General features: G+C 68.7%; 39 protein-coding genes and 1 riboswitch. Of the genes, 19 read left to right on the forward strand and 20 right to left on the reverse strand.

Annotated elements, in window-relative coordinates:
• Window position 1 precedes the first annotated feature (1 nt).
• Window positions 2-1,252, forward strand: a complete 1,251-nt coding sequence (locus D7V77_RS08450; RefSeq protein WP_233596761.1) for an OprO/OprP family phosphate-selective porin — start codon at window positions 2-4, stop codon at window positions 1,250-1,252.
• Here D7V77_RS08450 and D7V77_RS44630 read toward each other — a convergent pair.
• Window positions 1,249-2,547 carry a hypothetical protein gene (locus tag D7V77_RS44630; protein ID WP_233596762.1) on the reverse strand — a complete coding sequence of 433 codons (1,299 nt, stop codon included), beginning with the start codon at window positions 2,545-2,547 and terminating at the stop codon, window positions 1,249-1,251. The two genes, D7V77_RS08450 and D7V77_RS44630, sit on opposite strands and share 4 nt — an antisense overlap.
• A 197-nt stretch (window positions 2,548-2,744) precedes the next feature.
• Between D7V77_RS44630 and D7V77_RS08465 the strand changes: the two genes are divergently transcribed.
• Window positions 2,745-3,350 (forward strand): hypothetical protein, encoded by a 606-nt coding sequence (locus D7V77_RS08465; RefSeq protein WP_120575759.1) that lies wholly within the window; start codon window positions 2,745-2,747, stop codon window positions 3,348-3,350.
• A gap of 48 nt (window positions 3,351-3,398) precedes the next feature.
• Here D7V77_RS08465 and D7V77_RS08470 read toward each other — a convergent pair whose 3' ends face one another.
• The 8 genes from D7V77_RS08470 to D7V77_RS08510 all read right to left on the reverse strand — a co-directional run bounded on the left by D7V77_RS08470 (window position 3,399) and on the right by D7V77_RS08510 (window position 14,628).
• Entirely contained in the window at window positions 3,399-5,840 is a 2,442-nt protein-coding gene (locus D7V77_RS08470) for an Ig-like domain-containing protein (protein WP_120575760.1), read from the reverse strand.
• A 206-nt stretch (window positions 5,841-6,046) separates the two neighbouring features.
• Window positions 6,047-6,295 carry a hypothetical protein gene (locus D7V77_RS08475; protein ID WP_120575761.1) on the reverse strand — a complete coding sequence of 83 codons (249 nt, stop codon included), beginning with the start codon at window positions 6,293-6,295 and terminating at the stop codon, window positions 6,047-6,049.
• Window positions 6,296-6,328: 33 nt separating this feature from the next.
• Window positions 6,329-7,474 carry a glycosyltransferase family 4 protein gene (locus D7V77_RS08480; RefSeq protein ID WP_120575762.1) on the reverse strand — a complete coding sequence of 382 codons (1,146 nt, stop codon included), beginning with the start codon at window positions 7,472-7,474 and terminating at the stop codon, window positions 6,329-6,331.
• 454 nt (window positions 7,475-7,928) lie between these two features.
• Window positions 7,929-8,399, reverse strand: coding sequence for an NUDIX hydrolase (locus tag D7V77_RS08485; RefSeq protein ID WP_120575763.1), 471 nt, complete (start codon window positions 8,397-8,399; stop codon window positions 7,929-7,931).
• Window positions 8,396-9,916 (reverse strand): DUF2380 domain-containing protein, encoded by a 1,521-nt coding sequence (locus D7V77_RS08490; protein ID WP_120575764.1) that lies wholly within the window; start codon window positions 9,914-9,916, stop codon window positions 8,396-8,398. Before D7V77_RS08490 ends, D7V77_RS08485 begins: the two co-directional genes overlap by 4 nt.
• 211 nt (window positions 9,917-10,127) lie before the next feature.
• Window positions 10,128-11,471, reverse strand: coding sequence for a sigma-54 dependent transcriptional regulator (locus D7V77_RS08495; RefSeq protein ID WP_120575765.1), 1,344 nt, complete (start codon window positions 11,469-11,471; stop codon window positions 10,128-10,130).
• Window positions 11,468-13,600, reverse strand: a complete 2,133-nt coding sequence (locus D7V77_RS08500; RefSeq protein ID WP_120575766.1) for an ATP-binding protein — start codon at window positions 13,598-13,600, stop codon at window positions 11,468-11,470. The genes D7V77_RS08495 and D7V77_RS08500 overlap by 4 nt, the downstream gene beginning before the upstream one ends.
• Window positions 13,601-13,995: 395 nt before the next feature.
• Window positions 13,996-14,628, reverse strand: coding sequence for an OsmC family protein (locus tag D7V77_RS08510; protein WP_120575768.1), 633 nt, complete (start codon window positions 14,626-14,628; stop codon window positions 13,996-13,998).
• 442 nt (window positions 14,629-15,070) lie between these two features.
• Here D7V77_RS08510 and D7V77_RS08515 point away from each other — a divergent pair, with 442 nt between their 5' ends.
• Entirely contained in the window at window positions 15,071-15,577 is a 507-nt protein-coding gene (locus D7V77_RS08515; protein WP_158624358.1) for an SRPBCC family protein, read from the forward strand.
• Between the two features lie 10 nt (window positions 15,578-15,587).
• Here the strand turns inward: D7V77_RS08515 and D7V77_RS08520 are convergent, their stop codons facing one another.
• The 3 genes from D7V77_RS08520 to D7V77_RS08530 form a co-directional block, all read right to left on the reverse strand.
• Entirely contained in the window at window positions 15,588-17,027 is a 1,440-nt protein-coding gene (locus tag D7V77_RS08520) for a cytochrome-c peroxidase (protein ID WP_120575770.1), read from the reverse strand.
• Between the two features lie 181 nt (window positions 17,028-17,208).
• Window positions 17,209-18,975, reverse strand: coding sequence for an Ig-like domain-containing protein (locus tag D7V77_RS08525; protein ID WP_158624359.1), 1,767 nt, complete (start codon window positions 18,973-18,975; stop codon window positions 17,209-17,211).
• A gap of 58 nt (window positions 18,976-19,033) precedes the next feature.
• The gene (locus tag D7V77_RS08530; RefSeq protein ID WP_120575772.1) at window positions 19,034-20,686 is read right to left on the reverse strand and encodes an OmpA family protein; all 1,653 of its coding nucleotides are present in this window, start codon (window positions 20,684-20,686) and stop codon (window positions 19,034-19,036) included.
• 436 nt (window positions 20,687-21,122) lie between these two features.
• On the opposite strand from D7V77_RS08530, the gene D7V77_RS08535 reads away from it, so the two are divergent.
• Together D7V77_RS08535 and D7V77_RS08540 are read left to right on the forward strand one after the other, a co-directional pair.
• Entirely contained in the window at window positions 21,123-21,950 is an 828-nt protein-coding gene (locus tag D7V77_RS08535; RefSeq protein WP_120575773.1) for a PPK2 family polyphosphate kinase, read from the forward strand.
• A gap of 86 nt (window positions 21,951-22,036) precedes the next feature.
• Complete coding sequence (locus D7V77_RS08540) at window positions 22,037-23,044, forward strand: fatty acid desaturase (protein WP_120575774.1); 1,008 nt, start codon at window positions 22,037-22,039, stop codon at window positions 23,042-23,044.
• A gap of 60 nt (window positions 23,045-23,104) precedes the next feature.
• Here D7V77_RS08540 and D7V77_RS08545 read toward each other — a convergent pair whose 3' ends face one another.
• Window positions 23,105-23,581 (reverse strand): bacterioferritin, encoded by a 477-nt coding sequence (locus tag D7V77_RS08545; protein WP_158624360.1) that lies wholly within the window; start codon window positions 23,579-23,581, stop codon window positions 23,105-23,107.
• A gap of 241 nt (window positions 23,582-23,822) precedes the next feature.
• On the opposite strand from D7V77_RS08545, the gene D7V77_RS08550 reads away from it, so the two are divergent.
• Window positions 23,823-26,240, forward strand: coding sequence for a helicase-related protein (locus D7V77_RS08550; protein ID WP_120575776.1), 2,418 nt, complete (start codon window positions 23,823-23,825; stop codon window positions 26,238-26,240).
• Between the two features lie 165 nt (window positions 26,241-26,405).
• Entirely contained in the window at window positions 26,406-28,124 is a 1,719-nt protein-coding gene (locus D7V77_RS08555) for a radical SAM protein (protein WP_120575777.1), read from the forward strand.
• On the opposite strand, the gene D7V77_RS08560 is transcribed toward D7V77_RS08555, so the two are convergent.
• Window positions 28,081-28,788 carry a DUF6600 domain-containing protein gene (locus tag D7V77_RS08560; protein WP_199733756.1) on the reverse strand — a complete coding sequence of 236 codons (708 nt, stop codon included), beginning with the start codon at window positions 28,786-28,788 and terminating at the stop codon, window positions 28,081-28,083. The genes D7V77_RS08555 and D7V77_RS08560 overlap by 44 nt on opposite strands.
• Before the next feature lie 194 nt (window positions 28,789-28,982).
• On the opposite strand from D7V77_RS08560, the gene D7V77_RS08565 reads away from it, so the two are divergent.
• Window positions 28,983-29,693, forward strand: a complete 711-nt coding sequence (locus D7V77_RS08565) for a siderophore-interacting protein (RefSeq protein WP_120575778.1) — start codon at window positions 28,983-28,985, stop codon at window positions 29,691-29,693.
• Window position 29,694: 1 nt separating this feature from the next.
• Here D7V77_RS08565 and D7V77_RS08570 read toward each other — a convergent pair whose 3' ends face one another.
• A complete protein-coding gene (locus D7V77_RS08570) occupies window positions 29,695-30,060 on the reverse strand; it encodes a hypothetical protein (RefSeq protein ID WP_120575779.1) in 366 nt (121 codons plus the stop codon).
• 352 nt (window positions 30,061-30,412) lie between these two features.
• Here D7V77_RS08570 and D7V77_RS08575 point away from each other — a divergent pair, with 352 nt between their 5' ends.
• Genes D7V77_RS08575 through D7V77_RS08585 form a run of 3 tightly spaced genes read left to right on the forward strand, consistent with a single transcriptional unit; the run spans window position 30,413 to window position 33,821 of the window.
• Window positions 30,413-31,084 carry an Isoquinoline 1-oxidoreductase subunit gene (locus D7V77_RS08575; RefSeq protein WP_120575780.1) on the forward strand — a complete coding sequence of 224 codons (672 nt, stop codon included), beginning with the start codon at window positions 30,413-30,415 and terminating at the stop codon, window positions 31,082-31,084.
• A complete protein-coding gene (locus D7V77_RS08580; RefSeq protein ID WP_120553579.1) occupies window positions 31,081-31,542 on the forward strand; it encodes a (2Fe-2S)-binding protein in 462 nt (153 codons plus the stop codon). Before D7V77_RS08575 ends, D7V77_RS08580 begins: the two co-directional genes overlap by 4 nt.
• Window positions 31,543-31,553: 11 nt before the next feature.
• Window positions 31,554-33,821, forward strand: coding sequence for a molybdopterin cofactor-binding domain-containing protein (locus D7V77_RS08585; RefSeq protein WP_120575781.1), 2,268 nt, complete (start codon window positions 31,554-31,556; stop codon window positions 33,819-33,821).
• 366 nt (window positions 33,822-34,187) lie between these two features.
• Here the strand turns inward: D7V77_RS08585 and D7V77_RS08590 are convergent, their stop codons facing one another.
• Window positions 34,188-35,042 carry an IS701 family transposase gene (locus D7V77_RS08590; RefSeq protein WP_120575782.1) on the reverse strand — a complete coding sequence of 285 codons (855 nt, stop codon included), beginning with the start codon at window positions 35,040-35,042 and terminating at the stop codon, window positions 34,188-34,190.
• Window positions 35,043-35,377: 335 nt separating this feature from the next.
• Between D7V77_RS08590 and D7V77_RS43215 the strand changes: the two genes are divergently transcribed.
• The 3 genes from D7V77_RS43215 (at window position 35,378) to D7V77_RS08600 (ending at window position 37,410) form a co-directional block, all read left to right on the forward strand.
• Window positions 35,378-35,776 carry a hypothetical protein gene (locus D7V77_RS43215; protein ID WP_147452016.1) on the forward strand — a complete coding sequence of 133 codons (399 nt, stop codon included), beginning with the start codon at window positions 35,378-35,380 and terminating at the stop codon, window positions 35,774-35,776.
• A 51-nt stretch (window positions 35,777-35,827) separates the two neighbouring features.
• A complete protein-coding gene (locus D7V77_RS45930; protein ID WP_120575783.1) occupies window positions 35,828-36,178 on the forward strand; it encodes a helix-turn-helix domain-containing protein in 351 nt (116 codons plus the stop codon).
• Window positions 36,179-36,291: 113 nt separating this feature from the next.
• Entirely contained in the window at window positions 36,292-37,410 is a 1,119-nt protein-coding gene (locus D7V77_RS08600) for a hypothetical protein (RefSeq protein WP_120575784.1), read from the forward strand.
• A gap of 426 nt (window positions 37,411-37,836) precedes the next feature.
• On the opposite strand, the gene D7V77_RS08605 is transcribed toward D7V77_RS08600, so the two are convergent.
• Window positions 37,837-39,783 carry an amidohydrolase gene (locus tag D7V77_RS08605; protein WP_233596763.1) on the reverse strand — a complete coding sequence of 649 codons (1,947 nt, stop codon included), beginning with the start codon at window positions 39,781-39,783 and terminating at the stop codon, window positions 37,837-37,839.
• 251 nt (window positions 39,784-40,034) lie between these two features.
• A riboswitch (TPP riboswitch) is annotated at window positions 40,035-40,147 on the forward strand.
• 45 nt (window positions 40,148-40,192) lie between these two features.
• On the opposite strand from D7V77_RS08605, the gene thiC reads away from it, so the two are divergent.
• Window positions 40,193-42,064 (forward strand): phosphomethylpyrimidine synthase ThiC, encoded by a 1,872-nt coding sequence (gene thiC, locus D7V77_RS08610; protein ID WP_120575786.1) that lies wholly within the window; start codon window positions 40,193-40,195, stop codon window positions 42,062-42,064.
• Window positions 42,065-42,193: 129 nt separating this feature from the next.
• Window positions 42,194-42,601, forward strand: a complete 408-nt coding sequence (locus D7V77_RS08615; protein ID WP_120575787.1) for a DUF4870 domain-containing protein — start codon at window positions 42,194-42,196, stop codon at window positions 42,599-42,601.
• A 3-nt stretch (window positions 42,602-42,604) separates the two neighbouring features.
• Here D7V77_RS08615 and moaA read toward each other — a convergent pair whose 3' ends face one another.
• The 3 genes from moaA to thiO form a co-directional block, all read right to left on the reverse strand.
• The gene (moaA, locus tag D7V77_RS08620; protein WP_120575794.1) at window positions 42,605-43,609 is read right to left on the reverse strand and encodes a GTP 3',8-cyclase MoaA; all 1,005 of its coding nucleotides are present in this window, start codon (window positions 43,607-43,609) and stop codon (window positions 42,605-42,607) included.
• Between the two features lie 67 nt (window positions 43,610-43,676).
• Complete coding sequence (locus D7V77_RS08625; RefSeq protein ID WP_120575788.1) at window positions 43,677-44,909, reverse strand: HD-GYP domain-containing protein; 1,233 nt, start codon at window positions 44,907-44,909, stop codon at window positions 43,677-43,679.
• Between the two features lie 172 nt (window positions 44,910-45,081).
• Window positions 45,082-46,197: a glycine oxidase ThiO gene (thiO, locus tag D7V77_RS08630; RefSeq protein ID WP_120575789.1), complete on the reverse strand. Its 1,116-nt coding sequence runs from the start codon at window positions 46,195-46,197 to the stop codon at window positions 45,082-45,084.
• A gap of 293 nt (window positions 46,198-46,490) precedes the next feature.
• Here thiO and hisG point away from each other — a divergent pair, with 293 nt between their 5' ends.
• From hisG to D7V77_RS08645, 3 genes are all read left to right on the forward strand, one after another.
• A complete protein-coding gene (gene hisG / locus D7V77_RS08635) occupies window positions 46,491-47,348 on the forward strand; it encodes an ATP phosphoribosyltransferase (RefSeq protein ID WP_120575790.1) in 858 nt (285 codons plus the stop codon).
• Window positions 47,345-48,646, forward strand: coding sequence for a histidinol dehydrogenase (gene hisD / locus D7V77_RS08640; RefSeq protein ID WP_120575791.1), 1,302 nt, complete (start codon window positions 47,345-47,347; stop codon window positions 48,644-48,646). Before hisG ends, hisD begins: the two co-directional genes overlap by 4 nt.
• The coding region (locus D7V77_RS08645) for a histidinol-phosphate transaminase (protein ID WP_120575792.1) at window positions 48,643-49,294 on the forward strand (652 nt) is incomplete at its 3' end. The genes hisD and D7V77_RS08645, both read left to right, overlap by 4 nt.

A 49,294-nucleotide genomic window follows, 5' to 3' on the forward strand; every position in this document is an offset into this window, starting at 1 on the left:
GCTGTTGCTCGCCGCGCCCCCGGCCCGCGCCCAGGCGACCGAGCCCGAAAAGGCCCCGGAGCCCCCCAGCGTCCAGCTCTCCGAGGAGGGCTACATCTTCTCCACCGCCGACAAGGCCTTCGTGCTGAAGATCCGCGGACAGCTCCAGGGGGACGGCCGCTTCTATGTGGCGGACTCGGACCGGAGCGCCAACAACACGTTCCTCATCCGGCGCCTGCGCCCCTTCCTGGACGGGACGCTGTTCGGCTTCGTGGACTTCCGGCTCATGCCGGACTTCGGCGTCAATCAGCCGCTCATCCAGGACGCGTATATCGACCTGCGCCCCGTCGAGTGGCTGCGCCTGCGCGCCGGCCGCTTCAAGACGCCCTTCGGGCTGGAGTTGCTCCAGGCCAACACGGACGTCCCCTTCATCGAACGCTCGCTCACCTTCGACCTGGTCCCCATCCGCGACGCGGGCCTGCAACTATACGGCGACATCGCAGGAGGGCGCCTCTCGTATGCGTTCGCGGTGGTCAACGGCGATCCCGACGGTGCCAGCATCGACGTCAACACCGACGACAGCTTCGACCTGGTGGCCCGCGTCTTCGCCCAGCCCTTCAAGGGCGATACGGACTCCGCGCTCCAGGGCCTGGGCCTGGGCGTCGCCGTCTCCCGGGGCCTCCAGTTCGGCACGCCCTCCACCAACACCTCCACGACCGTCCTGGTGCCGCAGCGCAGCACCGGCCAGGAGATCATCTTCAGCTTCCTGAACAACGGAACCACTGGACCGACCGTCGTCGCGGACGGAGAGCACGTGCGTCTGTCGCCCCAGGGCTACTTCTACTGGGGCCCGGTGGGGCTCCTGGCGGAGTACGTCCTGTCGTCACAAGAGGTGAGCGTCGGTGACCAGCGCGCGCGCCTGCGCCACCACGCGTGGCAGGCGTATGCGTCGTATGTGCTGGGCGGGGACGCGTCGTTCACGGGCCCCAAGCCCCACCAGCCCTTCAACCCCAAGACAGGCAAGGGCGGCGCGCTGGAGATCTCCGTGCGCTATCAGGGCCTGGACATGGACGACGACGCGTTCCCCATCTTCGCGGACCCCACCCGCTCCGTGAGCCAGGCCCGGGGCTTCGGCGTCGCCACCCGCTTCGCCTTCAACCGGCGAGTGAGCTTCGCGTTGAACTACCACCACACGACCTACGTGGGCGGGGCGCTGGAAGGTGACAGGGAAGCCGAGAACGTCGTGATGTCCCGGTTCCAGGTCGCGTTCTAGGCCTCGTGCAGGTTCCGCTCCGCGATGCGAACGAGCTGGGTGACGCGCTTGTGGAGCCACAGGCCGAAGGGCTGCACGCGCTCGCGCTTCATGGGCCTGGGCAGCTTCTCCATGCCTTCGTCGAACGGGATGATGGCCAGCTCGCCCGTGGCGGACCCCACGCGGGGGTCGAACGCGAAGGACCTGGAGGTGTGCCACCCGCCGTGGAACACAACGAGGTCCTCCAGGTCCGTGTTGCCAGTGGCTTCGACGAGGTCATCCATCGCGTAGAGGTCCTCCGCCACCTCCAGGCAGCTCCAGCCACCGCCGGTGACATTGCCGCATAGGAACAGGGGCAGATCCTGGTCGGCGCTGCTGCCGACAATCCAGGTGATGGAGCCATACACGCGCAGGAAGTAATCCCAACTGGACTCACGCTTCTTCGGCTTGCCTGGCTTCGCCGTCCTCCAACGACCGATGCGCGCCTTGTGCATGCGCTTGAAGAAGGACACATGCTCCTCGGCCGTGGCGATGCGCTTCTTCTCCTTCTCCGCGTCGAGTTGCTCCGCGACGAAGTGACCCGTGGGAAAACGCTCGTGCAGGTCCTTCAGCAGCGCGATGGCCACGTCGACAGCCTCGAAGGCGTCCTGGGGCTTCGGGAAGGAGGGCCCCTTGGGCAGGGGCGCACGCTTGGGCGCGCCGGGGGCGGGCTTGGGCTCCTGATTGGAGAACCTGGCTTCGGTGAGCTCGATGTTGTGGAGCACGAAGCCCGCCTTCTCCTTGGCACGAACGCGCTGCTCGGCCCGGGCAAGGGCGGCTTCACGGCTCGCGAGGGTCGTCTGCTCCGAGGAGTCCTCGAAGACATGCTCGCCGTCCACGCAGACCTCCCAGTACTTGTCCGGAGCCCGGTGATACTGGCGGCGCGTCACGAACTTCTTCGTCGCGTTCCACGGCGCGCCGTCCTTGAAGCCCAGCTTGCGGTAGCGCGCCAGCAGGGCTTCGACGCGGAAGGTCTCGATGCGGGAGACGAGGTGCGCGCCGTTCAGCGTCCCGCGGCAGACGAGCGACTGCGCGCCACGCACCTCGACATCGACGTGAAGCAGGGTGCTGAGCCGGTACAGGGTGTGCCGTCGCTCGACGGGCGCGAGCCCCTTGAAGACGTTCGGGTCCCCCTTGTCGAGCGTACGCTCGCTCCAGACGCGCAGGGCGCCGCCCTTGTTGTAGAGCCAGACCTCGTCCTTCGTGTCGAGCTGGGGATCCGAGTACCAGATGGGCTCCCCATCGTTGAGCTGCTGCAGCCGCTTCCAATCAGGCATGGGGCCTTGTCTCACGCGCGCTCGAGACGCGTAAACCCGAAGGTGGAGCAGGTGGTAGCGGCTCAGTGTCTGGAGATCGGAGAGGAAGTGAGCCCCGAGGCCACCTTCGCAGTCATCCGGAACGCCGTGAATCCATTCTCTCAAAGACATGCTAGACTGGCTTGAGCAGTATCCGCGCAACCCGGACCCAGGAGGCGATGATGCAGCGCTTGAACCCGTGGACGGTCGTCTGTGCAGTCGGTCTGTTGATGGGATGTGGAGGAGAGCCCGAAGACGCGCTGACGCAGGCTCCCGAGGGGCAGGAGGACGGGCTCGTTTCGCAGACCATCCTCCGGCAGCTCCCGGATGGGACGCTGTCCCAGGAGACGAAGTTCATCACCCGGGAGGAGCAGCGGGCCCAGGTCGCGGCCCGCGAGGCGCTTTTCCAGCGCCGTGGCGATGGCGTCACCCAGCAGGACCTGGATGATCTGGTCGTGGATGGTGGGTGTGCTGGCTCCAGCCTCTGGCTCTTCGACCAGACGTCGCGTCAGGGCAATCAGCTCTGTCTTTACAAGCAGGTGGGGGCCTATCAAGGCTGGCTGAACCTGGGAACGATCATCCGGCGCTTTGACGGCACCCGCATACTGACGTGGGCGGGGGCTGTCCGCAGCCTCTATTCGGGCAGCCACCCGGGCAGTCTGCTGTATTGCACCGCCAACCTCTGCTACGGCAACCCTCACGAGAACTTCAATGCTTATCAGCCGCTGAACACCATTATCGGCTCCGGAGCGCAGCTGAACTGGGCCTATTTGTACGACCCTTGAGCAGGGATGCCGCGTTCGAGAGGGGGCTCCCGCGGGAGCCCCCAAGCCTCAGGGTTCGCTCTGCGGCTGCAGCGTCCAGGTGAAGACGGCGTCCGCGTAGGGGAACGTCCCGGACAGCTCGCCATTGGGCTTCGCGAGCTGCGGTGAACCCGTGTCCGTCAAGAGGATGTTCCCGGGGGCATCCTTCTCCGGACCCCGGCAGTCCGGGCCACCGCTGACGGCGAGATCCACGATGCGTCCATCACCAATCGCTGACGTGTACGAGCGCGAGGCGTGCGACAGCCAGTCCTGGGTGTCGGGATCCGGCGACTTCAACTCGTTGAAGGGGTTCATCAACATCACCCCTCCATTCGCGACCATCGCGTACTTCGTGGGCCCGTGCGTGTACCGGCAGCCTCCGGAGTTGTAGTCGACGTCGAGCGTGAAGTCGCCGCTGACCGGCATGATCATGAAGGCCCCCAGCCGCTTCGTGTGCGGAAGGTTCGGATGGTCGTAGTCCGAGGTCGCGAAGGCTCCCAGCACCTGGAACTCCACGTTCGCGTCCAGGATATGTCCCCGGCCCGACCAGCCTGCTCCCTGCAGGACCGCCTTCGTGGTGCCCTTGTACTTCCAGCAGCCCACGTTGCTGCGCTTGAGGTAGGGCGTCTTCGCCGCCTTCAGGCTCCCGCCGCCTCCGGGCTCGAACTTCGCGTTGCTGGTGATGATGATCAGGTCCTGTGCCCGCTGCGACTTCATGTCACGGCAGAGGCCCACGTACTCGTAATCGCTCCAGTCCTCCTCGTGCCACGTCCCGCTCGCGTCGTTCCAGAGCGCGAGCACCTTCACCGGATCCTTCGACTCGGTGATGTTCTTGAACCACCCGTTGTGGAAGAGCAGGGAGCGCGTGTTCGGGTCGCTGAACGTGAAGTGCTCGTAGTGGTTGGACAGGTTCTTCAGCTCGTCGTGGAGCTCTTCCTTGTGCTCGGGCGCGCCGGCCAGGTCACCCTTGATCGCGTGGGATTTCACCTTCTCCGTGAGCTGGTCCCACTTCGCGAAGGACTCCGCCTTGGCGTCGATGGGCGCCTGGTTCCAGAGCACCTTCGCGAAATCCGGCCAGGTCTTCTCCAGCTTGCCGGGGACGGAGGAGTCCACCGCGGTGAGGCTGGAGGTCTCCGTGGTCAGCTTCTCCAGCGCCGCCACCACGACGTTCGGGCCGTGCTTCTTCGCCAGGAATTGGAAGAACAGGTAGGCGCCGTAGTCGCGTGCCGCCAGCGGGCCCGCCGCCGGCGACTTGCAGTGGCCCGGGGAGCGGTCCTCCAGGGACAGGTCAGGGCTGCTCATGAAGCAATCGGCGTAGTCGTGCTCGAGCTGCGGCGCTTGTCCATACACCTGGTCGATGGCCCAGTTCGCGGTCGCGTCGCGGATCCATCCGTAGCTGTTCTGCGGGCCCTTCGTCTTGTAGGACCATTGGATGGCGTGCATCAGCTCGTGTGCCGCCGCACCCTTGAGCTCGTCATCGCCAAGCCCATCCCACAGCAGGATGTAGGTGGCGGCCTGCGTGTTGTCCAAGCCTTCCGGGAGGGTCAATCCCCGGCCGTTCATGTTGCGGGACAGGTAAAGATCGAGCTGGGCGCTTCCTCCGTTGCAGCTGTAGGCCCCGTCGGTGAGGGGCTCCTTGAGGCCCAGCGCCATCAGCTTCGGCCAGATCTCATTCTCGATCGCGTTATCGAGCAGGGCGGCCTGCTCGCGCTGACCCGCGATGGCGAACTCGAACCAGACCTTCACCTTCGCGTAGGACGGCGAAATGGAGTACCACCCGTCGGAGCTGGGCTTGCAGGAGGGCCGCTTCATGCTGCTCAGCCGGGCGTCGGGCAGGGGCGTGTTGAGCCAGCTCCCCGGGTCATCCGGGCGCAGCATGTACATCCCGAGCGCGTCCTGCATCGGCGCGGAGAGGTCATCGAAGCGCGCGTGAAGCTCCTCGAGCGGGGTGACGTCGAAGGCCGGCTCGACGCGGGCCTTGTACTGGAGGGGCAGCCGGGGATCGCTGAACGCGGCGTACACCCGGTAGGCCAGCAGCTCTTCGTCGTTGATGAGGCCTGCCTCATGCGCGGACGCCAGGACCTCGTCGCTGGACGGACGGGACGCGTCGTCCGGCATCACGATCACCGTCAGGGTCGTGCTCACCGACCCCACCTTGGCCGTGATGACCGAGCCGCCCGGCGCCACGCCTGTCACCCGGCCGCCGGCCACCGTGGCGTACGCGGGCAGCTGGGAGGACCAGGTCACCTGGAAGTTCTGGAGCGCGTGGCCGCTGTCGTCGAGCGCCTGGGCGGCCAGGGTCAGCGATTCGCCCACCAGGAGCGTCGCCCCGTTCGGCGAGAGGGTGAGCGCCGCGACCTTGTCGCTGTCGTCGTCCTCCCCAGGCTTCGGATCGGGTTCGGTGGAACCGCAGGCGAGGACGAACGTGAGCAGGCACAACGCGAGCCGACGGGCTCCATGAAACACAGGCATTTCCAGGCCTCGAAGTGTCGAGCCGCGGAGTGCGGACTACAACAAGTCTTTATCGCCATGACCCCAGGCGAAGTTTCTTCAGGGCATGGATTGACGTCTGTCGTTGCCTGGGAGGCCACAGTTGCCTGACAGGCAACAACGGGCGTTGCGGGGTTGGCGGTTGCGGCACGCTCGTCGTCCACATCCGCAGCGGCTCCGCGGAGGGCCTAACAGGAGGTGCGGATGTCGTAGATGCTCGAAATCTGCCCCCAGTGGATCCAGTCCCCGCAGTCGCACCCGCGCTCGCCAATGACCCAGTTGTTGGCGTCGTAGTAGGTCCTGACGTTGGTCGGGCTGGTGGCGCAGTCCGGGAGCGGCGCCTCCTGCGAGGTCAGGTTCGGCTCCTCCTCCTGCTCCATGGGACCGCCACAGCCCACAGCCATCGCCAGCAGACCGCCAATCAGGAACGTGCGCATGCGTCCTCCGTGAAGGTTGCCGCGCAATCATACTCAGATGCGTCTGTCGTTGGAATGCTCGGCGTCTGATTCTGGTGTCGCTGTCGAGGAGCGTGCCTGGTTGTAATGAATTGCAGGGGGCGTGGACAGTTCCTCGGCGAGCGCCGCCAGCACGCGGGCGCCGGTCCGGTCCGTGAAGCGCTCCCGGGCAAAGCGCAGGGCCTCGGTGGCCAGCCGTTGTCGCTCCTCGGGGTCGTCCAGGATGGAGCGCAGGGTGCGTCGCCACTCCTCCACGTCCCCCATCTCGACGAACCAGCCATTCGCTCCGTGGCGGATGTAGTCCTCGGTCCCGATGCACCGCGTGGCCACCACGGGAACGCCCAGCGCCATGGCCTGGATCAAGGTCATCTGTCCGCTCGCCGTCTCTCGGTTGTTGACGGGGATGGCCACCAGCTCCGCCTCCGCGATGATCCGCAGGTAGTCCTGCTGGGGGATGCTGGTGAGGACCTTGACGTTCGGAGGCACGGGCCCGGGTGGGAGCGCATGCGGGTGCGCGACGATGACGAGCTGCATGGACAGGCCTTCGACGGCCCGCAGGAGGGTGCCGTAGTCGCGGCCCGACGAGCCCAGCGCGGCGATGTAGCGCGGTGCCAGCCCGAAGTCCTCACGCGCTCCGCGGAAGTCCTCCGCCTTCAGCTCCGCGCCGGTCAGGTGCGTGAACTGGAAGCGGGACTTCGGCAGGGCGAAGACGCGCGCATAGACCGAGCGCTCGTGCCGCGTGTAGACGAGGCACCGGTCCACGCCCCGGTACGCGAGCCGCGACAGCCACTTGCGGAGCCCCCGGTACTCATGGCCGCAGTTGAAGTACCAGATGACGTGCGGGGTGCGCACGAAGGTCAGCAGGTTCACCAGCCCCACGGTGAAACCCACCTGTGGGAAGGCCGTGACGATGAGATCCTGGGGATGCCGGGCCAGCTCCCGCCGGGCCTTCAGCGCCAGGCGGAAGAACTGCCACCACTTCTTCCAGGGCGTGCGCTTCCGGGTCGAGTCGACAGCCTCCTCCAGGCCCACGTAGGAGCACTCGAAGCGCTCTGGCGGGAGGAACGCGCCCAGCCACCGCCGGTCCTCGCGGAGAAACCAGGCAACGAAGAGGACCCGCACCTTCGCCGGGTCCTTCGTGCCGTCCTGGAAGTGATTCATTCGGTGCGCCCCGGGCTGGATTTCACCGGAGGCAAGAGCACGAACCGCGCCGCCGCCACGAGCACGAAGCCGGGGCGCGAGCGTGTCTCGGCTGTCTCAAGTTGAGATGAAAAGCGTCTCGAAAACGGAAGCGCGGACGCCGGGCGGCCTCTTCCTCATGCCTCTGGACGGCATTGTGCCGCAAGGCGATGGGGCGGGACCGCGGTGCCGTCGAGGGTTTATCCTCAGGGCCGTTCAAGACATGGTTCGAGTCCGGTCAAGGAGCACATTGCGTATGCCGAGCATCGCTGAGCAGGTGATCCGTGACGCGCTTCGAGTTGGACGAGTTGATCCGCCGCCAGGGTCTCTCAGTGGCGAAGTCCGCTCCAAGCCAGACACATTGATGAGGACGGGACCTGAACCCGTTGGCCAACGGCGGCTCCTTCACTGTGACTCGAAGGGCCGCTGCTTCCGGTCAGGCTTCCTCGTCGGGGAGGAGCGTCCGGAGAAGCTCGTCGTCGGGGCCGAGTGGACGCCAGCCAGCAGGGGGCGGATTGGCGAGGAGCGACGTCCTGCATTGGCGTGCGCGCTCCTTATGCGTGTCTGGGGTATAGGCAATCCAGGGGCCAACCGCCTTGGCAACCTTGAATCGGTTGTCGTCATCCAACACGGCCGGCCAACCATCAGGGATGCTCCCCCACAGCTCGCGCACAAGTTGTCCCCGCACCAAGCGGGTCACTTGCTTACTTCGCACCGCTTCAGCCACCAATCCATCGTACACCTGAATTCCGGCAACGTCGTCCGGACCCAGCTCCTCGGCCAGCGCCACCAACGATGCGGTGGGCCGGGCCTCGGCAAAAGCCGTGACTGAGTCGTAGCCCCGCTCGCGGACGCGCTCATACAAGCGGGCCTTCCAGTTCTCCCGCCATGAACGTCCGTCGGTCATCGGCTCCTCCCTTTCGTGAACGTGATTGGGACTCTGTAGACCTTCATACGCTCGACGACGATGTCCAGGACCTGATTCCGCGTCAACCTCCGGCCCGCCGTGATCTCAGCTTCGTGCAGAGCCTCCATGATCAGCCGATTCCACTCGCCGGGCCATGTGCGTCCCAGCTTCCAGTTCCCCCCACCGTGAATGGCTTCGTGGTGGGCCTGCTCCATCCGGACGCAAAATTGGTCGATGTCCATGTCGCCCTTGAAGCCGCGCTGCTCGAACCATCCGCGGTGCTCTTGCGGCAGCACATGGTGCTTGGGCGCATCCGACATGCCCGCTCCCGTCCTGCCCGTCACCTGCATGCCGCGAACCTCCGGGCTGTCCCCCAGCGCATCGCGCACGCCCTTGGGCAAGTCCTGGTGCGCCTGGGCCATCGTGACCTGTCCGCCCTGGATGAGGACGGCCGCGCCGGCGGCAGGCACGGAGATGACGCCCGCCTGCACGAGCCTTCGCATCATCTCCACCCACTCGGCGGAGACCACCAGCCGCGAGCCCACCATGACGCCTCCCGAGCTCATTACGAGGCCCACGCCCAGCGTCACAGGGGCCGAGGGCGGCACGCGTGGCATGGCCATCTTCATCGTGGAGATCATCGTGACCATCTCCACCGCCTGCATGGCCGCGATGACCCGCCCGCCCAACTTCATGGTCTCGCGGGTCTCCCGTTGGAACGTGTCGAATTCACGCGTCAGCTTCCCCATCAGTTCCGGCATCGCGGTGGTCGCTGCCTCCACCCGCTCCGGGTCCAGTGAGGCGAGGTCCGTCAGCGTGGGCTCCATCAACCCCTGCACGCGATGAAGGTCCACGAAGAGCTTCTCGGCGCTGCACATGGGGCAGTTTCTGAGAATGGCGTCCGCGAGGTGGAGGAAGTCCACCCAGGTGGCCAGCAGGAGCGTCCCGAACTGAGCCGCCTGGAGTTTTGATCCCGTCATGCGAAGCAGGCCCAGCTCCATGTCCGTGTCGCCAACTTCCGAGGCCGCTTCCGTCAACGTGGTGGCGCTCCCAAGCGCGCCATGAAGCCACGTCACCTGCTTGGATCCCTGGTCGAGGTAGCGCGTGAAGACGCCAGTGAGGCTGAAGCCCCAGAGGTCCGGAGGGCGGGCCGCCAGCCTGGTGAACGCGGCCTCGACGCTGCGCAAGGAGCCCTTCACGTCTTTCGTCGCGTCGAGGACTGCCTGCCGCGTCAATGCATTGCTCCGGCTCCCGCCCCTGACAGCGCTGTCTCCCACGGTGGTCACGTCGTCACGCGGCTGCTGGCGGCGCAGGAGCCGTTGCTCGGGCCCGGAGAGGACGCTGGGGAGAGCGTTCCAGGCGCGCGGGAGGTCATCGTTCGGAGCCTCCACCCACGCGGGCGAGGAGTCCTCTCTCGGCGCATGGCTCAAGCTTCGGCGGCGCTCATACGCTTGTGGCATAGAGGCGCATCCCGAGGCCATCAGCACCAGGGCCAGCAAGAGGGCATCAGCGCGCATTTGAAGTTGCCCCGGTTTCGTGGAGTCTCTCCCTCCACCATCTCCACGGTTCCGCACGCTCACTCAGCGTGAGCCCCCTCCTCTTTGCTACTTTCATGCTGACAACCTCTCAACCGGGACGAACTCAGGGTTTTACACTCACCGGTTGAATGTGCCGGGCCTTTAGTGGCGAGGAGTACGGGACTTGAACCCGTACCCTCTTTCGTGACCGTCAGCCTCCCTTGTGCTGCCAGCCCTTGAGCTTCGCGTAGAGCGAGCTGCGTGAGATGCCCAGCTTCGTCGCCGCGCGCTCCACGTGGCCGCCCTCGCGCGCCAGCACGCGCTCGATGTGGCGGTGCTCCAGCTCCTCCAGCGTGAGGTCCTCACCCAGCGGCTCCTCCGTAGGGAGCAGGGACTCGAAGCGCAGGGCGCTGCGCGACAGTCGCGACGTGCCGGACAAGAGCACCGCGCGCTCCAGCACGTTGCGCAGCTCGCGGATGTTGCCCGGCCAGCTGTAGGCCATGAGGGCTCGCTCCGCGTCGGGCTCCAGCTCCACCTGGCCGCGGCCGCGGTGCGCGCCCATCTCCGCCAGGAAGTGGCTCGCGAGCACCGGCACGTCCTCCGCGCGCTCACGCAGTGGCGGCACGTGGAGGATGAGCGTGCTGATGCGGAAGTACAGGTCGCTTCGGAAGCGCTTCTCTCGCGCGGCCAGCTGCAGGTCCTGGTGCGTGGCGGCCACGAGCCTCACGTCCACGCGCCGGTCCTTCACGTCGCCCAGGCGCCGGAAGCGCTTCTCCTCCAGCACCTTGAGCAGCTTGGGCTGGACGGCCACGTCCATGTCGCCCACTTCATCCAGGAACAGCGTGCCCCGGTCCGCCACCTCCAGCAGGCCCGGCTTCGCGGCCACCGCGCTGGTGAAGGCGCCCTTTTCGTGGCCGAACAACTCCGAGTCCAGCAGGTCCTTGGACAGCGCCGCGCAGTTCAGGTCCACGAAGGGGGACTCCTTGCGCGGCCCGCCTTCATGCAGCCAGCGCGCGAGCACGCTCTTGCCGCTGCCCGTCTCGCCCGTGACGAGCACCGGGCTGTCGCTCTCGCGCACGCGCTCCGCCTGGTCGCGCAGCGCGCGGATGGCGAGGCTGTTGCCCAGGAAGGGGTCCACCTGCGTGCGCACCGCGCGCGAGCGGTCCGCCAGGAGCCGCTGCCGCTCGCGGCGCTGGGCCACGAGCCGCTCCAGCACCACCTTGAGCACCGCCAGCTCCAGCGGCTTGGTGAGGAATTGTTCGGCGCCTTCCTTCACGGCCTGCACCGCCAATTCGATGGAGCCGCGCCCGGTCAGCACCACCAGGGGCACCGCCGCGTCCATCTCCTTGAGCCGGGGCAACAACTCCAGCGCCGTGCCGTCCGGCAGGCGGTAATCGATGACGGCCACGTCGGGCCGGTGTGAGCGGAAGCCCTCCTGGGCCTCGGCGACGCTGGTGGCTTCATCCACGTCGAAGCCATGCTGGGTGAGGTATCCCTTCATACCCAGACGGACGCCGGGCTCGTCGTCCACGAGCAGGATGCGGGTGCGGGTCATGACACCTGTGACTGCGGAGTTGGGCCGGTGTGAACGGCGGGGAAAAGGGCGGGCAGCAGGATGGTCACCTCCGCGCCTCCCTGGGGGTGATTGGACAGGCGAATGCGCCCCTGGTGCTCCTCCAGGATGCGCTGGACGATGGACAGACCCAACCCGGTCCCTCCTCGACGCTTGCTGAAGAAGGGCTCGAAGACGTGGGGCAGGTCCTCGCTCTTGAAACCGGGCCCTCCGTCGTGGACTGTGCAGCGCACCCAGGGGCGCCCCGCTTCCTCCACGGCTTCCGCCGTCACGTGAACGGTAGTGCCCTGGGGGGAGTGCTGCACGGCATTCTCCACCACGTTGCGGAAGACATGGAACAGGCGGCGCGCGTCCATGCGCACCTGGGGCAGCGCGTCGGACACCTCGCGCTCGAGCGTCACGGCCGCCTTGTCGCTCGTGAGCGTGCAGGCGGACAGGGCTTCGAAGACCACCGAGCCCACGGCGCCGTCCGTCCACTCGCCTCGCGTGGGGCGGCCGTACTCGAACAGCTCCTGGGTGAGGTGCGTGAGGCGGCGCACCTCGCCGCGCAGCACTTCCAGGTAGGGCTTCAACTCCGGCTGGGCGCCGTAGGTGGCCTCCACCGCGTCCACGACGGCGGAGATGGAGAAGAGGGGGTTGCGCACCTCGTGGGCCACGCCCGCGACGATGGCGCCCATGGCGGCCATCGTTTCACCGCGGCGCACGTGGGCCTGCAGCTCCAACAGCCGGGTGACCTCGGTGGCCACCAGGATGATTCGAGGGTCCTCGCTGGCCTTCTCGTCCACCCAGGCGGCCGACACCTCCCAGGTGCGCCCGGACTCCGCGTCGTGCACCTCGCGGCGGGTCCTGCCGTGCGTCGCGCGCAGCTCCTCCACCAGCGGACCCGCGCTGGACCAGGGCGGCGCCTTGGCGGTCGCGCAGAGCGGCTGGCCGGAGGGGTCCGCCTCCTGGAAGAGCACGCGGGCCGCTTCATTGAGCCGGTGGATGATGCCGTCCGCGCTCAGCACCAGCAGCGGCGAGGACACCGCGTCGAAGGTGCGGCGCCACTCCGTCGCGGAGCGGCGGAAGCTGTCGTTCAACCGCTGGCGCAGTTCATCCGCGAGCCGCCGGTCGGTGACGTCCGTGACGACGCAGCCCAGGTGCACGCCACCCCGGGCATCCAGACCGGAGGCCGCGGCGCGGCTGCGCACCCAGCGCACGCGCCCGTCCGCGCAGATGATGCGGTGCTCGATCTCCACCTCCGTGCTCGGGGCCAGGGCCAGCGACTCGATGCACTCGCGGTAGCGAGTCCGGTCCTCCGGGTGGATCATCTCCGCCCACAGCGGCGAGGGCGTGCCTTCGCGGCCGCCGCCGGTGAAGGCGCTGGCCGGATAGCCGGTGGTGCGCTCCACGACAGGTGTGCAGTAGAAGTCCCGCAACACGCCGTCCCGCAGCTTCCCACCCCACAGGTAGTCCGGCAGCGATCGGGTGAGCACGTCCAGGCGCCCCTCGTGCTCCTGGAGGGATGCCTCCGCGCGCACCCGCTCGGTGACCTCCGTCAGGGACGCGATGACGCCCAGCACCGCGCCGCCGGAGCCGCGCACGCGCGAGTAGCTCCCGAACCAGAAGCGCGCCTCGCCGGGCGCGGCGGGCGTCTCCACCTGGAGGCCGAGGTCCTGCACGGGCGCGTCGGATTCCAGCGCCAGGGCGAGCCGGGGCGCGAGCATCGTGCCCAGCTCCGGCAGCACCTCCGAGACATGGCGGCCCAGGTGCGCCTCCACCGGCAGGCCGTTCATCGCGGCGAGCGCGGCATTGACGTGCACGTAGCGCAGGTCGCGGTCGTAGAACGCGAAGCCCACCGGTGTGATGTCCATCACCGCGTCGCGCAGCGCCCGCGCGTCATCCGCCTTGTCGAGCAGCCGGGCGCAGTCACGCTCACTCCGGGCCACCGCGCGAAGAGCGGCCACCGCGCCCGCCACCGCCAGTCCGAAGGCGCTCGCCACCAGCAGGGCGATGCGGACACCCGCTGACTGGCTTTCGCTCCAGGCCGCGACCAGGCCCATGAGCACCGCGCAGGCGGTGGCGATGGCGGCGATCCGGAGCGGTGTGGACGTCGAAGGGAGCGTGGACATGGCGCGCGGCGAACGCGCATCAGTCTATGGTTTCCTGCATCCTGAATGCATTGTTTGCGTTGCTTCCTGGAACCGTCCAACGCAGACGTTGGACGAAGGTCCAGGACGGGGTGCAAGCCATTCTCTTCAAGTGAACAAGAATGGACTGCCGGTATGTCAATGTTGTGGAGAGCCACGAGGCGGGCGGGCGCTCTCCCGCCGCGCCGTACGGGTCAGCACGGGCTGGCGGTCACGCGATGATGGTCGGCGGCCCCGGATGGTTGGGGTCATGCGCCGGTGGGTCCTGGATGCCCGGCTCCACCTCCGGGTCCTGTAGGGGCGGAGGGGGTTCCCGGCGTTTGGGCTCGCCCGGAGGTGGATCCTTCTCCGGCACGGGCGGCCGGGGCGGATCAATTTCAGGCGTGGGCTTCGGTTCCGGCTCCTTCACCGGCTTCGTGGGCGGATTCGTCTGTGGATTCGTCGGCATGTGCTTCCACACTGCGCATGCCGCTCCCCCAGGGAACCGCCGCGTCCGCCTCTCCCGGAGCGGGTGCCTGGTTTTCGACAGGTGCGGTGGCGTCCTCGCGACGGGCGTGGGCCCACACCTCCACCACCGGCTCGATGCGCGGGGTGAGCTGGAGCATGGAGCTGGGGAAGCATCGCGCCGGCAGCCGGGCGAAGAGCTGGCGCGCGTCCTCCGCCTCCCGTGGACTGCCCACGGCGACGTGCGGCCGGACGATGAGGTCGGTGAAGTGGGCGGCCTCGTCAGGACTCCCGCTCACCAGCCGGGCCGTGGCGGAGCTCTGGTAGAAGAGCACGCCCACGCCCGCCTCCCGGGCTCCGTCCAGGAACGCGTGCAGCGTGCGCCCCTCCACCGCGCCCACCAGCAGTGCCTCCGGGTCCCACCGCCCGTCCACGGGCCCGTCTTGCTGGCCGCACAGCGGGCGGCCAATCGGAACGGGGGGCGCATGGTCGCTCGTCAGCACCGCGCCCCGGTCCCCCTGCCAATAGAGGCGCGTTTCGTACTCGGTGATGGAAGCGGAGGTCATCGGGCATCTCCTCGGCGAAGGGGGGGCATGCACCATGCGCCTTCAACAGCCATGCCCGGGCAATGCTTCACATCCCGCCAGACCCTGCCCCGCGGGGCGAGTCCCCCCAGGTGGGCCGGTGATCGCGGGGCCACACGCAGACTGACCCGGGATGCGGAGCGCTTACAACAGCCCTTTCGGACGATTCCGACTCCGCTGCCGTTGCTCCACATCACGCGCCTCAATGCCTGACATGGGGGGCGGCATGAATGCGATGCGACGCGGTGGGGGATCGGGTCCGTTGACTGTATGGCTTTACGAGGGCTTCCAGGGCCGTACGGCCTGAGGGGAGCGTGCTCTCCCCGAGGGGCACGCCCTACGCCTGGAGGCCCGCCCGTGGACGGTGGGGCGCCCTCCAGTCGCATGGCCGCCCTGGGGGCGGAGCCCCTTCTTGAGCATGTCCATGCACGAACGACCTGAGGCACTGATGGCCGAGGCCTATGCGAGTCAACTCATCCAGGCACCCGCGGACGTGGTCTGGGACCGCGTGGGAGGCTTTGACAGCCTTCCCCGCTGGCACCCGGGCGTCGTCACCAGCGAGCGGGTGACGCGTCCCGACTCCGCCGGCCCCTTGCGCCGGCTCACCACGCGCGACGGCGAGGTGTACCTGGAGGCGCGGTTGGCCTACGACTCGCATGCGCGCAGCTACGCGTACGAGATGGTGGAGGGCGCGCTGCCCGTGCGCGACTTCGTGGCGAAGCTGCGGGTGACGCCGGTGACGGCGACCGGGCAGACCTTCGTGGAGTGGCACGCGACCTTCAGGCTGGCGCCGGGTCACGAGGGCGAGGCGGCGGCGCTGAGCCAGTGGATCCGCGAGGAGTTCTTCGCACGGGGCCTGCGGGGACTGGCGCACACCTTCCTGCCGCCTCCGCCCCGGGTGTCGGCGCCGGAGCTGGAGTGGCGGCGCTGAGCGGCGGCGTTCACAGCCGCTGGAGGAAGCGCAGCAGATCCTTCTTCTGAGCGGGGCTGAGGGACTCCGGCGGCCCGCCCGGGAACTCGGGCGGGTGCACCGGCAGCGCGCCCACGGAAGGGATGCCCGGGAGGATGAAGCGGCTGTAGGTGTCCACCGTCTCCGCGAGCGTGGCGTGGCTGTTGTCGTGGAAGTACGGCGCGGTGCGGGCGATGCCGCGCAGGGACGGCACGTCGAAGGACTCGAACTCCGCGGGGTCTCCGCTGATCAACGCGCGCCCGGGGTCGGTGGAGTACCACTGGGCCGCGAGCGCGGGGCCCACGATGGGCGCGCCGTTCTCATCCAGCGCGGGGTTGATGTCATCCGGGTCGCCGCTCGCGGTGACGGGGATGGGGGGCAGATCCGTGACGGCGTGCTGGCGCGTGCCGTCCGTGTAGAAGCGGAAGCGGTACTGGGGGAAGTCGACGGACGTGTTGTAGAGGGGCACGACGCCGCGCTGACCCAGGTAGGTCATGTATGCGTAGCCGGCGTTGAGGAACTCGCTGTGCGGGCGGGGTACGCGCACGGGTTCGGCCGTGCCGCCGGGCGTGACGGTGTACTGGATGTTGCCGTCGGGCTTGAGCGCGTAGAAGAGCGCGTCGTGCGTGGCGCGGTTCACGACGCGGTTGCGCGTGCGGTCGCCGTGGCAGGCCTCGCAGGCCAGGTTGTAGACGTCGCGGCCGCGCCGCTCGGACGCGTCGAGCAGGAGCAGGGCGTCCGGATCCGGGATGGCGCTCAAGGGCCAGCCGCGCTCCAGCAACTCCGAAACGAAGCGGGCGCGAGGGGAGCTGAACACGCCGCGCTCGAACGCGGCGATGCGCTGGAGCACGGCCGGAGCCACCGTGCCGCCCTGGCTGTGGCTGGTGACGGCGCTCTGGGCCTGGGTGACCAGGTCGGTTTCGCGGCCGTCGAACTGGAAGGGGCCGGAGAAGCCGGTGTCGGCGATGCTCGGCACGCCGCGCCAGACGGACACCTTGCGGTCCGGGGCGGTGATGACGTTCCCCTGAACATCGATGACGTCCATGTTCGCGGGGAGGGGGAGCACCACGCGCACCAGGCCCTTCTTCAGGTGCTCGTAGGTGGGCACGGGGGCGGCCGGGTCATCCGCGTCGATGCGGTTGAACAGCGGATCCGCGGGGCTCCGGGCCCAGAGCGCCTCCACGTGCGCGGGCTTGAGCGCGGTGTCGTCCGCGAACACGTGGCACGTCGCGCAGGAGCGCCCGTTGGTGCCGGGCAGGGCCTCCTGGAAGTGCTTCCTGCCGGCGGCCGCCTGGGCCACGGACGCCAACTCCGCCTGGGACGTCACGGGCCCGGCGGTGGCTTCCACGTTGGCCGCGGTGTCGGTGCAGCCCGCGAGTCCGGCGAGCGCGAAGGCGCCCAGGGTGCTCGCGATGAATCGATGACCTGCCATGTGTTCCCCTCCCGGTTGCTGCGATGGGAGGGGAACACCGCGCGCCCCGTTTTGTGTCACCGCGAAGGCGCGCGGGAGGGAATGCCGTCAGTCCTTCCGGAGCCAATTGGGCCGGTGCTCGAACGTCCGCGGCTGGAGCCCCCGGAGCAGCTGCTTGAAGACGTCCTCCCAGGGAGCAAGCTCAGGACTTGCGGCGGCGGGCGCGCGCCATCAGGCCCGCGAGCAGCGCGCCGACCCACATGGCCGGAGCAGGGGACGTGGCGCCGCATCCCAGTCCGCCGCCGAGCATCTCGTCGTAGGGCGTGCCGCCAATCACTCCGGGGTCGTTCGGATTCTGACCACCGCCGGTGCCCGGGCCCGGGTCCGTGGTGCCGCCGCCATCGGTGTTGCCGCCGTTGCCGGTGCCGCCATCGGTGTTGCCGCCGTTGCCGGTGCCGCCATCGGTGTTGCCGCCGGTGCCGCCGTCAGTGCCACCGCCGGCCGGGGTCATCTCCCACGTGTAGGTCGCCGCGGCGCCGACGTTGCCGGCTGCGTCCACCGCGCGGACCTGGAGTGTGTGCGTCCCGGGAGCCAGGTTCTCCAGCGTGATGTTCGCCAGACAGTCCTGGAACTCCAGCCCGTCCACGCTGCACTGGAACGTGGCCAGCACCTCATTCGCCTCGAAGCCGAAGGAGGCCACGGTTCCGGCCAGCACCGGCGGCGGCGACGTCACCACTGAAGCCACCGGCGCCACCGTGTCCACCCTCCAGGTGTGCACGGCCGGCGTCAGGTCCGGCACCCCGTTGGGCGCGACGGCGAACACGCTGAACACGTGCACGCCATCCGCCAGGCCCTGATACGCCGCCGGGTCGGTGCAGGGCGTCGCGAACAGCGCGTCCAGGTTGCACCGGAAGGTGGCGCCCGCGTGCTCCGACGTGAAGGCGAAGTTGGCGCTGCTGCTCGGGCTGAACAGCGGCGGGCCCGCCACGATGCGCGTGTCCGCACCCGTGCTGTCCAGCGTGAAGGCGACGGTCACGGGCAGGCTGGAGTTGCCCGCCGCGTCCGTGGCCGACGCCGTCAGGAAGTGCACCCCGTCCACCAGCGTGCCCGGCACCGCGACCGTCCACTGGCCCGCGACATCCACCTCCGCCGTGCCCACCAGGACGCCGTCGATCATCAGGCGCACCACCGACCCGGGCTCACCCCGGCCGCTCACCTCCGAAGGCGAGACGGCCACCGTCGCGCCCGGCGTCACCGACGTCACCCGTGGAATCGCCGGCGCCACCGTGTCCACCGTCCACGAGTAGGTCGTGGCCTCCGTCTCCTGGTTGCCCGCGGCGTCCCGGGCGCGAACCGCCAGCGTGTGCGGCCCGTCCGCCAGCAGGAGCGTCAGGTACGGCGAAGCGCACGGCAGGGCCAGGCCGCTGTCCAGCGCGCAGGTGAACGTGGAGTTCGGCTCCGAGGACTTGAAGGCGAACGTCGAAATCAGGGCGTTGGTGAAGGCCGGCGGCGTGGACGTGAAGGTCGTCTTCGGCGGCGTGAGGTCGATCGTCCACGAGTAGGTCGCCGGCGTGGGGTCCGTCAGCAGCCCGAGCAGGTCCTTGGAGCGCACCAGGAACTGGTGCGGGCCCTCGGCCAGGTTCGTGAAGTCGCGAGGCGTGCCACACGCCACGAAGTTGTCGTTGTCCAGCGCGCACTGGTACGACACCAGCAGCGCCGACGAGCCGAACGTGAAGCGCGCCGTCGTCTGTACGGTGGAGAGCGCCGGGCCGCTGAAGATGACCGTCTCCGGCCCCAGGTTCAGGATGCTGAACGGCACGCTCGCCGCGGGGGGCGCGTCAGGAAGCGCCGCGGCCAGCTGGCCCGGAGACACGGCGGTGGTGAGCGGCGCCGCTTCGGCGGTCGCACGCGTATTCAGGCAAAGCGCGGCCAGGGCCCCCACGAGGAGGCGACAGGAAGAGGGAGTCATTGAATTTCCTTGAAAGAAGGATGCGGTGAAGGGGTTGTGAGAGGGATTGGGCCGCGGCTCAGTCGCGCGAGACGTTGCCGGAGGTGGGCTCCGACTCGATGTGGAACTCCACGCGGCGATTGAGCTCACGGCCGGACGAGGTGTCATTGGACGCGACGGGAGCGTCCGGGCCACGGCCGGCGGCCATCAACCGGTCCGCCGGGACACCGCGCATCGCCAGGCACTGGACGACCGCGGAGGCGCGTTGCTGGGACAGCGTCCGGTTGGTCTCCGGACGGCCGCGCGAATCCGTGTGGCCCTCCACCAGGATGTGTTTCAACTCCGGGTGGCTGATGAGCACCTTCGCCACCTGGTCCAGCAGGTTGAACGAACGCGGCATCACGCGCGCCTCGCCAGAGGCGAAGTAGACCTTCTCGCGGATCTCCAGCCGGTCCTGGGTGATGACCACCCGCTGCTTCTGCTTCGCCGGGCAGCCCTGGTTCGACGCGGGACCGGCCACCATCGGGCAGTTGTCCACCACGTCCGCCACGGCGTCGCCGTCGTTGTCCGCCTCCGGGCAGCCATCATCGTCGAGGAAGCCGTCGCGGTCCTCGGGGTCCACCGGGCAGTGGTCCTTGGCGTTGGCCACGCCGTCGTTGTCGTCATCCAGGTCCGGGCACTGCTCCAGCGAATGGCTCTGGTTCGGGGCGCACACGTCCACCACCGCCACCGGCGGGGCCACCGGAGCCGGCTCCGGAGCTTCGGTGACCACCACCGGGGCGGGTGCGGGCGTGGGGGGAAGGGCTTCCGCGATGCGGGGACGCATCACCGGCTGGACCGCCTGGAGCGCGGACACCGACAGGCCGGCCATCACGCGGAAGGCGGGCGTGCCCGGCGCGGTGCCCAGGCCGGGGCCGCCCAGCGCGAACACCTCCATCCGGGAGCCCAGCGCGTAGCGGCCTCCCGCCAGCAGCTCCATGGGCATGGGGCTGTCCGTCAGGGGGACCGCGGAGCGCAGGCCCAGCTCGCCGCGCAGCTTGTGGCCCGTGGTGGCCACGGTGGCCGCCCAGGGCAGCTCCGAGCCGACCGCGTTCGAACCCACCGCCGTGCGGTTGCGCAGCCGGACGCCCGCCTCCAGGCCCAGCACCACCGGACCCACCGTGCGGCCCGCGGACACGCGCGGCGTCACGTCCCAGCCGCCGCTGCCCTGGAGCGCGTCCTTGTTGCCCACGGGCAGGCCCACCGCCAGCTCCGCCGCCAGCGACACCGGCGCGGACGCCTCATCCAGGAGCCCCAGCCGGCCCTGCAACACCGGCGTCCCCAGGCCCCACGACGAGGGGGACGTCATGCCCACGTTGGAGAACCCGCGCGTGCCCTGGTGGGCCATGAGGGGGAGGATGGCGCCCACCTCGAACCGCTTGCTCACCGTATAGGTGCCCGCCAGCTGCACTTGCGTGCGCGACCCGACGAGCGAGTCCATCCGCTCTCCATCGCGGTAGAGCGTGAGCGGCGAGCGCTCGTAGTGCGCCGCCAGGGCCAGGCGCAGCTCACCGGGCTCGCGCAGGCTGCCCGCCGCCGTGCCGAGCGCGGCGCGCGACGTGGGGTTGAGGCTCAGCCGCTCCAGGTCGAAAGCAGGGGCAGTGGTCGAGGCGGCGCTGGCCAGGGAGGGCAGCAGGGCCAGGGTGGACAACAGACGAAGGCGGGTCGGCAGGGGCATTGAAGTTCGAAACATCTGGCTCTCGTGATGTGGCGGGTCGGGCTGGCGACAGGGGGGAACGAAAGCTGGACGGGCAAGATGAGAACTTGTGAGGAATTGATTTCTGGAGACTTGTTTGGACCGCCAGGGCAGCTCTTGAGCCTGGTTTTGCCGCTTGTCGCGGAGGCAATCGCAAGCAGTGAAACAGCCGCATTGCTGGAGTGTGACTGGATTCGGGGGGCTCGCGGAGCACCTGGCGGGGCGTCTTGTCTGGATTCAAGAACCAGGATCTGGAAACTGGACAGCCTGCCGGCCCAAGAGGGAGGCGGCACGCTGTCCTGCCGCCACCACCTGTGCCGGATGCTCCTTGAAAGGTTCGACTCGGACGTTCTGCCGCCGTCCTGGTTCGGAACGGTGTGAATCCGCCTTCGCTCAGGGCACGCTTGCGCCCACACCAGGAGCGAAGGGGACCATGGACATCATCCGCAACGACAAGCAGGGCGCGAAGGTGAAGCTGGAGCGCACCCCCACGGGACCGCCGAAGAAGACGGACAAGGAGGTGGCCAAGACGGAGTTCGACGTGCTGGGCGAGGAGCTGTTCGATCTCCAGGACCTGCTGTGGGGCGCGAAGATGAACTCCGTCCTCATCGTCCTGCAGGGGCGCGACACCGCCGGCAAGGACGGCACCATCAAGCACGTGGTGGGCAGCCTCAATCCGCGCGGGGTGAGCGTCACCTCCTTTGGTGTGCCCAGCACGGAGGAGCGGGAGCACGACTTCCTCTGGCGCGTGCACTGCAAGACCCCGCGCCTGGGCGAGTTCTCCATCTTCAACCGCTCCCACTACGAGGACGTGCTCGTGGCGCGGGTGAACAACCTGGTGCCCAAGGCGCTCTGGAAGTCGCGCTACCAGCACATCCGCGACTTCGAGACCCTCCTCTGGGAGCACGGCACCATCATCCTCAAGTTCTTCCTCCACATCAGCCAGGAGGAGCAGGAGCAGCGGCTGCTGGCTCGCGAGGAGGAGCCGCGCAAGGCGTGGAAGATCGCCGCGGGCGACTGGGAGGACCGCAAGCACTGGGCGGACTACACGCGCGCCTATGAGGATGTCTTCGCCCTCACGTCCACCGAGCAGGCGCCCTGGCACCTGGTGCCCTCGGACGCCAAGTGGTACCGCAACCTGGTGGTGGCCCGCGCCGTGGCGGAGGCCCTGCGCCCCTACCGTGAAACCTGGCAGGCCCGGCTGGACGAGGTGGGCAAGCAGAAGAAAGCGGAGCTTCGCGCCTGGCGTAAGAAGCGCTGACCCGGCCGTGACATGGGGATGGGACAACGCTCGCGGTCATCCGTCCCGGTGTGTCGCCGGGCGGGCACCGCCGGAGCCCTGTCCCCATGGAACGAACCGCGTCGCCATCGAGCAAGGACCTCATTGCCCGCACGCGTCCCTACGCGGCCCAGGACACCGCGCGCTCCCTCTGGGCGCTCGGCTCCACCTACGCCGCGCTCGTGGGCGCGGTGGTGCTGGCGGTGGCCGCGCCCTGGTGGCCCCTGCGCATCGTGGGCGGCCTCATTGAAGCGCTGGTGCTCATCCGCTGCTTCATCCTCTTCCACGACGCGATGCACGGGGCGCTCCTGCCGAAGTCCCGGTGGGCCAAGGCGCTCTTCCAGGTGCAGGGGCTGCTCACGCTCACCCCGTCGCGCATCTGGAATGACACGCACAACCATCACCACGCCAACACCGCCCGCATCGCGGCGGATTCGGCGGGCACCTTCGCCACCTGGACCACGGAGCAATGGCGCAAGGCCACCGGCGCCCAGCGCCTGGGCTACGTGGTGGAGCGCCACCCGGTGACGCAGCTGTTCGGCTACTTCACCGCGTTCCTCTACAGCCTGTGCCTCCAGCCGTTCGTGAAGAACCCGAAGCGCTACTGGACGTCCGGGGTGGCGCTGGGCGTGCACGTGGCCCTGTCCGCGGCTGTCTGGCATGGGTTTGGCCTGGGCGTCTACCTCACGGCCTTCCTGGGGCCGCTGTTCGCCGCGTACGCGCTGGGCACGTACCTGTTCTACGCGCAGCACAACTTCGACGAGGTGGCCATCCTGCCGGAGGCGTCGTGGAGCCACGCGGACGCGGCGCTGGAGGCCAGCAGCTACATGCGCTTCGGGCCGGTGATGGAGTGGTTCACGGGCAACATCGGCTACCACCACGTCCACCACCTCAACCCGCGCATCCCGTTCTACCGGCTGCCGGAGGCGATGGCGTCCATCCCGGAGCTCCAGGGGCCGCACGTCACCACGCTCACGCTGAAGGACATCGTGGGGTGCCTGCGGCTGAACCTGTGGGATCCGTCGCTGAAGCGGATGGTGCGCTACCGCGACGTGCAGGTGGCACCGGGCGCCTGAGGATCCTCGGCCCGGCGGGTCCGTTCGGGACCCGCCCGAGGAACCCACCGGGCCGGGGTCTCAAGGCCTCAGCAGCGCGTGCAGGGCGTTGGCGTGGGCCTCCTCTTCGTCGAGGAGCTCCTCCAGCAGCCGCCGCGTGGTGGGATCGCGTTCCGCGAAGTAGGGGATGAGGTCGCGGTACGACGCGATGGCGACGCGCTCCGCCTCCAGGTTCTCGCGCAGCAGATCCACCAGCGTCCGCCCTTCGTCGTCCTGGGTGTCACCACTGGACATGAGCCCTCCAAGGTTGAAATCCGGCCGGCCGCCCAGCTGTTGGATGCGCTCGACGAGCCTGAGCGCGTGGTCCTGTTCATCTCGAGCGTGCAGGCCGAACGCGGCCTTCATCGCCTCGTGACACGCGCCTCCCGCCAGCAGGGCGTGGCGCGTGTAGCGCCGCACGCAGACGACCTTGGTCGCCAGCGCGGCGTTGAGCAGCGTGATGCGGACCCCCAGCTCCCCCGGGTCGGTCTCGGACGGCTGCGAATGCGTGTCGGCCATGGCATTGCCCCCGGGCGGCTGCGTGTCCGGAAGCTGGGGGGCCCGGGCGGCGCCGTCCATCCCATCTGCCCCCGCGTGCCGGGAGCGCCGCGCCTGTCCGTCCCGCCCCGGGGCCCGTTGTATCTGGCAAGGGCCTTTCGCTGACGCCTGCCTCCACGCAGGGCGCGGGCAGGGACGTTGTCCGCGAACATCCCTTGCGGCCTCCAGGGCGGAGGAGGGGGTTCGGGGTTAGTCTTCGCCAATGAGCTCGAGCCCATCCAGCCGGCCGTCCGTCGTCGTGGCGGAGCTGGGGCCCACGAACACCGGGAAGACCTTTCGCGCCATCGAACGGATGCTTGAGCACGACTCCGGCATCATCGGGTTGCCGCTTCGCCTGCTTGCCCGTGAGGTCTACGACCGGGTGACCGCGAAGGTGGGCGAGGGCCGGGTCGCGCTGATGACGGGCGAGGAGAAGCGCGTCCCGCCCCGGCCCGACTATTGGATCTGCACCGTGGAGGCGATGCCGACCGACCGGGAGGTGGACTTCCTCGCGGTGGATGAAATCCAGCTCGCCGCGCACCGGGAGCGCGGGCACGTCTTCACGGACCGGCTGCTGCACGCGCGCGGCCGCAAGGAGACCTGGTTCCTGGGCGCGGACACCATGCGGCCCATGGTGCAGGCGCTGATTCCCCATGCGTCCACGAAGCGCGCCATGCGCCTGTCGCAGCTGCGCTATGCCGGGCGCCGCTCGCTGAAGAGCCTGCCGCCGCGCTCGGCGGTGGTCGCGTTCTCCGCGGACCGCGTCTACGAACTGGCCGAAGCGCTGCGCCGTCTGCGGGGCGGGGTGGCGGTGGTGCTGGGCGCGCTGTCGCCGCGGACACGCAACGCGCAGGTGGCCATGTATCAATCCGGCGAGGTCCAGTACCTCGTGGCCACGGATGCCATTGGCATGGGGTTGAACCTGGACCTCAACCACGTGGCCTTCGCGACGCTTTCCAAGTACGACGGCGCCGAGCAGCGCGACCTGTATCCGGACGAGCTGGCGCAGATCGCCGGCCGCGCGGGGCGCCACCTCAACGACGGGAGCTTCGGCGCGCTGAACACGCTGCCGGAGCTGCCGCCGCGCATCGTCTCCGCCATCGAAACCCACCGCTTCCCGGCCGTGCGCAGCCTCGTCTGGCGCAATTCCTCGCTCGACTTCGCAAGCCCGGAGGCGCTGCTGGATTCATTGTCGCGGGCGCCTCGCGACAGCGCCTTCGTCCGGGTGGAGCGCGCGGACGACTTCGACGCGCTCAAGGGCCTGTCTGCGGTGCCCGCCATCCGCGAGCTCACCACCGACAAGGCATCCGTGGAGCTCTTGTGGCAGGTCTGCCAGATCCCGGACTTCCGCAAGGGGCTCTTCGGGCAGCACGTCGCGCTGCTGCGCGAGACGTTCCTCCAGCTGACAGCCGGGGACGGGAAGCTGGATCCGACGTGGCTGGGCCGGCAGGTGTCACCGCTGGACGATGCCTCCGGGGACATCCACACGCTGATGGACCGGCTCGCGGCCATCCGCATCTGGACGTACATCAGCCATCGCCCGGGCTGGCTGAACGACGCGGAAGACTGGCAGGAGCGCACGCGCCGCATCGAGGACGCGCTGGGAGACGCCCTGCATGAGCGGCTGGTGGAGCGCTTCGTGCAGCGGGCCGCGAGGAGGAGCGCGCGCCGCTTCGTGAGGGCCAGCACGCAGCCGCAGGCCGGTGCCTCGGACAATCCCTTCGCGAAGCTGGGGCTGCTGCTGACGGAGGTGCCTGGCGCGGAAGGCGCGTTGATGACGGAGGAGCAGTTCGTCCAGCGCGTGGTGGACGCGACGCACGACGCCTTTGAAGTGGACGCGACGGGGCGAATCTCCTTCGAGGCGCAGCCGCTGGCCCGGCTGGTGCGGGGGCGCGACCGGCGCTCGCCGCAGCTGGCGTTGGCGGAGCCGGAGGTGTGGACGGGCGGCGCGCGTCAGCGATTGGAGCGCCGGTTGGTGGCGTTGGCGAGGGACCTGGTCACGGAGGCCATGGGAGGCTTTCCCGCGGAGTCCTTCACGAGCGCGAGCCGCTCACCGGCGACGCGAGCCGTGGCCTACCAGCTGGCGGAAGGGCTGGGCGTCATCTCCCAGGGCGAAGCGCGCGAACAGTGGCGGCTCCTGGACGAGGAGTCGCGCGAGCGGCTGAAGACGCAGGGCGTCCACGAGGGCCAGCGGTTCCTCTATGTCACCCAGGCCCTGTCGCCCCAGGCTCTGGAGCGGCGGGCCATGTTGACGGCGCTGTTCCAGCAGGCGCCGTGTCCGCAGGGCATTCCCCAGGAGCCGGCGCTGAACGGTTCCGCGCTGGCCGGCCGGAGCGCGCGGGCCTTCGGCTACGAGGTCATCGGGCCGGTGGCGCTGCGCATCGACATCGTCGAGCGGCTGGGAGAGGGATTGCGGAACCCGCAGGGCGCGAAGCAGGTGCAGGCGCTCATGCAACAACTGCGATTGGAGGGCGGCGTCCGCGCGCAGGTGCTGCGGTCGTTGGGCGGACAGCCTCAGGGTGCTGCCTCGAAGAAGCGGCGGCGCAGGCGGGGACGAAAGCCGTCGGCGACAGCGCCGGATACGAGTGGTGTCCGCGGCCGTGAGACGGCAGGCTCGGGCCGACTCAACGACCGCCCGTGAAGCCCCGGGTCCTGCTCCGGCACCTCGCTGAACTGCTGGAGTGGGGGGCCGTCCAGGGAGCAGGCCGGCGGCCTGGGAGGAGGGGAGGCGACGAATCCACGCGGGGCCTGCCCGGATTCGCCTATACGCTGGCCTTCGTCTCCCTCCCAGTCCGGTGGTCGTCCCATGAGCAGTGGTCGTGCCCTCTCGCCAGTCCTCCTCGTCGGTGCCGGAACGGGCGAAGCCACGTGCGGCATCCTCTACCTGGCGAGCTACCTGCGGCGCGGCGGGATTGAAGCCTTCGTGCGCCTGTGGGATGGGGACGAAAGCGCAGGGGAGGTGACGCAGTCCTTCGAGCGCCTCATCGCCCGCGTTCGCCCGAAGCTCATCGGCATCAGCCTCAAGTGGTTCCACCACGTGGACCGCGCGCTGCTCATCGCCCGGACCATCCGGAAGATCGACCCGTCCATCCGCATCGTCGTGGGAGGCAACTCCGCGTCGTACTGGTGGAAGGAATTGAGCGGCTACGACTGCATCGACCACGTCATCCTGGGCGATGGGGAAGTCCCCCTGCTGGCGCTCTGCAACGGAGAAGAAGCCCCGCCCAACGTCGTGACGCGGACGCCGGACGGCCGTCCCCGCCGGTTGCCGCTGGCGTACGTGCAGCGCTCGACCAACACGCAGGACGTCTACTACTCGCACTTCAACGAGATCTTCCTCAGCCAGATGGACGCACACTCCTTCTCCGGCTGGGTCGCGCCTGGGAAGGGCTGCGGCGAGAACTGCCTCTATTGCGGCGGGGCGCGAGGCAACCAGAAGGCGGACTTCGGGCGCGCGAAGCCGTTCCTGCGCGCCGAGGAGAACGTGCGCAGGGATCACCAGGAGATCGCCAGCCGGACGTGGCAGATGCGCTACGACTTCGCGGGCAGCACGGCGGAGTTCCTGGGGAGCACCTGGGCGGGCGTGGACCTGTCGCGCCACTGCTGCACGTACTTCCTCTGGGGCGTGCCGCGCGTGGAGCTGGTCTCGGCGCTGGCGGAGACCTTCCAGCGCATCTACATGGTCATCGACATCGGCTGCTTCTCCGAACAGCAGCGGCTGGAGCAGATGTCCAAGGGCCTGCTCAAGCCCTGCGCGAAGGACCGCGAGCTGCTGGAAGTCATCGAGTCCGCCCGCCGCCATCCGAACGTGGAGATTGAAATCTCCGGCATCGGGGGCCTTCCGTTCACGAACCGGGAGCGGCTGGCGGAGGAACTGCGGCTGGTGGAGCGCATCATCGGCATGGACTGCGTGGTGGGCTACCAGCGGCTGGAGGCGCAGCCCGGGGCGCTCGTCACGGAGCACCCCGCGCGTTTCGACATGGTGACGGAGGCGAAGACGTTCGCGGAGTTCCTCGGCTACTTCGAGCGGCGCGAACCCGGCGACGTGTCCGTGCCGATGATCCGCTTCAAGGACAAGGAGCTGGAAGCGGCGGTGCAGCGCAATTCGGACCGGGTGGACGCGCTGGCCTGGAAGCACCGGGACGCGAGGAAGCACGTCGACCTCCACGGGCGCACGCGGCTCAAGAACACCGCGTCCTCGGCGGAGCGCTTCACGCTGGGGGACTGGCTGGGCAGCCACCGGGCCCCCGCGAAGATGGCGAAGGAGCCGGTGACGGTCCTGCGCTCGGTGGACGGAATCACGTTGAGCTGCGCGCCGTCAGTCAACCCGCGAAGGTTCACCGACCCCACGCTGACCCAGGGCGATGACGGCGCCATCCTCCTCGCCGCCCTGGCCGCCTTCGAAAAGCCCACCACCGTCTCCAGCGCGGTGACGCAGCTGGGCACCAAGGAGAGGCTGGATCCGCACTCCGCCCGAGAGGTCATCGACCATCTGGTGGACGGACGCTTCCTCCAGCCTGCATAGGCGCAGCGCCTTCCGGGCTCGTGGCCGATGCACGCGGCGGATGACCCGTGGGCGGCGTCATCGGCTGCGCGAGCGGCACCTCCTGACCGGTGACCCGTGCGACCTCCTCCGGCTCCGGCCCCCGGTTCCAGTACCCCTCGTGAGCCACCACGTGCTCGCCCACGGGCTGCGTCTGGCGCATCAGCTCCTGGACCTGCGCCTCCGGAAGGAGATGCGACTCCACGTCGGGCTGCACGAAGTTGTTCGCGCTCACGAACGTCCACCTCAACCCGGTGCTGATGCCCGGAGGCGAGAGGGGCTGCCAGCCAACGAAGCCATTGCCCCAACGCCAGTCCACCCAGGCAGGAGCCCACTCATTGTCGGGCCACCACAGCCAACCCTCCGTCGGCGTGGTGAACCACCGGCCATAGTGGAACGGCGCCCAGCCCCAGTTCCAATCGCTCTCGAAGGTCCATCCCCAGTCGCTGGAAACCCACCGGCCGGCGGTGGAATACGGGTTGAAGCCCACGCCCACCTCGTTCGGGTCCGGCCGCCAGACCCAGCCGACGTCCGGCAGGTCCATCCAGGTGCCGTAGGGCGCCAGTACCTCCCGGAACTGGGACATGGGGTTGTCCAGCGGCGTCGAGCTCGACGTCACCTGCGGCCCGAATTCATCCGGGCCCATCGCACAGCCTCCGCCTGCCAGGATGGCAAGGACAGTGGCGCCGCCGGTCCGAAGCCAGCGCACCCGGGGATGCCAGGAGCCCATGTCCGCTTCCTTTCGTGGGGGTCTCTGCCCTGCAAGGTGAGGACGCCTTCACGCAACTTCACGAGCCGTGCACGTGCAGGAGGCGTATGAACGCCTGAACGGAGGCTCCAATGGCAAACGCCAAGGCCATGCTCGGAAGCATGCTGGGCCGGTTTCTCTTCACCGAAGCGAAGGTGACCCAGGTGCGCGAAGTCTCGCGCGCCTTTCGACAGATTGACTGGGAAGGGCCCGCGCTGCGGGGGCAGGGATGGAGCCCCGGCGACAAGGTGCAGGTGTTCCTGCCAGGGCTGGGCATGCGCACGTACACGCCGCTGTCGTGGGACGAAGCGCGAGGGGCCACGGCCTTCCTGGTGTACCTGCACGGCGACAGCCCGGGAGCGAAGTGGGGCCGCGACGTGCGCACCGGGGACACGGTGCAATTCTTCGGCCCCCGTCGCTCGGTGGCGCTGGAGTCCAGCGACGCGCCGGTGGTGCTCTTCGGTGACGAGACGTCCTTCGCGGTGGCGCACGCGTTCCGCACCGGAGCGAAGCGCGACATCACCCCCATCTTCGAGGTGACACGCCGCGAGGACTGCGCGCCCGCGCTGCGCGAGCTGGGCTTCGAGGGCCAGGACGTGGAGCGCACGGCAGGCGACGCGCACCTGGCGCAAGTCCACGAACGGCTGCGCGAAGTCCTGCGCACGAAGCCCGGCGCGACGCTGGTGATGACGGGCCGGGCGCAGTCCATCCAGGCCCTGCGCTCGCGGCTGCGCGGCGACGGCGAACGCGCCACGTCGAAGGTGAAGGCCTACTGGGCGGTGGGCAAGACGGGGCTCGACTGATTCATGCCGGAGCGAACTGGAGGCCGCGCAGGAAGTCGTCGCGGCCCCGGGTCACGCCCGCGGGACGGCGCTTGGACTTCTGCCGGAGGAAGCGCGAGGCGTCCTGGCGGCGGTAGCAGGTGAGGATCCGGTCCTCGTCATTGAGGATGAGGATCCACCCCCGCGCCTGCCGCGCCAATGACGAGTCACGCAGCGCGACCGGCAGGTCCCGCTCGTGCACGGTGAGGTGGGTGGCACCACACGCCCGGGCGGGAGTGCCGAACTCGAGGATGAACGCGATGACCTCCTCGCGCAGCCTCCAACGGGCACACTGCTCGACGAAGAGGCGGGTGAGGGAGAACAGGGACGACGCGGGGCTCTGGCGCATGGCGGGCTATCTCCTTGCGTTCTTCCCAATACACATGGCGTTCCAACACCCCGCGCACGCGATTCCGCGCACTTGCGCGGCACCCCCAGCGGCCCCGAAAGACATTCCGTCAATCCCGCCCGCGTCCCGTGTCACCCAGGCACGAAGCCTTCACGAAGGCCGCCGTCCCTCACGGTGCGTGATGACCCCGCCCACTCCCAGGGTTGGCCCCGTTCTGAAGAAAACCTTCACAGGCCATGCTGCATTTTGACAGGCTCGCGGAGGGCGGGACCGGGGCAGCATGGCCCGTCCGGCCTCGCGACGCTGCGTGTGAGGCCGGACGACCTCTGGCCGAAGGGATGGACGGGGCACGATGAATCTTCGCTCGAAGGCACTGGGAGCCGTGCTGGGCGCGGGGGCGGCGGCGCTGTCGCTGTCGCTCCTGATCAGCGCGGGATGTGGAGGCCGCGCGGCGCATCCGTCCGTGGTGCCGCCGCCCGCGAATCCACAGGCGCTCCGGCCGCCGGAGGCCTTCGCGGGCATTGGCGACAAGAAGGAGCGCTCGCAAGCGCTGTTCCTGGAGGCGAGCCGGGTCATGCTGCATCCCCGGTGCGTCAACTGCCACCCCGCGGGCGACAGTCCGCTGCAGGGCGAAGAGGGCAAGGTGCACGACCCGCCGGTGGTCCGGGGCCCCGAGGACCAGGGCGTGCCCGGCCTGGAGTGCACCTCCTGCCACCAGGATCGCAACGCGCAGCTCGCGCGGATCCCCGGCGCGCCCAAGTGGCACGTGGCGCCCAAGGTGATGGCGTGGGAGGGGCGCACGCCGCGCGCGCTGTGCGAACAGTTGAAGGACCCGGCGCGCAACGGCGGCAAGAGCCTGGCGGAATTGATTGAGCACTCGGCGCATGACGAGCTGGTGGGCTGGGGCTGGAAGCCCGGAGCGGACCGGGTTCCGGCGCCGGGAACGCAGGCGGAGTTCGGGGCCCTGGTGGCCGCGTGGGTAAAGGACGGCGCGGAGTGCCCGCGCGAGGAGAGCCGACCGTGAGCATCCGTCTGCGAGTGAATGGGACCGAGCACGTGCTGGACGTGGATCCGGAGATGCCGTTGCTCTGGGCGCTGCGCGACGTGCTGACGTTGACGGGCACGAAGTACGGCTGCGGCCAGGCGCTCTGCGGCGCGTGCGTGGTGCACATCGACGGCGCGGCGGTGCGCTCGTGCGTGACGCCGGTGCGCCGCGCGGACGGCCGCGAGGTGATGACCATCGAGGGCCTGTCGCCGGACGGCTCGCATCCGTTGCAGAAGGCGTGGGTGGACCTGGCGGTGCCGCAGTGTGGCTTCTGTCAGGCGGGGCAGATCATGACGGCGGCGGCGCTGCTGGCGAAGAAGCCGAAGCCCACCGACGCGGAGATCGATCAATCGCTGGCGGGCAACCTCTGCCGCTGCGGGACATATACGCGCATCCGCACCGCCGTGAAGAAGGCGGCGGGACTGCCGACGGAGTGAGGGCCGCCACCATGCAAGACACACGCATCCGTCTGTCGCGCCGCTCCGTGCTCGAAGGAATGGGAATCGTGGCCGCGGGCCTGGGGCTGGAGGTGTTCCTGCCCGCGAGGGCCCACGCCGCGCCCATGCCCACGTCGCTGCCGGAAGTGCCCACGGGGGGCCTCCGGGCCAACGTCTTCGTGCACGTGGCGCCGGACGGCGTGGTGACCATCGTCTGCCACCGCTCGGAGATGGGGCAGGGCGTGCGCAGCTCGCTGCCGGTGCTCATCGCGGACGAGCTGGGCGCGGACATGGCCCACGTGAAGGTGGTCCAGGGCGACGGCGACGAGGCCTACGGCGACCAGAACACGGACGGCTCCAGCAGCGTGCGGAAGATCTTCGACGACCTGCGCTACGCGGGCGCGACGGCGCGCACCATGCTGGTGGCGGTGGCGGCGAAGCGCTGGAAGGTGGCGCCCACGGAGTGCGAGGCGCGCGACCACGCCGTCTTCCACAAGGGCTCGCAGCGGACGCTGAAGTTCGGTGAGCTGGCCGGTGACGCGGCGAAGCTGAAGGTGCCCAAGAAGGACGCGGTGACGCTCCGTCCGCGCAGCGAGCTCAAGCACCTGGGCAAGGAGCTGCCGCTGCTGGACGGGCCGGACATCGTGACGGGCCGGGCGGTGTTCGGCGCGGACGTCGTGTTGCCGGGGATGCGCACGGCGGTCATCGCGCGTCCGCCCGTGGCGGGAGGCAAGGTGGCCCGCTACGACGCGACGAAGACGCTGGCGGTGCCGGGCGTGCGGCAGGTGGTGGAGCTGCCGGCGGCGACGAAGCCCTTCCTGTTCCAGCCGCTGGGAGGCCTGGCGGTGGTGGCGGACAACACCTGGGCGGCGATGAAGGGCCGCGCGGCGCTGGACGTGACGTGGGAGGGCGGGGACAACGCCGTCTACGACTCGGAGGCGTACCGCGAGCAGCTGCTGGAGGTGATTGGCAAGCCGGGCAAGGTGGTGCGCAACGTCGGCGACGCGCAAGGAGCGCTGGCGAAGGCGGCGAAGCGGGTGCAGGCCACGTACAACACGCCGCACCTGGCGCACGCGCCCATGGAGCCGCCCGCGGCGGTGGCGAAGGTGGAGAACGGCACCTGCGAGGTGTGGGCCACGACGCAGAACCCGCAGGCCGCGCGCAGCGAGGTGGCGAAGGCGCTGGGCCTCGACCCGTCGAAGGTGATCATCCACGTGACGCTGTTGGGCGGCGGGTTCGGCCGCAAGTCGAAGCCGGACTACGTGGTGGAGGCGGCGCTGGTGGCGAAGGCGGTGGGCGCGCCGGTGCGCCTGCAGTGGACGCGCGAGGACGACGTGCGCCACGACTACTACCACTCCACGAGCGCGCAGCGGCTGGAGGCCGGCCTGGACGCGAACGGCAAGGTGGTGGCGTGGCACCAGCGCATCGCGTTCCCGCCCATCGGCTCCACGTTCTCCGACGCGACGTTCGCGGGGGACGGAGAGATGGGGCAGGGCATCGTGGACCTGCCGCTGGCCATCCCCGACATCCGGATGGAGAACTGCGAGGCGCGGGCGCACACGCGCATCGGCTGGCTGCGCTCCGTGGCGAACATCTACCACGCGTTCGCGGTGCAGAGTTTCATCGACGAGCTGGCGCACGAGCGCGGCACGGATCCACGAGACACGTTGCTGGAGGTGCTGGGGCCGTCGCGCATCGTGACGCCCAAGGACCTGGGCGTGGCGAAGATTCCGAACTACGGCCAGTCCCTGGACGAGCACCCGGTGGACACGGCGCGGCTGCGCAGGGTGATTGAGCGGGTGACGGGCCTGTCGCGCTGGGACGAGCGCAAGCGGGAGGGAAGGGCGCTGGGGCTGGCGGCGCACCGCAGCTTCCTGACGTACGTGGCGGTGGTGGTGTCGGTGGTGAAGGACGCGGACGAGCGCATCCGGGTGGACGAGGCGTGGATCGTCGCGGACGCGGGCACCATCGTGAACATGGAGCGCGTGCGGGCGCAGATGGAGGGCGCGGTGGTGTTCGGCCTGAGCCTGGGGCTCTACGGCGCCATCACGATGAAGGACGGCGCCGTGGTGGAGAGCAACTTCCGCGACTACCGCCTGGCGCGCATCGCGGAGACGCCGAGGCGCATCCACGTGGACATCATCCCCAGCGACGGCCGGCCCGGAGGCGTGGGAGAGCCCGGAGTGCCCCCCGTGGCCCCGGCCCTGGCTAACGCGGTGTTCGCGCTCACGGGGACGCGCGTGCGCGAACTGCCGTTGGTGAAGACCGTGAAGGTGTGATTGCGAATGGCGTCAGTGGGAATTGCAGTGCCAACTGGCGCCATCGCAATAGCAGTCAAAAGGCCGATTGGCCAAACTGCTGAAGCACCGGGTTCGGGGCTCGTTCGAACAGGCCTCGTGCCAGAACGGCTCACAGTCAGAAAGTCCCGTGGTGTTGGGGCTTCCCGCGGCCGTTCCCGTCGAGCCCGCCAGCAGGATGCCGCCAACGACTCCCAGAATCAGACTGGTGACGACCTTCTTGTTCCGCATTCCCATGCGTCACTCATTTTTATTTGGATTTCAGGATATAGCTGGGAGCGCGGTGTGGAGTGTGCCGCGGTATTGAGCGGCACAGGATTGGACAGTTGTGCCGCGACCGTCACGTGCTCAAGGCACCCACAAAGCGCCATCCAACTGGCGCGCCAATTCTTCAATCGTCCAGGGTTGCACGCCCTTGTCGTCGACGAAGCGCGTCCGGGGACGTCCGTATGCGCCCGCCTTCTTCACCGGCAGGTGCGGCGTCGCACCCGGAGGCCACACCTTGTGCTGCCCCGGCACGGCGACGAGGTAGGGCAGGCCGCGTGCCGTGAGGCCTTCGCGAAACTCCCGGCAGTTGCCATACCCCGCATCCGCCAGGACGACGTGCTTGCGCACGCCCCACGTCAGCGCGTCGTCCAACTGTGACAGCGCCAATTCCCATTTGCGCGTGGCGCCCACTTCCTCGGGGACTCCGGCCGCCTTGCGCCGCGCCTTGTCCGTCACCCACTCCTCGGGCAGGTACAACCGCATGCCAATGCACCCGCTGCCGCGTGCACCAGCCAGGTGCAGACTGACGGCCACCTGGCAGTTGTCCGTGCGCCCCAGCGTCCCCGAGTACTGCCGGGCGACTCCCACCGAGTGCTTCCCCTTCTTCGGAAAGCCCGTGTCGTCCACCACCAGCGCTTCCACCTCCGGCAGCCGCTCTTCCAGCTTCCGCGCCAATCGATCCCGGAGAGCCTCGTCGCTCCACGTCCCTTGCGACACGCATTGCTGCAGCCGCTGACGCATCGCCTCGACTTCTCCGGCGTCCTTCACCAGCCAGGCCGCCATCGGCTCGATACTCTTGCGCTCCCCGTCCAGCAGCAGGCCCATCACGTAGGCCTCCATGGCGCGCCTGCGTTCCAGCCGCCCCATGCCGACGACCATCTCCTCAAGGTAGGCGCCCAGCGTCTCGTCCAGCTTCTTGAGCTGCGCAGGTGTCATCCCGACCGTAGATCATGGCCGCCACCTGGATTCAAGTGACCGGGTGGCACTAACCCCAAAGCATTTCCGCCATTCAATGAAGCTGCTGAATGACGGCGATGTACACCATTGCCAAGTAGCAGACGGCGCGCGTTCCATGGCGCGCCGCTGGACTGCGATTCTGCTTCCGGCGTGGCGAATGATATGCTCCCCGCATGAGTTTCGGACTACGAGTTCACCTTACGGTCCATGTTCGACTTGATCGTGGGGAAGTCGCCAGTGTTCTTGTCGTCGCTCAGCATTTTGACACTTTCTCGTTTCACTAGCATCGTTGCCGCTTCAGGAGGAATGTCACAATGAATGACAACAATCCCCTTCGTGCCGCGTCCGCCCTCGTTCAGGCAGACAAGACGGCGGATGCAATTGATTGCCTGGAGTCTGCTCTGGGCTACGCCCGGCCGAACAAAGATAGGCCAGCCAACACATCTACCCTGGCTCGAACTGCAGGAGTGCTCTGCGAGGAAGCTGGGAGACTTTCGCAGGCCGGGCTCTATTACGAAGAGGCAGTTGCCACTGCGGAGCACGATCCGCTCCCGTTGCTCGCATTGGCGAGTTTACGCTGGCGGTTGGGTCAAGCCGAAAGCGCACGTTCGCACCTAGCAAGGGCCGAATTGATTGCGCAGGCCGCCTCGGATTCTGACGTATTGGAAATGATCGATAACATCCGCAAAGAGTGGACGAGCGACAACGACTAATCCTTTGGCCGGGTGGAGATTAACGGGCGGGCTTCCGCTGTTGCTCCGGGTATGAGGGGACACACGAGAAGCCAAGGGTTGAAGCTGAAGCAGGCGGACAGCGCAGCGCTGAAGGCGCTGACGCACCGAGGACGCGAGTCAGTGCGGGTGTTGCGGCGAGCCCGGGTGCTGCAACTGCTAGCGGAAGGCTGGACGGTCGTGGGTGTGGCGGAGGCGGTGGGCGTCACTGAAACCACGGTGCGCACCGTCCGAAGACGCTACCGGGAGGAGGGACTCAGCGCAGCGCTCCATGAGAAGCCGCGGCCCGGGGCTCCCCCAATAGATGCGCTCGAGGGCATGAAGAATGCCCCAGGTGAGCACCGAACCCAGCACCACACCGCCGCAGAGCGCCACCCAGCTTGAGCGTTTCACCGGACTCCCGAAGGCGAAGGGCACGCCCATCGTAGCGCGGACGCGTGAAGGCGTTGCGCGCTGGCGCCTTTCGCCGCCGTCACAGGGGGTTTAACGTGGGGCGGATGCGCTGTGGCTCCCACCGCTGGTCCGCTTCCGGCCCCTTCCTGACCATCCAGCACGAAGTCCGCCCCATCGAAGGATGGCTGTACCGTGGCGCGTTGCTGCTGTCGCTGGCCTTCCCGGTCATCGTCTTCTCGACGGGCTTCTTCGCGGGTGAAGTGCGCGTCTGGATCCTGATGATCGCGATGGGCGCCCTGGCGATCCACAACCTCACGTCGCGGTGGAAGGTGCTGCTGAACCGGGAGACCCGCTCCGTGTGGCGCCGCACCGGCTACCGGGAGGCCCTGGGCGCGAAGGCCGAGCCCCTCGACCCATTCACGTCCGTGGCCGTCTACCAGCGCGACAAGGGGTCCACGGAGGGCCTCATCATCGCGAAGGTCTACGTCGTGGCGTTGATGGGGGATTCGGGCACCGTCGTCCTGTCCCACAGCGATGACCGGGAGGAGGCGCTGGAGCTGGCGCAGGCGGTCTCCAAGTTCCTCGGACTGGGCCTCAGTGTTGAGGGCGGGCAGAGCCGTGCGGTGGGCGCGCGCATGGAGGAAGCGCCGCTCACGGGGGAGCGCCTTCCGGATCTGCCCCATGGCAGCGGCATCCAGTTCCGGCAGGACGCCCGGGGGCTCACGCTGGAACTGCCGCCGTGTGGATGGCGCCCAACCTACGCTGCCCAGGGAGCCTTCGCCGTCCTCATCGCGGTAGGCGGGCCTCTCTTCTTGCTGAGGCAGTTGCGACAGATACTCGGCCCGCAGGCAGCCAGCACGCAGGTGATTGTGATTGCGAGCTCCCTGTTCATCGCCTGCGGTGCCTTCTTCTGGCTGTGGGTCGCCCGGGAAGCCACCAGTCGCTGGTCCCTCAACGCCTCGTCTCGTGGCATCGAGGTCACGCGGTACGGTCCCTGGAGGCCCCGGAAGGTCCTGCGGCTGCCCAGGTCACGCATCCAGGACATCGACGTGCGCGACGCGCGGACGCATGTCTCCCGCGGCCGGGGCATCGTCATCGAGCACGACCAGGGCCACGAGTTGCTGGGCATGGACTTGTCGCAGGAAGAGCTCGCATGGGCGGGGTCGGCGCTGCGCCGCGCCCTGGCGACCCGTTCGCAGGCGTTACCACTTGATGCGGTCTGACTGACAGCACTTGCCGAGAATCCGCCGGAACGGTCACGCACTCCGATAGCGTAAGTGCAGGGATCACAAACCTGCGTCAGGCTCGCAGAGGCAGAGGGGGCGCGGACAGTGGGCAGGTAGCTTCGGCTGCGGCTTTCCTGCACACATCTCGACGCATACATCGGCGAGCAGGGGACAAGAGGGATCTCGCCGGTCGCGGCAGCCTGACGCAGTGCCGAACGCGATAGTCGCTACCGCGATCCAGGGTCTCAGTCGCACTCCATGGCTCCAATCTCGCCTGGCACGCCCCTTGCCGGTTCAGGTGCTTGGCCACACTGTTCATTTGGACAAGCCCCGACTGAAAAGGTTCCCGGAGGAATCCGGATGGATTCCGCGCCCGATGGACAGCGCGTCGCCCGAGGGACGGACGACGCGCCTGGGCCTCACTCAGTTTCTGCCCGCGGGGTCCTTGCCGCCCAGGTACGTCCGGACGACCGGAATCTGGCTGATGGTCGTCGGGTCACCGCCCTTGGCGGCGTCACGGTCGAGCGGGTTGGCGCCCAGGACGACGAAGTCCGCCACCTTGCCCGGCTCGATGCTGCCCACCCAGCTGTCAATCTCATGCTGGCGCGCCGGCTCGATGGTGACCGCGCGCAGTGCCTCCTCGACGGTCGTCGCGTGCTGCGGCCCGAGCACATAGGACTTCTGGAAGGACGGATAGGCCCACGTGCGCCGCGTGACGGCCTGCTCGACGAACCAGAGCGGCCGCGCCGGGGTCACCATGGAGTCGCTGTGGAAGGAGTAGGGGATGCCATTGCGGCGGTTGAAGTCCACCGGGTCGATGTCGATGTCCTTGTGCGCGCCATTCTTCTGGAGCATCTGCGCCAGGGCATCACCCCAGTAAGCCACGTGGCCGATGAGGTGCGTCACCCGCAGGTCCATCGCCGGCACCTTCTGCTTGCTGGCGGTGACATGGGTGCCCTTGCGCAGCTCACCAATCGCCTGGGAGACGGACTCCTGGCCCACGGTGTTGTGGATGAGCAGCATCCGGTGCGTGTTGGCCTGCTCCAACTGGAGCTGGGAGAACGCGTCGACAGCCCACTGGTTCGCCTGGTTGCCATTGGCATGCAGCTGGAACCGCCAGGCCGAGTCAGCCCACAGCGGGCGCATGGCATCCGCGAGCTCCTTCGCGCTCTTGAAGTCGCCCTGGCCTTCCTTCGCATCCGGGCAGTGTCCGTCCGAGCTGTAGGCATAGGGCGTTCCGAGCAGCGCCGTGCAGCCCTGCGTCGAACCGTCCACCCAGAGCTTGATGGCGCCTGCGCCCAGCCACTTGGGCAGTGCGCAGTCGTTGGTCGGGCTCGGCGTGCACGAGGGCCCGCTCGGCTTGAGCGCCGGAGCGGTGACGGCCCCGTCCTTGTTCACGACGGTCATGGCCGCGAGGTTGGTCACGACGCCCGTGACGCGCAGCGGGAAGGTCGGGTTCATGGCGAGGAGCTTGACCAGTTCGAGCTGCGACCGGTCGGCCAGTCCGCCATCGGCGATGGTCGTGAGCCCGGCTTCACGCAGGGCCTGGATGGCCTTGTGGAGGTCCTGGAGGCTCCCGTTCGGGATGGCCTTCTGCATCAGCATCCCCTGCTGCGTGGCCTCCAGGAAGGGCGCGAAGCCGGCGGACTCCTCGATCAACCCGGTGTACTGGCCCGTCGAATCGGTGACCCACCGTCCTCCGTGCTGTGTCACCGAGTCCGGAGGGAGGCAGGGCTTCTGCCCCTTGCAGACGATCTCGAAGGCCTTCTCGTTCACGTAGGCGAGGTGGCCCGACTGGTCGAGGATGAGGACCGGCCGGTCCTTGCGCACACACGCATCGAGATAGAGCTTCGGCTGCTGCATGAACTCGACGGTCGACGTCACGCCACACTTGCCGGCGACGAACTGCTGCCGCGACGGGTCCAGGTTCATCCCGAGGACGAACTTCGTGGCCGTCTCCGGGGTGGTGGGCTCCACGGTCATGGAGATCAGCGCGCTGAGCAGGTCCTCGTGCTTCTTGCACGCCTCGGGAGTGGACAGGTTGTAGGGAGGGGGCAGGCAGGGCGCCAGGTTGTGGGTGCCCAGAACGCTCTGGATGAGCGTCGGCAGGATGTGCAGGTGGGGATCGATGAACCCGGGCAGGAGGACCTGGCCCGACTCCAGCTCGACGCGCTTGGAGCCCACGCCGAGCCCCGCGCTCAGGTCCTTCTCGGTCCCGACCTTCAAGATGCGGCCCTTGCCATCCACGGTGACGGCCTCGGCGATCGTCCCCTGGTCATCCAGGGTGATGATCTTGCCGACGAAGAGGGTCGTGTCGTCGCCCTCAGGCCCGGGGAGGACTGGGCGGTTCGTCGCGCAGGATGTCAGCATCGCGAATGCTCCAAGCATCGCGAGGGAGTGTTTTTGCATGTGAGCTCCTGTTGGAGGGAGCCCGCAGTCTACGGAAACCTACTTCGCGGTTAAAGTTGTAATTCTAGATTTCCTTGACGCGTCAGGTTTGTGTTTGACGTGTCAAAGTGAGTCTTTGATTGAGCCCTCCCCGCAGGGCCACCGTGCGTCCACTGGACCCAGGCTCACCTCCACACGGGTTGAAGCGGGCTTCCCCCTGCGCTACACCGCTCCGCAGTCGCTAGGGGTGCCTCCGGAAGGGGGCTGAGACGGACGCGTGGCCGCGTCCGATCCCTTTGAACCTGAACCGGTTAGTACCGGCGGAGGGAAGCGGTGTGGGCGCTCCATGCTCCCGTTCCGCCTCCCGTCCGTTCTCACGAGGAGCCGTCCGATGAGTGGAGCGTCCAAGAGCCTGAAGGTCGATGGGAAGGTGCTGGAGGGGATCAGCCGCGGCCCGCTTCCCGCCTCACGCAAGGTCTATGTGCCCGGGTCCCTGCACCCCGACCTCCGCGTCCCCCTGCGCGAAATCGCCCAGACACCCACGCGTCACCACGGCCACGCCGGCCCGGAGACCGCCAACCCTCCCGTCCACGTCTACGACTCCAGCGGCCCCTACACCGACCCCTCCGCAGACATCGACCTGCGCCGGGGCCTGCCCACCGTCCGCGAGAATTGGATCCACGCTCGCAGCGACACGGATGAACTGGACGGCATCACGTCGGAATACGGCCGCGCCCGCGAAGCCGACCCGCGCCTCAACGGCCTGCGCTTCAGCCACATCCGCAAGCCCCGCGTCGCCAAGGCCGGCGCCAACGTCAGCCAGATGCACTACGCCCGCAAGGGCATCATCACGCCGGAGATGGAATACGTCGCCGTGCGCGAGAACCAGAAGCTCGACGCTTCACTCGCCGCCCAGCACCCCGGCCACTCCTGGGGCGCCGCGATTCCGCGCGTGATTACTCCGGAGTTCGTGCGCGATGAGATCGCCCGGGGCCGCGCCATCATCCCCGCGAACATCAACCACCCGGAGCTGGAGCCGATGATCATCGGCCGCAACTTCCTGGTGAAGATCAACGCCAATATCGGCAACTCCGCCGTCACGTCCTCCATCGAAGAGGAGGTGGAGAAGATGGTCTGGTCCATCCGCTGGGGCGCGGACACCGTCATGGACCTGTCCACCGGCCGCAACATCCACGAGACGCGTGAGTGGATCCTCCGCAACGCGCCCGTGCCCATCGGCACCGTGCCCATCTATCAGGCGCTGGAGAAGGTGAACGGCAAGGCCGAGGAGCTCACCTGGGCCATCTTCCGCGACACGCTCATCGAACAGGCCGAGCAGGGCGTGGACTACTTCACCATCCACGCGGGCGTGCGCCTCCAGTACGTGCCGCTCACCGCGAAGCGCCTGACTGGCATCGTCAGCCGCGGCGGCTCCATCCTCGCCAAGTGGTGCCTGGCCCACCACCGGGAGAACTTCCTCTACACGCACTTCGAGGAGATCTGCGAGATCATGAAGGCGTACGACGTCAGCTTCAGCCTGGGCGACGGCCTGCGCCCCGGCTCCATCGCGGATGCCAACGACGCCGCGCAGTTCGGCGAACTGGAGACGCTGGGCGAGCTGACCAAGGTGGCCTGGAAGCACGACGTGCAGGTGATGATCGAAGGCCCCGGCCACGTCCCCATGCACCTCATCCAGGAGAACATGACGAAGCAGCTCGCCGTGTGCCACGAGGCGCCGTTCTACACGCTGGGGCCCCTCACCACGGACATCGCGCCCGGTTACGATCACTTCACCAGCGGCATTGGCGCGGCGATGATCGGTTGGTTCGGCACGGCGATGCTCTGCTACGTGACGCCCAAGGAGCACCTGGGCCTGCCCGACCGTGACGACGTGAAGGAGGGCGTCATCACGTACAAGATCGCCGCCCACGCCGCGGACCTGGCCAAGGGCCACCCGGGCGCGCAGGCCCGCGACAACGCCCTGTCCAAGGCGCGCTTCGAGTTCCGCTGGGAGGATCAGTTCAACCTGTCCCTGGACCCCGAGCGCGCCCGCGCCTTCCACGACGAGACGCTCCCCGCCGAAGGCGCCAAGGTCGCGCACTTCTGCTCCATGTGCGGCCCGCACTTCTGCTCCATGAAGATCACCCAGGACGTGCGCGACTACGCGGACAAGGTCGGCGTCAACGAGACCCAGGCCCTGGAGCAGGGGCTGAAGGACAAGAGCGAGGAATTCAAGAAGGCGGGCCACGAGCTGTACCGCTGACGGCCTGCGGTGGACGGGGGCCTGCATGCTCGGCCCCTGTCCGCTGGATGACAGGCACCGACACGGCATGTCATGGTGCGCTCATCCGGGCGCACCCGTCGCGCCCCACTCAGTTTTGGAGGGCGTTTCATGGAGCCAGGTCAGCGCGAGGATCAGCAGTTCGGCACGTTCATCACCGGCTCGCCGACGGCGACCCAGGATGAGAAGACGATGGGGATGTTGGCCCATCTGGGCTCCATCGCCGGCCTCATCGTGGGCGCGGGCTTCCTGGGCTGGGCGGTGCCGCTGTTCCTGATGCTGGCCAAGGGCAAGGAGTCGTCCTTCATCCGCGCGCACGCGGTGGAGTCGCTCAACTTCCAGATCACCACGACCATCGGCATGGCCATCTCCGGCATCCTGGTGTGCGCGCTGGGCCTGGGCGTCGTCACGGGCGCCATCGTCTTCCTGGCGTCGCTGGTGTTCAGCGTCATCGCCGGCCTGAAGGCCAACGACGGCGAGCTGTACCGCTACCCCGTGAACATCCGGCTGGTGAAGTAGCCCTCAGCCGCCAATGCCCATCATGGGCAGGAGCGTGGCGCCGTTTCCGGCTTCCGTGAAGCGGTGCCCCTCCGGCTTCTCACCCAGCGCGCGGCGCACGGCCACGGCCAGCTCCTCGTCCGTCGCGCCGCCCCGGATGAGCTGATGCAGCGGCGCCTGCGCCCGTCCGCCCAGGCAGCTGCGCAGGTCGCCGTTGGACGCCACCCGCACCCGGTTGCAGCCGCCGCAGAAGTTCTGCGTCAGCGGGGAGATGAACCCCACGCGCCCGCTGTCCGTGCTCCAGTAGCGCGCCGGCCCGGACGTGGGCGACGCGGCGCTCTCCGGTGGCTCCTCGGTGAGGACGCGGCCCGAGGCAGCCAGGCGCTCCAGCAGCTCCGCCGTGGGCACCGGCGTGCCCTGACCAAAGGGCATCAATTCAATGAAGCGCGGGGTGATGCCGCGCGTGTGTGCGTACGTCACCAGCTCCGGCACCTCCGCGTCGTTGATGCCGCGCATCACCACGACGTTGAGCTTCAGCGACTGGTAGCCCGCGCCCGCCGCCGCGTCGATGCCACGCAGCACCGCCTCGAAGTCGCCTTGCTTGGAGATGCGCCGGAACACCTCCGCGGACAGCGTGTCCAGGCTCAGGTTGAGCTGGGTGACGCCCGCGTCGCGCAGCGGCCCGGCCAGCGACTCCAGGCGGCTCGCGTTGGTGGTGATGGCCAGGTGCTCCACGCCGGGCACCGCGGCGATGCGTCGAGCGATGTCGAGGATGTCCGGCCGGGCGAGCGGCTCGCCGCCTGTCAGGCGCACGCGGCGGATGCCCATGCGCGCGAAGACGGAGACGATGCGCTCGAACTCTCCCGCGTCGAGCAGGTCCTTCTTCCCGCCCCACGACGCGGGCGAGCAGTAGGTGCAGCGGAAGTTGCAGCGGTCCGTGACGCTCAGCCGCAGGTACGTCATGCGCCGCCCCTGCGCGTCACACAGCGGGGGGGCGAGCGGATTGGAAGCGGGCAGGGGGGCGGTCATCGCGGGGCCTTCCGCCTTCATGGATAGCAACCCCCGCGCGGAAAGGCACCGCTTCCCGCGGTCCGCTTCAGCCTTCGGTCCCTGAGGCTGAACGGATGACGGCGGGCGGCGCGCCAATGGGCGTGGCCGTGCTTCCCACCGGCGGGGAGTCCGGCTCGTCGTCCAGGTCGGTGAGCCGCGCCAGCTCGGCCTCGGACTCGGCGGCGTCCGCGGCGGCCTGCATCGGGTTGAGCTTCTTCTCCGCCATCTCCTTCTTGATGCGGATGAGCCCCTCTTCGCCGATGTCCAGGAACGCCTTCACGACGTCCGGGTCGAACTGCGTGTTGGCGCAGCGCTTGATCTCCTGGATGGCGTTCGCGAACGTCGTGCCCTTGCGGTACGGCCGGTCGCTCGTCATCGCGTCCAGCGTGTCCGCCACCGCGAAGATGCGCGCGCCGATGTGGATCTCGTTGCGCTGGAGGTTGCGGGGGTAGCCCGCGCCGTCGAAGCGCTCCTGGTGCGACAGGACGATGTCCGCCGGCGTGGAGAGAAAGGGGATGTTCTGGATCATCTGGAAGCCGATCTCCGGATGACGCCGCATCTCCAGCCACTCGTCGGGGGTGAGCTTGCCGGGCTTGAGCAGCACCGCGTCCGGCACGCCGATCTTCCCGATGTCGTGCAAGAGCGCGCCGCGGCCGATCTCCTCCATCTCCTTGCCGTGGATGCCCATGCGGGTGGCGATGGCGGAGGTGTAGCTGACCACGCGCTGGGAGTGGTCGCTCGTCTCGTGCTCGCGCGCATCCAGGGCCGCCACCAATGCCAGCAGCGTGTTCTGGTACGTGTTCGCGATGTTGTGCAGCGCGCTGCGCAGCTCGGCGGTGCGGTCGCGCACCTTGCCCTCGAGCTTCTTCTGGTAGCGCTTGCGCGCCATCTCGATGCGGCGCTTGGCGAGCGCGCGTTCGATGGCGCGGATGAGGTCCGTGAGCTTGGGTGGCTTGAGCAGGTAGTCCACCGCGCCCCGGCGCAGGCAGTCCACGGCGGACTCGGTGTCGCCGTAGCCGGTGAGCATGATGACGGACGTGTCCGGCAGCCGCTCGCGCAGGTTCTCCAGCAGCCACAACCCGTCGCGCCCCGGCATCTTCATGTCGCTGATGACGAGCGGCGTCTCTTCTTCGCCTGCGACGTCGAGCGCCATCTCGGCGCCATTGGCCACGACGCAGTTGTAGCCCTCCTCACGGAGGAGCACGGAGATGACGTCGCGGACGGAATCATCGTCGTCGACAATCAGGATTCTGGGGGGTGCGGGGGGGATGGCTTCCACGGCCGAAGATTCTAGAGGTTTCCAGGGATTAAAGGCGAACGAGTGCGAGAAATCATCACCCCCTCGCCTCCCTGCCATCCAGGGTGGGGTGCGAGCCCTGGTTCCGAAGTGAACGTCTCCGGTTCTTGAAGCATTCCCCGTCTTTCGGAGTAGGTCAGGCAGGCACGCCGCGTCAATCGCGCGCCATCGTCCCCCGGTCATAGCGGAAGGGGGTGAGGTCCACCGAGGGCTTCTCCCCCAGCACGGCCTGGGCGACGAGCTTCGCGGTGATGGGGGCGAGCAGGATGCCGTTGCGGAAGTGGCCGGTGGCGAGGAACAGGCCGGGCGAGGGGCCTTCTCCGATGTACGGCAGCGCATCCTGGGTCCAGGGACGGAAGCCGGCCCAGGTCTCCGTGATGGGCGCGCTGGCCAGGTCCGGGCACAGCTGCAGCGCCATGTCGAGGATGCGCGCCAGCCCCGCCGCGGTCACCTGCTTGTCGAAGCCCACGTGCTCCATGGTGCTCCCGGCGATGATCCGCCCGTCCGCGCGCGGCACCAGGTAGCCCTTCGCGGACGTCACCACCCGCTCCAGCAGGGGCAGCCGCGTCTGCAGCTGCACCATCTGTCCGCGCGCCGGGCGCACCGCCTGCGCCGACACGCCCGCACCCTGGACCAGGGACGACCACGAGCCCGCCGCCAGCACCACGGCGTCCGCGCGCAGCACCTCGCCGTCCAGGTCCACGCCCACCGCGCGGCCGTGCTCGTGCACCACGCCGCGCACGTAGCCGCTCTTGAACACCGCTCCCACGCGCGCGGCGGCCATGGTGAGCGCGCGCACGAGGAGCCGGTTGTCGACCTGGTGATCATCCGGGAAGTGCGCGGCGCCCACGGCGGCGGGGGACAGGTGGGGCTCCAGCTCGCGCGCGACCTTGCCGTCGAGCAGCTCGGCGCGCAGCCCCATGCCGTGCTGCCAGCCCACGGTGGACTCCACGTGATGCAGGTCCGCTTCGTCGAACGCGACGCGAAGCAGGCCGCACGGCCGGTACGCGATGTCCACGCCGGAGAGCTCGCGCAGCTCCGCGGCGAAGCTTCCGTAGAGGGCGCGGCTTCGCAGGCACAGCTCGAAGAAGGGGCCCGGTCCTTCGGACTCCCACTGGGGCGCGAGGATGCCGCCGGCGGCGCTGGAGGCTTCCGCGCCGGGGATGGAGCGCTCCAGCACCGTCACGCGCGCACCGGCCTGACGGAGTTTCAGCGCGATGCCACAGCCCATCACACCACCGCCCACCACGAGGACGTCGGAGGTTGCCATGCGCCGCTTGTGCTCAAGCGAGCACGGGTTTGCAAGCGTCAAGACAGTCCATGACCCGGGGTGACTTGACGCTGAGGCCTCCGGTCGTTAACCCTAGTGCCGTGCGTTCCACGTCCCTGCATCACCACCATGCGCATCATCGGCCGGCCCATGACGGGACCGTTCGCCGCGCGCATGCCTGGGTGACGCACTAGAACGCACCCACTTCCGGCAGATGCCGCAGTGATCGAAGGCCCGTCCCCCCAGGACGGGCCTTTTTTCGTTTCCGCCACCGCAGTCCCCCGAGCCCACCCATGTTGAAGATTGCCCTGCCCAACAAAGGACGTCTGTCCGAGGAAGTGCGCGAGCTGTTCAACGACGCGGGCCTGGAGGTGCGTGCTCGGGGCGAGCGGGCCCTCACCGCGTCCCTGGGCGGCGAGTTCGAAGCCATCTTCGTCCGTGCCCAGGACATCCCGGAGTTCGTCGCGGACGGCGCCGCGCAGGCGGGCGTCACCGGCTGGGACCTGGTGAACGAGGCCGGGCGCGAGCTGGAGCCGCTGATGGACCTGGAGTTCGGCCGCTGCAGGCTGGTGGTGGCCGCGCGCGACGAGAGCGGCATCTCCCGCGTGGAGGACGTGAAGGAGGGGATGCGGGTGGCCTCCTGCTTCCCCCGGCTGACGCAGGCCTTCTTCCAGCAGCGAGGGCAGAAGGTGACGGTGGTGCCGGTGAGCGGCGCGGCGGAGATCGCTCCGCACCTGGGCATCGCGGACATCGTGGTGGACCTCACGTCCACGGGGTCCACGTTGAAGATGAATGGCCTGAAGGAAGTGGCCACCGTGCTGGAGTCGAGCGCCCGGCTGGTGGCGTGTCCGCGCAACGGTCAGGAGGCGCGGCGCGCGCTGGAGGAGCTGACGCAGGCGCTGGGGTCGGTGCTGGCGGCGCGCGGGCGGCGCTACCTGATGGCCAACGTCCCGAAGACGTCCCTGGAACAGGTGCGCGAGGTGCTGCCCGGCCTCAACGGTCCCACGGTGGTGGACGTGATGAACGGAGGCCACTTCGTCGCGGTGCACGCGGTGGTCTCGTCGAGGAATCTCTATCGCACGGTGAATGCGCTGAAGGCGCTCGGTGGCCAGGGCATCCTCGTCACGCGCATCGAGAGGTTGATGGCATGAGCGCCTCCATCCTCGAGTACCAGGGGGCCTTGTCCTCGCTGGATTCTGACGCGCGGCGGAGGTTGCTGGCGCGCTCGGGCGAGTCGGATGCGCTGGTGGCTTCCCGTGTCCAGGCACTGATTGCCCGCGTTCGCACGGAAGGTGACCGGGCCCTCTTCGACTTCGCGCGTGAGTTCGACCGCGTGGAGTTGGCGGCCCTGGAGGTTCCGCGTGAACGATGGAACGCGGCGTTGGAGTCGATTCCCTCCGACGTGCGCGAGGCGCTGACCCGCGCGGCGCGCAACATCGCCCGGGCGCACGCGGCGCAGCGGCCCCATGCCATCGAGGTGGAGACGGAGCCCGGTGTCATCGTGGGCCGCCGGCCGGATCCGCTGAGCCGCGTCGGCGTGTATGCCCCAGGCGGCCGGGCAGTGTACCCCAGCAGCCTGCTCATGGGCGTGGTCCCCGCGAAGGTCGCGGGCGTGGGCGAAGTCATCGTCTGCTCACCGCCGGGGCCGGACGGCCTTCCAAGTGCGGGCGTGCTCGCGGCGGCGGCGCTCGCGGGCGCGGATCGGGTGTTCGCATTGGGAGGTGCGGGCGCGGTGGCCGCGCTGGCCTACGGAACCCAGAGTGTTCCTCGCGTGGACCGCATCGTTGGACCGGGCAACGCGTACGTGGCGGCCGCGAAGCTCCAGGTGGTGGATGCTGTCGCCATCGACGCGCCCGCGGGCCCGAGCGAAATCCTGGTGGTCGCCGACGCGAGCGCCCGTCCGGATGCCGTGGCGCGTGAGCTGCTGGCCCAGGCGGAGCACGACCCCGAGGCCTGCTGCGTGGCGCTGGTGGTGGGCGCTCCGCTGGCGCAGGCGGTGCGGGACGCGGTGGAGCAGCAGGCCCGCGTCGCGCGGCGCGGCGACATCGTCCTTTCGGCGCTGGGGAGCAGGGGCGCGGTGCTGCGCATCGACTCGCTGGAGGAGGCGTGGCCCTTCGTCGCGGAGTTCGCTCCGGAGCACCTGCTGCTCGCGACGGCGACGCCCACGGAGGACCTGGCGCGGGTTCGCAACGCGGGCACTGTGTTCGTGGGGCAACGCGCGTCGGTGGCCTTTGGTGACTACCTCACCGGTGCGAACCACGTGCTGCCCACGGCGGGACTGGCCCGTGCGTACTCGGGACTGAGCGTGCTGGACTTCTACCGGTGGACCACGTGGCAACGCGTGACACCGGAAGCGGCGGCGGCGATGGCGGACGACGTGGGGACGCTGGCGGACAGCGAGGGCCTCTTCGCCCACGCGGCCGCGGCTCGGGCCTGGAGGGTGCCGTGATTCCATTTCGCGAGACGTATCGGGACATCCCTCTGTACTCCCCGGCGAAGAAGCCGTGCCGGGTGGACCTGAGTGACAACACCAACCTTTTCGGCGCACCGCCGTCCGCGGATCGCGTGCTGCGAGAGGAGGGCTTCCTTCGGCTGGCCCGCTATCCCACCGGCTATGCGCCGGACCTGAAGCGCGCCGTGGCCACGTACGCGGGTGTCTCGGTGGAGAACGTCACGACGGGCTGCGGCTCGGACGACGTCATCGACTGTGCGCTGCGAGCCTTCCTGGAGCCCGGGGACGCGGTGGCCTTTCCGGATCCCACGTTCGTGATGGTGCCCATGTACGCCAGGTTGAGCGCGCTCAAGCCGGTGCCCGTGCCGCTGCGCGCGGATCATGACCTGGACGTGGACGGCCTGCTCGCCACGGGGGCGAAGCTCATCTACGTGTGCACGCCCAACAATCCCACTGGCACGGTGGCCTCGCGCGCGGCGGTGGAGCGGCTGGTGGACTCCGCTCCGGGCGTGGTGCTCATTGATCAGGCGTATGTGGAGTTCACGCGGGGCGGGGACTTCCTCGACCTGGCGCGGTCGCGGCCCAACGTGCTCGTGACGCGCACGATGTCCAAGGCGTTTGGACTCGCGGGCCTGCGGGTGGGGT

The organism is Corallococcus sp. CA041A, assembly GCF_003612075.1.
In the GTDB taxonomy this organism is placed as follows: domain Bacteria; phylum Myxococcota; class Myxococcia; order Myxococcales; family Myxococcaceae; genus Corallococcus; species Corallococcus exiguus.

Bases quoted from the DNA above. Each gene is read 5' to 3' on its own strand.
- D7V77_RS44630 (WP_233596762.1), bottom strand. From the start codon at position 2,547: ATGCCTGATTGGAAGCGGCTGCAGCAGCTCAACGATGGGGAGCCCATC.
- D7V77_RS08465 (WP_120575759.1), top strand. From the start codon at position 2,745: ATGATGCAGCGCTTGAACCCGTGGACGGTCGTCTGTGCAGTCGGTCTG.
- D7V77_RS08470 (WP_120575760.1), bottom strand. From the start codon at position 5,840: ATGCCTGTGTTTCATGGAGCCCGTCGGCTCGCGTTGTGCCTGCTCACG.
- D7V77_RS08475 (WP_120575761.1), bottom strand. From the start codon at position 6,295: ATGCGCACGTTCCTGATTGGCGGTCTGCTGGCGATGGCTGTGGGCTGT.
- D7V77_RS08480 (WP_120575762.1), bottom strand. From the start codon at position 7,474: ATGAATCACTTCCAGGACGGCACGAAGGACCCGGCGAAGGTGCGGGTC.
- D7V77_RS08485 (WP_120575763.1), bottom strand. From the start codon at position 8,399: ATGACCGACGGACGTTCATGGCGGGAGAACTGGAAGGCCCGCTTGTAT.
- D7V77_RS08490 (WP_120575764.1), bottom strand. From the start codon at position 9,916: ATGCGCGCTGATGCCCTCTTGCTGGCCCTGGTGCTGATGGCCTCGGGA.
- D7V77_RS08495 (WP_120575765.1), bottom strand. From the start codon at position 11,471: ATGACCCGCACCCGCATCCTGCTCGTGGACGACGAGCCCGGCGTCCGT.
- D7V77_RS08500 (WP_120575766.1), bottom strand. From the start codon at position 13,600: ATGTCCACGCTCCCTTCGACGTCCACACCGCTCCGGATCGCCGCCATC.
- D7V77_RS08510 (WP_120575768.1), bottom strand. From the start codon at position 14,628: ATGACCTCCGCTTCCATCACCGAGTACGAAACGCGCCTCTATTGGCAG.
- D7V77_RS08515 (WP_158624358.1), top strand. From the start codon at position 15,071: ATGCACGAACGACCTGAGGCACTGATGGCCGAGGCCTATGCGAGTCAA.
- D7V77_RS08520 (WP_120575770.1), bottom strand. From the start codon at position 17,027: ATGGCAGGTCATCGATTCATCGCGAGCACCCTGGGCGCCTTCGCGCTC.
- D7V77_RS08525 (WP_158624359.1), bottom strand. From the start codon at position 18,975: ATGACTCCCTCTTCCTGTCGCCTCCTCGTGGGGGCCCTGGCCGCGCTT.
- D7V77_RS08530 (WP_120575772.1), bottom strand. From the start codon at position 20,686: ATGTTTCGAACTTCAATGCCCCTGCCGACCCGCCTTCGTCTGTTGTCC.
- D7V77_RS08535 (WP_120575773.1), top strand. From the start codon at position 21,123: ATGGACATCATCCGCAACGACAAGCAGGGCGCGAAGGTGAAGCTGGAG.
- D7V77_RS08540 (WP_120575774.1), top strand. From the start codon at position 22,037: ATGGAACGAACCGCGTCGCCATCGAGCAAGGACCTCATTGCCCGCACG.
- D7V77_RS08545 (WP_158624360.1), bottom strand. From the start codon at position 23,581: ATGGCCGACACGCATTCGCAGCCGTCCGAGACCGACCCGGGGGAGCTG.
- D7V77_RS08550 (WP_120575776.1), top strand. From the start codon at position 23,823: ATGAGCTCGAGCCCATCCAGCCGGCCGTCCGTCGTCGTGGCGGAGCTG.
- D7V77_RS08555 (WP_120575777.1), top strand. From the start codon at position 26,406: ATGAGCAGTGGTCGTGCCCTCTCGCCAGTCCTCCTCGTCGGTGCCGGA.
- D7V77_RS08560 (WP_199733756.1), bottom strand. From the start codon at position 28,788: ATGGGCCCGGATGAATTCGGGCCGCAGGTGACGTCGAGCTCGACGCCG.
- D7V77_RS08565 (WP_120575778.1), top strand. From the start codon at position 28,983: ATGGCAAACGCCAAGGCCATGCTCGGAAGCATGCTGGGCCGGTTTCTC.
- D7V77_RS08570 (WP_120575779.1), bottom strand. From the start codon at position 30,060: ATGCGCCAGAGCCCCGCGTCGTCCCTGTTCTCCCTCACCCGCCTCTTC.
- D7V77_RS08575 (WP_120575780.1), top strand. From the start codon at position 30,413: ATGAATCTTCGCTCGAAGGCACTGGGAGCCGTGCTGGGCGCGGGGGCG.
- D7V77_RS08585 (WP_120575781.1), top strand. From the start codon at position 31,554: ATGCAAGACACACGCATCCGTCTGTCGCGCCGCTCCGTGCTCGAAGGA.
- D7V77_RS08590 (WP_120575782.1), bottom strand. From the start codon at position 35,042: ATGACACCTGCGCAGCTCAAGAAGCTGGACGAGACGCTGGGCGCCTAC.
- D7V77_RS43215 (WP_147452016.1), top strand. From the start codon at position 35,378: ATGAATGACAACAATCCCCTTCGTGCCGCGTCCGCCCTCGTTCAGGCA.
- D7V77_RS45930 (WP_120575783.1), top strand. From the start codon at position 35,828: ATGAGGGGACACACGAGAAGCCAAGGGTTGAAGCTGAAGCAGGCGGAC.
- D7V77_RS08600 (WP_120575784.1), top strand. From the start codon at position 36,292: ATGCGCTGTGGCTCCCACCGCTGGTCCGCTTCCGGCCCCTTCCTGACC.
- D7V77_RS08605 (WP_233596763.1), bottom strand. From the start codon at position 39,783: ATGCTGACATCCTGCGCGACGAACCGCCCAGTCCTCCCCGGGCCTGAG.
- thiC (WP_120575786.1), top strand. From the start codon at position 40,193: ATGAGTGGAGCGTCCAAGAGCCTGAAGGTCGATGGGAAGGTGCTGGAG.
- D7V77_RS08615 (WP_120575787.1), top strand. From the start codon at position 42,194: ATGGAGCCAGGTCAGCGCGAGGATCAGCAGTTCGGCACGTTCATCACC.
- moaA (WP_120575794.1), bottom strand. From the start codon at position 43,609: ATGACCGCCCCCCTGCCCGCTTCCAATCCGCTCGCCCCCCCGCTGTGT.
- thiO (WP_120575789.1), bottom strand. From the start codon at position 46,197: ATGGCAACCTCCGACGTCCTCGTGGTGGGCGGTGGTGTGATGGGCTGT.
- hisG (WP_120575790.1), top strand. From the start codon at position 46,491: ATGTTGAAGATTGCCCTGCCCAACAAAGGACGTCTGTCCGAGGAAGTG.
- hisD (WP_120575791.1), top strand. From the start codon at position 47,345: ATGAGCGCCTCCATCCTCGAGTACCAGGGGGCCTTGTCCTCGCTGGAT.